This is a genomic window from Paracidovorax konjaci (assembly GCF_900112675.1).
Classification (GTDB): Bacteria; Pseudomonadota; Gammaproteobacteria; order Burkholderiales; family Burkholderiaceae_C; genus Paracidovorax; species Paracidovorax konjaci.
The window spans coordinates 228570-284419 of the sequence record NZ_FOMQ01000002.1; the positions used below are offsets into that span (position 1 = coordinate 228570).

Here is a 55850-nt window from a genome sequence, read left to right on the forward strand (position 1 = left end):
GCGCGTCCAGCACGGCGCGCAGGTATTCATGGACGGCGCGCAGGTCGCCGGGCTGGTGCAGGCCGTGGCGCCCGATCGCGTCGGCGACGCTGCGCTGCACCTGGAAGGGCGTGGCCAGGAAATGCACCAGCCGGTCGCTGGCGGTGTGGGTGACCGCATCCAGCAGGCGCACGCTCTCCTGGTCGATCAGCGCGTCGATCTGGCGGTGCTGGGTGACGGCCTGCAGCGCCACGGTGCCGATGAACAGCACCGCGAAGGGCACGGCGATGGCCGCGCGCAGCGATATCTGGCGGCGGCGCCGCACTTCAGTTCCGCCCCGCTTCACGGGGGTGCCAGCGTGCCAGATGCAGTGGGTTCATTTGGGGCGCTGCCGTTGCTGTTAATGGATAGTTTGCTATTGTTATTATAGCTAGCGTGCATTGCCGGAACGGGCGTCAGTCGCGGGTGGCGCGGCGCTGCACGCACGCCACGTAGGCATTGCCGTCGGGCGGGCGCCCCGACCGCTGGCTCTCCCAGAGCATGGTGCCCAGGCATTCCATCGCGGCATGGTGCGCGTCCATGAGCGAGCCCAGCCGCGCCGCCAGCAGTTCCACGGCCTGTCGGATGCCGCGCGGCTGGTCGATGCTGCACTGCTCGCTGATCGAGAGGTGCATCGACAGATGCAGGAAGGGGTTGGTGCGCCCGGGGGTTTCGTCGTAGTTGCGGGCAAGGGCCGCGTCCACGTCGGAGAGATCGGCGTGGTACTCGGGATGTTCGGCGATCCAGAGGCTGGCGAGCGTCTCGATGGCCTCCATCGGCTGGCCTGCCTGGGCCTTGGCATGCACGGCGCAGAAGAAGCGCCGCACATCGGCTTGCGAGGGGTTGAACATGATGCCGCGCAGGGTAGCACGGCAATGCGGCCGCCAAAGCGTCGCGGCCGCCGTTCTGCCGGCGGCCGTGTAAAGCTGGGGGCGCAGCCGCCCCTGGCGGGTTCCGCCCAGCGGTATGCGACGTCAGGCGGTGCGGCGGTCTTCCTGCGGCGGTGGCTGCACCGCGGAGTCTTCCTCGGTGATTTCCGTCAGTGTGGCGCGGCGCTGGGCCTGCGTGATGTTCAACTGCACATCCTGCGTGCCTTGGGTGCCGCTTTCGGGCGTGGCCGGGGTCTGCTGCGCGGCACTGGCCACCGCGGCCCGGACCTTGGCGTGCGCCTGGTAGGTCTGGTTGGTGTTGCGGTAGGCCAGGCCGAAGGCCGCGGCCGTCGTGCCCACGCCCAGGAACGAACTGAGGGCCGGCGCCGCGGCGCTCAGGCCCGTGGCCCGGGCGATCTGCTGCACCGCCAGGTTGGCCATGCCGGCGAACTGGTTCCAGGAGAACCGTGCGATGGAGTGGTCCAGGACGCGGTCATGGTCCTTCATGGGCAGCTTGTCGCCGGAATTCCACACCTGCTGCACGCCCGCCTGCTTCGTCTCGTAGTGCTTGCCCACGCCGGCGTCGATGACCTCGACCGAGGTGTTGAACAGCCCGCGGATCATCGCGACCAGCGCGGCGTTCTGCAGTTGCGGGTCGTTGATGGGGACGTTCGAGTCCAGGCCCTGGAACTGCAGGCCGCTCAGGTTCGTGGAGCGGGCATCCAGCACCGCGCTCACCACCCCGTCCGAAGCCGCGCTCGCGCCCATGGTCATCAGGGTGTATACGGCCGCCATGGAACTCATGTTGTCGTTGTTGACGCCGCTGGTGGCGCCGGTGGTGCCCACGAACTTGATGCTGGCCTGCATCAGCTCGCGCATGCCGGCATAGACGATGTTCCGCGCCTGGGTGGCAAGCACCCGGGCGGCCACGGTGGGATCGCCGTCGGCGGCAGCGACCGTGCTCATGGTGAGGTAGCCCATCTCGGCCATGACCTGGTTGGCCGTCACGCGGCGCGAGTCCGCCTGCTGCGTCGCGATGAGTTTGTCCTTGGTCGCGTTGGGCGTCTCCGCCCATTGCTGGTCGGTGAGCCCGAAGTGGCCCTTGACCGCCGCTTCGGGGTCGCGGTCCATGCGGGCATGCCGGATCTTCATGTGCGCGAGGACGGCCATCGTCGAGACGACGCTTTGCATGCCGACGATCGCGAAGGGGTTGTCCTGCGCGAACTTCGAATTCACCACGGCCCAGTAGATCTGCAGCATCGCGTATTCGCGGCTGAAGGTGGGAATCCCGCAGGTCAGCAGCTGCTGCAGCGTGTGGCCCGCGAATGCGCCCGCCGCCGCGCGGCTGGGCAGCCGGTCGCCGACCAGATCCTGCGCGGTGCGCTGCGCGAGATGGCTGGTGACGTTCCATCCCTGGGCCGCCTTGTCCTTGGCATACGCCGCGCCGGCTGCAGCGCTGGTCTTGGCATAGGCGGCACCCGCGACGGCGCTGTCCTTGGCGTACGCTGCGCCCGCGACGGCGCTGTTCTTGAGCTGGGTCATCGACCCCTGGGCGAGATCCTTGGCGCCGGAGGCCAGTTGCTTGCCTTTCTTCCAGAGCCGGGCGCCCGCGCCGGGCGCGGGGGTGTCCGTGGCCTGTGTCGATGTGCCATGGCCTGCTTCGAGGTCGACGTGGGTTTCCGGAATGCGTGCGGAATCGAACCGGATGCTGAATCGCGCGCTGGAATCGGCGCTGGAGCCGCGGCGGCCGCTGGTGCCGGGTTCGGGGTTCCAGTGCCGCAGCGAGATCTCGCCGGTGTTGGACTGGGGCGCACTGTTTTGCGGCGGGCGGCTGGACGATGCGGAGGGCGTGGAGGTTTGCCGCGACAGTTGCTTCATCTGCAGTTCCGACTCCGGCATGCGCTGGCTGCCGGGCGTGTGCAGGGGCGACGTCGGCTGGCTGCTGGTCTGCATCCGGGTTCCACCGGGAGAGGACAGCAGATGCTGCGGCGAGGAGGTAGTCGACTTGGACGAGGTTCCTTGGACCATGGGGTGCTCCTGGTATGGGTGGTTCAGTGCACGGACGCGGGCGCCGCTGCGGTGCTGGCGTCCATGCTGGCGGCGAGTGCGGCGAAGCCGTCGAGCTGGGTGGCCAGATCGGCGCCATCCAGGCCCGCGGCATCCCAGCGCGTCTGCAGCAGGGTGCCTTCCGGGGTCAGGCTCAGGCTGCAGCCCGCGATGAGCATCAACTCCACATTGGCCTGCAGGGCCGCGAGCCGCGTGGTCCCGTCGGCGAGCGGCCGGTCCACCAGGGCGGACAGCAGCAGCGTGTGGCCGTCGCCGCAGGCCACGATCTGCACCTGGGCCGTGCCGATCCGCACGCTGTCGCTCAATGCCGGGCCCTGGCGATCGGCGGAGGCCACCCCCAGTTCCTCGTAGGCCTGCTCCAGCAGGGGCTGGTGCCAGTCCGCATCGATGTGCGACTGCACGGCGGCGGCCATCCCTGCCGGGAGCGGCGCCATGCCGTCGGCGTCGCCGGCCGGCGGGCTGCCCTGGGGATCCGCCTGGCGGCGGGCATGGGCATCCAGCATTTCGGGCAGGTGGCCCTGGACCGCCATGGCGCTCTCGCGCAGCAGTCCGCTGAAGTAGCTGAGCTGGAAGAGATCCCGGGCCAGCCCCGCGGCGTCTCCGGTGTGGGCGCCGGGCACGCCGTACACGACCATGGCCTTGCCGGTCGCCTCCATGCCGATGCCGAGCGGGCCGATGCCCATCGCCGCTGCGTTGAGGTGCAGCAGCAGGGTGGTCCATACGGGCTCGGAAACGCCGATCGGTCGGGGCAGGGAGGCCACCAGGGCCCAGCGCTCTTCGGGCTGGTCCTGGACCAGCAGGGGCGAGATCGCGATGCCGTCCTGCTGGATGGGCACGGCCCGGGCGAACGACGCTGCGGTCTCCGGCTCGGTGAAGCCCAGGGCGGCTTCGTGCAGCCAGGCGGCGGATGCGGGGGAGTAGGAAGGTGGTTCGGGGTGGGTGGCGCTGGTGTCCATGGCGGTGTCTCGCGTTGAGGTTCATGCCATTTTTTGCATAACCCTAGGCGATGGCCGTCTGATGGACGAAGGGACGGGGCAGCGTGCGAAGGGCACCGCCGCCCGGCCCGGAAAGAAGCCCGGCCGCATGGTAGGGCTGCGAAGGAGGCGGCCAGGGCGCACCGGGCCCGCGGCGCCGCGGGCGGCCCCGGGACCGTGCGGCTCAGCCCCGCCGCGTGCCGAGCATGCGCGAGATCGTCTCGGCCGTGCGCAGCAGCGCGGGCAGCAGGTCGCGCTGCATCATCTCGGCGCTGGTGCGGTTGGCCTGGCCGCTGATGTTGAGTGCGGCCACGGTGCGCCCCACCCGGTTGCGCAGCGGGGCGGCGATGGAAATGAGGCCTTCCTCCAGCTCCTGGTTGATGAGGCACCAGCCCTGCGCGCGGGCCTCGCGCACGCGGGCCAGCAGCGCTGCGTCGTCCAGCAGGGTGTGGGGCGTGAAACGCCTGCGCGGCAGGTCCTGCAGCCGGGCGGCCAGCGCCTCCTCGGGCAGGTCGGCGAGCAGCATGCGGCCCATCGAAGTCCAGAACGCCGGCAGGCGCGAGCCCACGCCCAGGTTGGTGCTCATGATCTTGTGGGTGTGCACGCGCAGCACGTAGACGATGTCGTGCCCATCCAGCACGGCGGCGGAGCAGGACTCGTGCACCTGGTCCACCAGCGCGTCCATGGCGGGCTCGGCCAGGTCCCAGAGGGGCATGGACGACAGGTAGGCGAAGCCCAGTTCCAGGATGCGCGGCGTGAGGCGGAACAGCCGCCCGTCGCTCTCCACGTACCCGAGCGTCTGCAGGGTGAGCAGGATGCGCCGCGCACCCGCGCGGGTAAGGCCGGCGGCGGCGGCCACCTCGCTCAGGGTCTGCTGCGGCGCGGCGGCGCTGAACGAGCGGATCACCGCCAGCCCGCGCGCGAACGACTGGACGTAGCTGTCGCCGGGGCGCGGCGCGGCCGCGCTATCGCCCGCGTCCGGGCCTGCGAGGTCATCGGGGTTTTCCATAAGAGGGGGATCGGTTTCCATGGCTGCGGCAGTATGATTCTTTTAGCGAACAATTGTTCTATATACGAACAAAAAGCCGGCGCAACGGTGGCGCCGGGGTTTGAGGCAAAGGACTCTCTCCATGATCGACAAACTGGCCGACTCTGTGGCCGAGGCCCTCGCGGGTGTGCAGGATGGTGCCACGGTGCTGATCGGCGGATTCGGCACGGCCGGCATTCCGGGCGAACTGATCGACGGGCTCATCGCCCAGGGCGCGCGCGACCTCACGGTGGTGAACAACAACGCCGGCAACGGCGACACGGGCCTGGCGGCGCTGCTCAAGGCCGGCCGCGTGCGCAAGATCATCTGCAGCTTTCCCCGCCAGGTGGACAGCCACGTCTTCGACGGGCTCTACCGCAGCGGCCAACTGGAACTGGAACTCGTGCCCCAGGGCAACCTGGCCGAGCGGCTGCGCGCGGCCGGCGCGGGCATCGGCGCCTTCTTCTGCCCCACGGGCTACGGCACCGAACTGGCCCGGGGCAAGGAGACGCGCGAGATCGGCGGCCGGCACTACGTGCTGGAGTACCCCATCCACGGCGACGTGGCGCTCATCAAGGCCGAGCGGGGCGACCGCTGGGGCAACCTGACCTACCGCATGTCGGCGCGCAATTTCGGGCCCGTGATGGCCACCGCCGCGCGGCACACCGTGGCCACCGTGCACGAGGTGGTGGAACTCGGCGGGCTGGACCCCGAAGCCATCGTCACGCCGGGCATCCACGTGAGCCGGGTGGTGCGGATCGACCGCGTGGCCACGCAGGCCGGCGGCCTCAAGAAATCTGCATGAAAACGGCTCCATGCCGTGGAGAACATTGCGTGATTAGCTATCAAAAACGTAGCAAAGAAGAGCTGGCCCGCCGGGTGGCGCAGGACATCCACGACGGCGCCACCGTCAACCTGGGCATCGGCCAGCCGACGCTCGTGGCCAACCACATTCCCGAGGGCCGCGAGGTCATCCTGCAAAGCGAGAACGGCATCCTGGGCATGGGCCCGGCGCCGGCCGCGGGCCAGGAGGACTACGACCTCATCAACGCCGGCAAGCAGCCCGTCACGCTGCTGCCGGGCGGCGCCTATTTCCACCATGCCGACAGCTTCGCGATGATGCGCGGCGGCCACCTGGACATCTGCGTGCTGGGGGCCTTCCAGGTCTCCGCCACGGGCGATCTGGCCAACTGGAGCACGGGTGAGCCGGGCGCCATTCCGGCCGTGGGCGGGGCGATGGACCTCGCCATCGGCGCCAAGCAGACCTGGGTGATGATGGACCTGCTCACCAAGCAGGGCCAGTCCAAGGTGGTGGCGCAGTGCACCTATCCGCTCACGGGCATCGGCTGCGTGAAGCGCATCTATACCGACCTGGCCACATTCGCATGCACGCCCGAGGGGCTGTTGCTGATCGACGCGGTGCCAGGCCTGGACCCCGCCGAACTCGAACGCCTGGTCGGCCTGCCACTGCGCGCGGCCTGAACCGGCCCGCGCCCTCCCTGCAATCCCAGGACTCCGGAGACTCCCCGAATGACTTCCCCACAAGCCTTCATCTGCGATGCCATCCGCACCCCCTTCGGCCGCTACGGCGGCGCGCTCTCCAGCGTGCGCACCGACGACCTGGGCGCGATCCCGATCCAGGCGCTCATGGCGCGCAACCCGAATGTGGACTGGGCGGCAGTCGCCGACGTGCTCTACGGCTGCGCCAATCAGGCCGGCGAGGACAACCGCAACGTGGCGCGCATGAGCGCGCTGCTGGCCGGCCTGCCGATCGAGGTGCCGGGCGCCACCATCAACCGGCTGTGCGGCTCGGGGCTGGATGCCGTGGGTTCGGCGGCGCGCGCCATCCGGGCGGGCGAGGCGGGGCTGATGATCGCGGGCGGCGTGGAGAGTATGAGCCGCGCGCCGTTCGTGATGCCCAAGGCGGAGACCGCCTTCAGCCGCGCCAATGCGGTGTACGACACCACCATCGGCTGGCGCTTCGTCAACAAACTCATGAAGGCGCGGTACGGCGTCGATTCCATGCCCGAAACCGCCGAGAACGTGGCGGATGACCACGGCATCGAGCGGGAGGCGCAGGACCGCATGGCCCTGGCCAGCCAGCAGAAGGCCGTGGCCGCGCAGCGTGCCGGCCACCTGGCCCGCGAGATCACGCCCGTGACCATCGCGCAGAAGAAGGGCGATGCCATCGTCGTGGACCAGGACGAGCACCCGCGCGAGACCAGCCTCGAGGCGCTGGCCAAGCTCAAGGGCGTGGTGCGCGAAGGCGGCACCGTGACGGCCGGCAATGCCAGCGGCGTGAACGACGGTGCCTGCGCGCTGCTGCTGGCGGACGAAGCCACCGCCGCCAGGAACGGCCTGACCCCGAAGGCGCGCGTGGTCGGCATGGCCACCGCCGGCGTGGCGCCGCGCGTGATGGGCATCGGCCCGGCGCCCGCCACGCAGAAGGTGCTGCAGCTCACCGGCCTCGCGCTGGATCAGCTCGACGTGATCGAACTGAACGAAGCCTTCGCCGCGCAGGGCCTCGCCGTGCTGCGCCAGTTGGGCCTGGCGGACGACGATGCGCGCGTGAACGCCTGGGGCGGCGCCATCGCGCTGGGCCACCCGCTGGGCGCCAGCGGCGCGCGCCTGGCCACCACGGCCGTCAACCGCCTGCACGCCACCGGCGGCCGCTATGCGCTCGCCACCATGTGCATCGGCGTGGGCCAGGGCATCGCCGTGGTGCTGGAGCGCGTATGAGCGGAACCTCCATGCCCGCGGTGACCGTGGTCACCGGCGCCAGCAGCGGCATCGGGCGCGCCATCGCCGAAGCGCTGCTGGCGCAGGACCGCGCGGTGGTCAACCTCGACTACGTGCTGCCCGAATGGCGCCACCCGCTGCTCACTTCCTTCCAGGCCGACCTCACCGACGAGGCTGCCACGCGCGCGGCCGCGCTGGAGATCGCCGCACGCCACCATGTGACGGCGCTGGTCAACAACGCGGGCGCCACGCGCCCGGGCACCATCGACACGGCCACCACCGCGCAACTGGACGACGTGGTGGGCCTGCACTTGCGTGCGCCGATGCTGCTCGTGCAGGCCTTCCTGCCCACGCTGCGCGCCTGCGGGCAGGGGCGCATCGTGAACATGTCGTCGCGGGCGGCGCTGGGCAAGGGCGATCGGGTGGTCTATTCGGCCACGAAGGCCGGAATGATCGGCATGACGCGCACGCTGGCCATGGAGCTGGGTGCCGACGGCATCACCGTGAACGCCATCGGCCCCGGGCCCATCGCCACCGAACTCTTTCGGCAGAGCAACCCCGAGGGCGCGCCGCAGACCGAACGCATCCTCAAGAGCATCGCCGTGGGCCGCATGGGCACGCCGGAGGACGTGGCGCGCGCCGCGCTGTTCTTCCTCGCGCCCGAAAACGGCTTCGTCACCGGCCAGGTGCTGTACGTCTGCGGAGGCACCACGCTGGGCGTGGCGCCCGTCTGACCGCGCTGCGCGCACCTGCCCCGCCGCTCCCGCGCCCGGTCCCGCCCTGAGCGGCGTGGCCCCGCGCGCGTGCCGGCACGGCATTTCCCCTTTCCGCATCCGAAACGAAACCAGGAGACAAGCACCATGACGCCATCCCGCGCCGTATCCCCGACCCTGCCGGCCTCGCGCCGCCGCACCTTCGCGCTGGGCGCGCTGGCCCTGGCCACGCTCGGCACGGCCGCCGCGCTGCTGCCGCGCACGGCGGCCGCGCAGGCCTACCCGAGCAAGCCCGTCACGATCATCGTGCCCTTCGCGGCCGGCGGCACCACGGACATCCTGGCGCGCGTGATCGCGCAGGGCCTGGGCACCGAGCTGGGCCAGTCGGTCGTGGTGGACAACCGCGCCGGCGCGGGCGGCAACATCGGCGGCCAGGTGGCCGCGCGCGCACCCGCCGACGGCTACACGCTCTTCATGGGCACCGTGGGCACGCACGCGATCAACGCGGCCCTCTACAAGAAGATGCCCTTCGACCCGATCAAGGACTTCGCGCCGCTCACGCGCGTGGCGAACGTGCCGAACCTGCTGGTCGCCAACCCCGCGCAGCCCTACAAGAGCGTGCAGGAACTGATCGCCTATGCCAAGGCGAACCCGGGCCAGGTGAACTTCGGCTCCTCGGGCAGCGGCAGTTCCATCCACCTGTCGGGCGAGCTGTTCAAGAGCCTGGCCAAGGTGGACATGGTGCACGTGCCCTACAAAGGCAGCGCACCGGCCGTGACCGACCTGCTGGGCAACCAGATCGCGATCATGTTCGACAACATGCCCTCGGCCATCCAGCACGTGCGCTCGGGCAAGCTGCGCGCGCTGGCCGTCACCACGGCCAAGCGCTCGCCCGAACTGCCCGACGTGCCCACCATCGCCGAAGCCGGCGTGCCCGGCTACGAGGCCACCTCGTGGTTCGGCATGTTTGCGCCGGCCGGCACGCCCGCGCCTGTGGTGACCAGGCTCAACGCCGCCATCGTCAAGGTGCTGGCGCAGCTCGAAACGAAGAAGAAGCTGGCCGAGCAGGGCGCCGAAGCCTATGGCGAAACGCCGGCGCAGTTTGCCGACTTCATCCAGAAGGAAAGCGTGAAGTGGGGCAAGGTGGTGCGGGAGTCTGGCGCGAGCGTGGACTGACACCGGCACGCGCAGCACGGCGCCCCGGCGGCGCCGTTCAGCGCGCCAGCAGCGCCGCGCCGATCCCCAGGGCGCACCCCAGCAGGCCGGCATCGCCCAGCCGCCGCGCCCAGCACAGGCTGCCCTGCGGCCACTGGTTCATCGCCAGCGTCAGGCCCCAGCCGAACACCATCCACGCGGCGGGCACCAGCGCAGCAGCCGCCGCCGGGCCGGCAGCCAGGGCGGCAGCGGTGCACTGCAGGGCCAGCGTCGCGAGGACGGCGGCCAGCGTGGCCCGGCGCATGCGCGGCGTGCCGGCCTCTTCGCCCCAGGCGCGCGTGGGCACGGCACGCGCCCACCGGCCGAGGGCCGCCAGGGAGGCCAGCGCGGCGCAGCCGCTCAGCCACTCGTTCATCGCGCGCCGCCGTGCCTGCGCCCCCGCGCGGCATGCACTGCGGCGGCTGCGCACAGGCCGGCGGCCAGCCCGGCCTGGGCCAGCCCCGATCTGGCGGCCAGCGCCGCATACGACAGGGCCGCCAGTCCCCACAGCGCCGTGCTGGTGCGCGGCAGCCACAGGCGCAGCGTGGCGGCCGGCAGTGCGACCAGGCAGGCCAGCAGCAACCCGAGCATGGCCGCCGGGCGGGCCGGGCCCGCCGCGGCCACATGGGCCAGCCGGAACGATTCCACCGCCAGCAGGCCCGCCAGCCAGAAGGGCAGGTGCATGGCATGCCGGCGCACGCCGCCGTGCCGGCCGCGGTCCGGCGGCGTGCGGTGCGCTGCGGCGGCACGCACCGGCCGCTCCGCCTGCACCCGCTCCGGGCCGATGAAGACGGCGATGCCCGCGCAGGCCAGCCCCGAGAGGCCCAGCCCCGCGAGCATCGCCGGCGCCAGCGGTGCGCCCAGCGCCCAGCCCGCGGCGCCTGCCACGGCGAGCAACGCGCCGGCCAGGGCCAGCGCCGTGCGCCACAGCGTGGAGGCGCGGGCGCCCAGCAACGCCAGCAGTGCCGACAGCAGCAGCCAGCCCCCGATCAGCGCCCACACGGTCCAGGCCGGGCGGCGTGCCAGCGGCTCCAGGCCGGCCGGCGGAAACAGGTGCAGCAGCAACACCGCCGCCAGGGCGGCGGGCACGGCGGCATGCAGGGCGATGTAGAACCGGGCCATGGCGATGGGTGGGTCGGAGGTCGGTGGTGCGTTCAGGACCGCGTGGCCGGGCCGGCCGCGCGCTGGCGCTGGCGGCGTGCGTCGAGCCAGATCAGGGTGCCCGAGACCGAGAGGAAGGCCGGCGTCATGCCCAGGATGAAGTAGAGCCACTTGAGTGCGAGCCCGCCGAAATCGCCGAAATGCAGCGGCTCCATGAGCGCATCCACCAGCGGCCAGAACCCCGCGGTGCGGGGATCGAACGCCTTGCGCAATCGGCCCGCGCCGTCGAAATCGACCCGCGCGCTGCTGGCCAGGTGCCCGGAGATCCCGCCGGTGAAGCCGGCTTCGCCCGCGCCGGTGCCCCAGCGCCGCAGCGAGACGTAGCGTGTCTGCAGGCCCGGCACCGCCTGCAGGGCAGCCGCGTGCAGGGCGTCGAGCGAAGGTGCGGGTTGCGCCGGGGCCAGGGGCCGTGGCGCCTGCGCGGGCTTGGAAGCGGGAGTGGAGGCGGGCGCGGAGGCCACGTAGGCCCAACCCTGCACGAACAGCGGGGCCAGCCCCAGCCAGGCACCCGTGGTGGCGATCAGGAGGTGGAACCCCAACCCCCAGATGCCCGCCGATTTGTGCAGGTCCGACATCACCACGCGCAGGCTGCGGCTCCAGCGCTGCGTGAACAGCTCGGCCAGGATCTTGCGGTGGAGCACGATGCCCGTGCCGATCAGCACCAGCATCGCCACGCCGAGGAAACCCACGATCCAGCGCGGCCCGAAGAACAGGAACACGTGCAGCATGCGCAGGTACTGGCCGAGCTGGCTGTCCACCGGGCCGATGACGGCGCCGGTGTCGGGCCGCAGCGCGATCTTGGTGCGCTGTGCGGCGGGCGCGCCCGCTTCGCGCACGAAGGCGAAGTAGGCCGGGTTGATGCCATCGGGCAGCGCGATCGCCTCCACCGTGGCGCCGGGGTAGCGCGCCAGGAGCTGCTGCAGTACCGTGTCCAGCGGGGCGGGCTGCTGCGGGCGCGGGAGCTGCGCGAGCGAAGGGTTCGCCCACAGGTCGATCTCGTTCTTGAACACCACCACCGCGCCGGAGAAACACACGACGCACAGCAGCAGGCCCGTGACGATGCCCGCCCACGAATGCAGGGCGAGCAGGCGGCTGAGCGTGCGCTGGCTGGTCATGGCGGGGGGGGCCCTCCCGATGGCGGGGCGCGCGCGGCGCCCCGTGCATCAGAAGAAGTAGGTCAGGCCGAGGCTGAAGTTGCGCGGCAGGGCGGGCGACACCACGTTGGCGTTGATCGCGCCGTCGTAATAGGCCTTGTCGAACACGTTCTTCACACCGGCCGTGATGCGGTAGTTGGTGCCGGAGTAGCCGATGGAGAGATCGGCCACGGTGTAGGCCGGCAGGGTGAACGGGTACGAGCCGACCTGCTCGCTCACGCGGCGCAGGCCCGCGCCCAGCGTGAGCTGCGGCATCTGCGGCAACTTGTAGGTGGCCCAGACGGCCAGCGTGTGGCGCGGCGTGAGGTTGAGCGGCTTGCCGACGATGGCGGCGTTGTTGTCGCGCGTGACCTCGGTATCGGTATAGGTGTAGGCGCCCGTCAGCTTCAGGTTGCGCTGCAGTTCGGCACCCATTTCGAGTTCCAGGCCGCGCGCGCGCTGCTCGCCGGTCTGCACGCTGAAGCCGGTGTTCGCCGGATCGGCCGTGGTGACGTTGCGGCGCTTGAGATCGAACAGCGCCAGCGAGCCCGTGAGGCCGCCGTTCGGGGCCTCGTATTTCAGGCCGGTCTCCCACTGCTTGCCTGTCTCGGGGGCGAAGGGCGAGCCGCTGAAACTGGTGCCCGATACCGGAAGGAACGATTCGCCGTAGCTGGCGTAGGCTGCCCAGCCCGGCGTGAACTCGTACACCAGCCCGGCCGACAGCGTGGTGGCGGAATCCTTCTGCCGCGTCGCCCGGCCGGCCAGGTGGTCGGTGATCTTGTTGTCGGACCAGTCCCGGCGGATGCCGACCAGCGCCGTCCATTGCGGGTCGAACTTGATCTGGTCCTGCGCGTAGAGGCCCATCACACTGAGCTTCTCCGGGGCGTTGGCCGTGTAGCCCACCGGGCAGGTGGTGGCCACGCCGTACACCGGATTGAACAGGTCGAGCGCGCCGATGGTGCAGCGCCGCTGGCCCTGCCACGAGTGCCCGGTGCGCGCGTCCAGCCCGGTCACCAGGCGGTGCTGCACGCCCAGCGCGGAGAACTGTGCCAGCAGCGAGGTGTCGGTGGCGAGGATGTCGTCTTCCAGGTACTGGCGCGTCGCCTGGCGGTTCTGCAGGCGCTGGTTGGACTGCAGCGTCTGGTTGGAGACGAAGTTGCCCGTGCCCTTCTCGGACTCGTAGCGCACGTTCTGGCGCAGCGTGAGCTGCGGCGAGAAACGGTGCTCCAGCGCGTAGCCGACCGAGGTGCTCTCGATGTCGTAGTGGCCGAAGCTCGGGTCGCCCGTATAGAGCGTGGGGCGCACCGTGCCGTTGCGGTTGGGCAGCAGCGTGCCGTAGGGGGTGATGCCCTGCTGGCGCATCCAGTTGCTCTGGCTGTAACTGGCGAACAGCACCAGGTCGGTCTGCGCGCCCAGGTCGAGCGACAGCGACGGCGCGATCCACCGGTCGCGGCGGTAGATGGAATCGGTCGGGTCGTCGCTGTTGGAGACCTGCGCGTTGATGCGGATCGCGGCCTTGCCCGATTCGTTCAGCGGGCGGTTGATGTCGGCCTGCAGCGTGCGCTGGCCGAAGCTGCCCACCTCGGCGCCCACTTCGCTCAGCGCCTCGCGCTTGGGCCGTTTGCTGACCGCGTTGACGATGCCGCCGGGCTGCACCTGGCCGTACAGCACCGAGGCCGCGCCCTTGAGCACTTCGAAGCGCTCGTAGCCATAGGGCGTGAGGCGCGTCCACATGCCGGAGCTTTGCACCAGGCCGTCGATCAGGATGGATTCGGTGGAGCGGAAGCCGCGGATGTTGATGTCGTCGAAGCCGCGGCGCCCGAAGTTGACCGGGCTCACGCCCGCCACGGTCTGCAGCGCCTGCTGCAGGTTGGTGATCTGGCGCGACTCCATCTGCTCGCGCGTGACCACGCTCACCGACTGCGGCGTCTCCAGCCGGCGCATGGGCGCCTTGCCGGCGGTCTGCGCCTCCGTGGGGGCGAAGCCCACGTCCTTCTCGGTGCTGGCGTTGATGCGCACTTCCTGCAGTTGCACCGTGGGCGCGGCGGGGTCGGCCGAAGGGGCGGGAGCGGCCGATTGCGCGAAGGCGGCCTGCGAGAGGCACAGCGCCAGCGGCGTCAGGGCGCTGCGGCGCAGCAGGCGGGCGCGGCGGCCGAAGGAGGTGGTTTGGGAAGGGCGCAGGAAAGCCGGGGCCGTGGCGCGCGGAGCCGCCGTGCCGGAACGAGGTGGGACCATGGGGATGCGAAGGGAAAAAGCGCCGGTGCACGGGGCCGCAACCCGGTGAGGGGAGCGGCCCGTGTGCGGCAATGAAGATCTATTAACTTTCTTGAGAATAATTCGTATTTAAATTTATGCAAATACTGTCGAGCAGGGTTTCGCGTGCGGGCCGCCCGATGGGGCCCGCACCGCCTGCCCGGCGTTGTTTTTTGGCCTGCGCCGTCAGCGGCCCTGCGCTTCGAGCAGCAGGACGAGGGTGGAGAGCGTCTGCAGCAGCGCGCGGCGGTCGGGCGCCCGCAGTTGGACGCCAAGGCCTTCCACCAGGGCGGCGCTGCGGTCCAGGCCCGCCTGCCGCAGCGTCTGAGCCTGCGCCTGGGTGCGCATCTCCAGGCTGCCCGGCTGGTGGCGCAGGCCCTGGCGCAGCCACTGGGCGAGCGATTGCAGGGTCTCGTCCAGCAGGGCCTGCACCGGCGTGGGCGCTTCGATGGCGGTGCGCAGCGCCAGCGGCTGTGCGGCCGGCGGCTCGATGTGCGGCACCACCGCGCGCTGCCGGGTGAGCAGGGCCAGTGGTTGCATCACGGCCTGGCCGTTGCGCAGCGCCACCGGCCCGGCCACGGCGCGCAGCGCGCCCCACTCGCCGGCCAGCGCGCGGGCCAGTGCGTCCACCGCGCCGGGCGCGGCCGGCCGGTGCGGCAGCGCCAGGTGCAGCGCGGGCGAAGGCGCGTCCTCCGGCGCACCGTCCCCGCCCTCTACGGCGCAGACGATGCGCGCGTGCAGCACCTGCGCGGCCGCGTCCCATTCGCAGTCCTGCACTTCCATGCCGTGGAAGGCCACGACGTGCAGCAGGCCCGGGGCGCCGCTGGCGGCACCCGAGGCCGCCTGGCGCGGCTGCACGAAATCCGGCGGGGCCGCGCGCAGGCGCTCCACCAGGGCCGTGACGCTGGCTTGCCGCAGTGGGGGCGCGAGGTCGTCCCAGGCCGTGGGCGAGAGGGGCATGACCCCGGTCTGGCGTGCGCCGGCGGTCAGGTCGATGAGGCCGTTGGCACGGCGCGTGGCGGTCTTGGTGATGACCTGCCCGGCCGCGATCTGCCGCAGCGGAAACCCCGCCACGCGCCGCCCCGCGAGGGCCTGCGCGGGCCCGCTGGCGCCTTCGCCGCGGGGCCATTGGCGTTCGAGCACCGTCACGGTCTGCGTGTCCGGATCGGCAAAAAGCACGCTGGCGCCCTCGGCGGTTTCATCGGACCAGAGCGCGGCACCCAGCGAGACGAGTTTGAGGTGGTCCAGCGCGACCTCGCCCTTCACGCCCACGCCCAGGATCTGGCGGCCATGCAGCGCGGGGCGGGGGCTGCCGGCCGGGCCCCCGGCCGTGGTCTCGGCATGGGCCGCGGCGCGCGGGCGCGCCCACAGCTCGGCCACCAGCGACAGCAGCCGCAGCGGATCGTGGCGGCTGCTGCGGGCCTGGAGCGACTGCAGCAGCAGCCACAGCTCGGCAAGGCCGTCGTCCACCCAGCGCCAGCCCAGGGCCTGCGCCTGCGCGCGCAGCGCCTCGAAGCGCGCGGCCAGGGCCATCGCGGGCTGGGCCGAGCCGTCGAGCCACAGGGACAGCAGCAACGCATCGAGCGACTCGCGCAGGCGCTGCGCCTCGGGGGACTGCAGGTGCGCGGGCGCCGCCGTGGCCTCGCCCGCGCGCGGCTCCGGGTTCGAGTCCGCGCCACCGGCACCGGCACCGGCCTGCGCGGGGTGTGTGCGGGGCGGCACTTCCACCATGGCTTCCTCGGTGCCCGCAGGCAGCTCGCCCGCGGCGCGGAAGGCCCACAGCGCCACCACGACATGCGCGCAGCCGCTGCCCTGCTGGCAATCGCAGCGCGCATGCACGAGCGAGCTGCGCGAGAAAAACCGCACGGTGCACATCGGCAGCCGGGCCATGGGCGGTGCGGCCGGGCCCTGCCACGGCTGTACGGCCACCACCGGGCGCGAGGCCGCCAGCCGTGCGGCCTGCTCCAGCACCGAGGGCGACACGCTGGCCGCCACCGCCGCGTCATCGAAATGCGCGGGGTTCCAGGGGCCGCCGGGCTCGGCGGAGGGCGCTCCTGGGGCGGGTGCATCGGGCACGGCGGCGGCGCCCGCCGCGCCGTTGCGCTGCTGGTAGGCCAGCACCAGCATCACGCGGTGGCGGCACATGCCGCTGGCGGCGCAGGTGCAGGCGGCATCGCGGAGCGTGCGGCCGGGCGGCAGGCGGGTGCGCACGCCGTCGTCGAAATCCGCGCGGACCGTGCCGTCGGCTTCGGTCTCCAGCCGGGGCAGCACGCCGGCCGCCACGTCCTTCTGCGCGCGCTTGACGAAGCCCGCGTTGGCCAGCGCGGTCAGTGCCTCGGGGGTGAGTTCGAGCAGGTCGGCCCGCACCGGCGCGTTCATGCCTGCACCTTCTCGGCCAGCCAGCCCGCGAGCTGGCCCGGCGTCATGGCGCCCACCTGCGCGCCTTCCTTCACGAGGCGCGCGGCCATCTCGCGGTCGTAGGCGGGCTCGGCCTGCGCATCGAGCGCGGCCAGGCCCAGCACCTTCGCGCCCGCCCCGGTCAGCGCCTTGACGCGGCGCACCAGTTCGGCCGGGGAGCCCCCTTCGTAGAAATCGCTCACCAGCACGACGATGGTGCGGGCCGGGTTGGCGACGAGCGACTGCGCGTAGCCCACGGCCTTGGCGATGTCGGTGCCGCCGCCGAGCTGCACTTTCATGAGCAGCTCGACCGGGTCGGAGACATCGGCCGTGAGGTCCACCACCTGCGTATCGAAGGCCACCAGCCGCGTGCGCATGCCCGGCAACTGCCAGAGGCAGGCGGCCATGACCGCGCTGTGGATGACCGAGTCCACCATCGAGCCGCTCTGGTCGATGAGCAGCACGATGTCCCACGGCTCGGCATGCCGGCGCGTGCGGCTGATGAAAAGGGGCTGCTCCACGTAGAGCTTGCCGCGGGCCGGGTCCCAGCGCCGCAGGTTGGCCAGCAGGGTGCGCCGGAAATCGAAATTGCGCGCCACCTTCATGCGCGATCGGCGGCGCCGGTCGCGGCTGCCGCCGAAGGCCTGGCGCACCTCGGTGGCGAGCTTTTCCATGATGCGCCGCACCACCTCGGCCACCAGCCGGCGCGCGGCGGCCAGCACCTCGGGGTTCATGAGGTGCTTGGTGTGAAGCACCGCGCGCAGCAGCGATTCGGACGGCTCGATGCGCTCCAGCACCTCCAGGTTGGTCACCACCTCGTCGATGCCGTAGCGCTCCACCGCATCGCGTTCCAGGCGTTCGATCACCTCTTTCGGAAAGAGCGTGTGGATGGTGTTGATCCAGTCCGGCGTGGAGAGCGCCGAGGGGCCCAGGCCCGCGCTGCGCTCGCCGCGCTCGGCGCGGTCGCCGTCGCGGCCATAGAGCCATTCGAGGGCCGCATCGGCGGCCTGTGCGGCGTCGCAGAGCGCGCCGCACGCGGGCTCGGCCGGCTCGCCGAGCAACAGGCGCCAGCGCTGCAGGGGGTCGGGGATGGTCAGCGGTGTCATGGCGGGGCTCCGGTGCCGGCGTCGATGCCCCACGCGGCCAGCCGCGCGGCGGCCGCGGCTTCGCCGGCGCGCGCGCGGGCCAGGGTTTCGGGAGGCAGGCTGCCGGGGCCCACGGCCGTGAGCGTGCGGCGCGGCAGGTGCTGCGCGCCGTGCAGCGCCAGCACCTGATCGGCGAGGTCGCCGCGTTCGCGCGGCGGCAGCCAGGCGAAGGCCGCGCGCAGCGCCGGCAGGGCCTGCACGAAGGCCTCGTCGTCCAGCGCGCGCACGCGGCGGTCCATGCCGGCCGCGAAGGCGGGTTCGGTGGCGAGCGCCTCGCGCGCCAGCGCCAGCAGGCCGGCGAGCGCGTCGCCCAGCGTGCTGGCGGTCATGGCGCCCAGCAGGTCCATGGCTTCCTGCACGCCGGTGGACGGCGTGCTGGCGTCCAGGCGGCCCGAGAGTGCCAGCACCGCACCGAGCGCCGCGCCGCGGCTGATCGGCGCGGCCTGTGGGTCGGCCGCCTTGCGCTGCCACACCGCGAACGCGCGCACAGGCTCCAGCGCGAGCGGATCGGGCGCGCCGTCCTGCCGGTCGGCCAGCGTGTCGGCGACGATCCGGTGCAGCGCGCGGTGGCCGCGCAAGTGGTCTTCGGTGTCGGCGGGCGCCACCGCGGCCGGGGCTTCGAGCAGCCAGAGCGCGCGGTCGAAACCGGCCTCCACCGCCACGCGCAGCACCGGCGCGCCGGCCATGCCGAGCATCTGACCATGGCGCAGCAGCGTGTGCAGCAGCCCCAGCGCGGGTGCCAGCGCCTCGAACCGCGGCTCCTGGGCGATGGCATCGCCGATGTCGCGCAGCAGCCCGTCGCTCAGGGCGGAAAGGCCGGCCCAGGCAGCGCGGTTGAGGCCTTCGGCCAGCGGCACGATGCGCCCGCGCGCCTGCCGCAGGCTGTCTTCCAGGCGGGCGCGCGCAGCGTCCTCCAGCGTGGCGCCCCAGGCGCCCGCCTCGATGAGCGCGGCCTGCTGTTCCATCGGCTCGCTGAGGCTCCAGGCCTCGCCGCGCTCGCCCGAGAGCGCCAGCGCCGGGCCGCGCGTGCGCGCCACGCCCGGCAGCTCCAGCAATGCCAGCCGGTGCAGCACGCGGCTCCTGGCGCGGTCGCCCTCCTGCAGCAGGTCGAGCGTGACGGTGCCGCGCGGCGGCAGGCCGTGCGCGGCCAGCTCCGCCCGCACGGCCGCGACCAGCGGCGGCTGCGGCGTGCCCGGCGCGAGGCGGCCCGCCGTGTTGCCGGCCAGCACGTCCATCGCCTGCACCAGTACCGGGTCGGTGCCCGGGCGCAGCGGGCCGCGGTAGGTCCAGGGCAGGGGCGCGTCGAGCGCCTCCTTCACCAGCGCACCGGCCAGCGCATCGAGCCAGTCCGAACGCAGCGGCTGGTGGTGCCCGCGCAGGCGCGCCAGCCCGAGCGCGCGCGCGTGCACGGCCATCAGGTCGGCGGTGGAGGCCGGCAGCTTGCGCTCGCGCAGCCGCTGCACCACGCTGCGCAGCGCCTCGCGGGCCGCGCCTTCGGCGCCGTGCTCCCAGAGCCACTGGTAGTACTGCGGCGACGGCATGCCCGAGGCATAGCCCGCGAAGGCATCGAGCCGCCGGAAGGTATAGGGCACGATATAAGAGCCGAACCGCACGGATGCCGCCGGATCCATTGAATAGTTTGCTATGTTTTTTATAGCGTCAGGATCGTCGGCGGAATCGTCGGTGTCGTCGGTGCCGTCTGCTCCGCGCAGGTCGGCATCCCCGGGCTGCGGTGTTTCCGGCTCGTCGCCGGGCATTTCGCGCCAGAGCCGTGCGAGCGCGGGCGCGTGGTAGCCGCCGCACACCACCAGCACCGGGCCCCGGCCCTGCGCCATGGCCCAGGCGATCCAGCGCGCCATCATCCGCTCGCGCGCCTGGTTGCCGGCGGAGCCGGCCTCGTCTTCGCCGCGCAGGTGGCCGAAGTAGGTGGACAGGCGCAGCGCCAGGCCATCGTCGCCCCCGTCGCCGGCCTGCGCAGGGGCCGGCGCGCCGTCTTCGAAGAGGTGGTCCCAGAGCGCGTCGCGGCCCTGCACCGCGAGCTTCTCCGCCAGCGCCCGTTCATAGGCCTCGGCCCGCGCCTGGTGCTGCGCATCGGCCGCGTCGGCGTAGCGGTTCTCCAGGTGGGCGAAGGCGCCGTGCCAGGCCGGCAGGTCGATGAAGCGCACCTGCGCGCCGGCCTCGCGCCCGGCCTGCAGGGCCTGCCATTCGGGCGAATGCTCGGCGAACGGCGTCCACGACCCGCGGTGCCCGTCGCCGCGCGCAAGGTAGCTGTAGATCGCGACCGGCAACCGGTGCGGCAGGTACAGCTCGTCCAGCCGGCCGTTGAAATCCGCCGGCCCCTCGATCAGCACGAACGCGGGTCGCAGCGCCCGGATGCGCGCCGCCACCAGCCGCGCGCAGGCGGGGCTGTGGTGGCGCACGCCGAGGATGACGGGGTCGCCGTGCGGCACCGTGCGGCCCTTCACGGCAGCCGGTGGCGCGCTTCGTAGTACGCGCGCCAGTGCCCGCCCGTGCGCTTGGCGGCCTTCTGCTCGAAATAGCGGCGCAGCTTGGCGCGGTCGTCGGCGCTGTCCTTGACGATGGTGCCTGCGATGCAGTCCACCAGATCGGCGGGCGAGCCCTCGCGCCGCTCCAGGAACCACGCGCGCACGCCGACCGCGTGGGCCACGTTCACGGCCTCGGCGGTGGACATCACGGCGCTGAGCCGGTCCATGGCGGCATCGGCCGGCGCACCGCGCTGCCCGTCGGCCGGTGCGCCGCGCAGATCGCGGAAGGTGGACACGAGCAGCTCCAGCACCGGCGCCGGCACGGCATGCGGAATGCCGCTCTGCGCGAGCAGCCGCGCGCTGGCGTCCTGCACGAGCGCCAGTTCGCGGTCGAAGTCGAGGATCGGGAAGACGGTCTCGAAATCGAACCGGCGCTTGAGCGCGGCGCTCATCTCGTTCACGCCGCGGTCGCGCGTGTTGGCCGTGGCGATGATGTTGAAGCCCTCGCGCGCATAGAGCATGGCGTGTTCGCCCGCCAGCTCCGGCACGGCCATCACGCGGTCGGAGAGCATGCCGAGCAGGCAGTCCTGTACCTCCAGCGGCGCGCGCGTGATTTCCTCGAAGCGCACGATGCGGCCCTGCTGCATGCCCTGGTAGAGCGGCGCGGGCACCAGCGCGCGCGGGCTGGGGCCCTCGTTGATGAGCAGCGCGTAGTTCCAGCCGTACTTGATCTGGTCCTCGGTGATCGATGCGCCGCCCTGGATCGTCAGCGTCGAGACGCCCGAGACCGCGGTGGCGAGCAGTTCCGACAGCAGCGACTTGGCGGTGCCGGGCTCGCCCACCAGCATCAGGCCGCGGCCGGTGGCCAGCGTCACCAGCATGCGCTCGATGCCCGCCACGGGCGCGACGATCTTGGGCGCGATGCCCAGCGCCGCATCGCCGAGGATGAAGGACCGCGCGGCGCGCAGGCCCATCGACCAGCCGGGCGGGCGCGGGTCGGCGTCCTGCGCGCGCAGGCGCTCCAGTTCGGCGGCGTGGAGGATTTCGGCGGGCGCGCGCTGCAGCGGTGTGCCGGCGCTGCCGGGGGCGGTTGATCGACGGGTGGCGGCCATGGTGTGTGAAAAGACGGGGAAGAAGGGAGGGCGGTGTGTGGAGGCGGGCCCCGGCGGCGGCATGGGCGCCGCCGGGGCCGGGCGCGTCAGGCGCGCAGCCCCTCCATGTCGCGGATCAGCTCGCTGGCGGAGATGGGGTCGAGCCGGCCGATGGGCTCGGCATCCTGCAGTTCGCCCCAGGTAGAGGGCTTGCCCACCTGCACCTCGCCCAGCTCCTGCTCGGGGTATTCGTCCACCATGCCCACGATGATGCCGGGGTCCAGGTGCAGTTCGATCACGCGGTCGGCCCCCAGCGGCTTGTTGAAGTACCAGATGCAGCCGGAGTCCTGCGCCTGCCCGCGGCGCCAGCCCTTGTTGACGAGGCCCAGCACGCGGCCCGTGGGTACCTTCGCCTTGACCCAGCGCGAGAGCTTGATCGCGCCCTTCTCGTCCTCGGTCAGGGTGTAGGTGTCGCGGCCGATCTGCGCGAACGGCTGCAGCAGCTCGTAGTCCGCGAAGATCTGGCCGAACGCCGCGGCATCCTCGGGCGACACCTCCAGCGCGTGCGGCACGCCGATGCGCACCTGCGCGCCCTCGGGGATGTCGAACGGATCGTCCTCGGCCGTGGTGGCGCTGCCGTCCTCCGCCACGCGGAAGCAGGCCGCGAGCCGGCCGCCGTGGCTGCCGCCGCCCTCCACCTCGTAGATGCCCCAGATCAGCCGCTGCACGATGTGGCGCACGAGCGGATGGCCGGCCAGGAAGGTGCGGAACACTTCGGGCGTCCAGCGCCGGCGCGTGCACATGGCCACTTCGAGCCGCAGCAACTGCTGGCTGGCGATGGTGCGGGCGTCCTTCTTGAGCAGCTTGAAGCGCTCCACGGCCTCGGCCGAGAGCGCCGGGTCGTCGGTCTTCTTGGGCTTGGGCAGGTCGGGCAGGCGCGCGCCGTCCGTGCCGTCCTCCGAAACCTCGCGCACGTAGGGCTTGAGCGTTTCGTCGAAGCCCACCTTGAAGGCGCGCGGGCCGAAGTCGAGCCGCAGCGTGCCCTGCGCGTCCAGGCCCAGGTCGGGCGCGAGGCGGTCTTCCAGCTCCTCGGGGCTCAGGCCCCGGGCCTCGGCGATGGCGGCGATCTTCTCGCGCGCCTTGTCCTGCAGGCCCTTGAACTTGATCTTCTGCGCGACGCCGTTGAGCAGCATCAGCGCGACGTCGGTGCCGATCTGCGCGAGCACGTCCAGGCCCGTGACGGCGCGCGCGTGGGCCGATTCGCCCGGCCACGCGCGGATGAAGGGCGTGAGCCGGCGGGCGGTGTCGTCGGTGCCCAGCAGGCCCAGCGCGGTCAGCGCCCAGCCGTCCTTCGAAGGCCCGCCCGCGGCGAGCCAGGCGCCGAACGCATCCCATGCGAAATCGGCCAGCGAATCGGGCGTGCAGGCCTCGCGCACCACGGCGATGCCGGCATACACCTCTTCGCTGGTCGGGAAGGCGAGCATCTGCCCGAGCGCGTCGAGCGCGTCGTCGGGCAGCGCCTTGCCGCGGCCCGGGCCGTCCTGCAGCACCGGGCGCCGCCAGCCGCGCGGCTGCCAGAACTCGGGCAGTTTGGCGCGCTTGGTGGGAAAGCGGTCCAGCGGGCTTTCGTCCAGCACGGTGCGCAGCGCCTGCAGCACGGTGTCGTCGCCGTAGCGGCCGGCCACCTCCAGCAGCAGCGCGCCGTGGCCCTGCGCTTGCAACAGGCGCAGCGCGGCGCCTGCGCAGTCGCGCGCCTCGCCCGCCTTGCCCAGGGCCGGGGCGATGAGCGCGCAGGCCGCGTGCTCGGGGTATTTCAGCAGCCAGGCGCGGCCGGTGTCGCGCGCGGTCTTGAGCTTGGCGAAGCCGCGCGCGGCCGTCGGCGCGATCTCCACCGCGCCGTAGTGCATCGCCCACGCCAGGTTCTCGGCCGGCTTCATGCGCACCATGGCGGCGAGCGCCGGCAGTGCCGGCAGGCCCAGCTTGGCGATGGCGTGGCCGACGCCGTGGCCCTCGGCCTCGCCGGCCACGGCGTTCCAGAACGGCACGGCCAGCTCGGGCGGCAGGTGGGCCATGGCCACGGCGTCGAAGGAGTACCAGTAGTAGCGCTCGCGCTTGCGCTCGGCCAGCATGGCGCGCCAGGCGGTGACGAGCGCCGAGGCGTCCCGCGTGCGGATGGCGCGCGCGGCGTCCTCGGCCAGGGGGGCGAGCTGCTTTTTCCGGTGCGTTTCGAAGCCCAGCAGATCCACCATCTCCAGCACGTCCTGCGCGGCCTTCGCATAGCGGCCCACATGCCATGAATTGAGGCGCTGCGCCTCTTCGCGTTCACCGGGCGCCCATGCTTCGGCGGGTGCCAGCGGCAGCGGCTCCAGGGACAGCACCGCCGCGGCCTTGCGCGCGGTCTTGGCGAGCCAGGGCGGATCGGCGAGCACGGCCGGCAATTCGTCCCGGGCGGCCACTTCGGCCGGGCCGGTGATGAGGGCCAGTTGCCGGTCCACGGCGGCCTGCGCGGCGGCATCCAGCCACGGGCGCAGCAGCGGCACGCTCTGTCCGTGCGCGCGCAGCAGGCGCGAGAGCATCGGCGTGAGCAGGCCGGCATCCTTGCCGTCCGCGGCCACCAGCCGCGAGAGGGCGGCGATCGCCGCGAGCGGCCAGCGGTCCGCCGCCAAGGACAGGCGCGCCAGCGCGCCCTTGGAGCTGCTGGCGGCCTTGGCCAGGGCATGCACGGCCTCCGGCGTGCCCAGCGTGGCCAGCGCCTCGCCGGCGGCTTCTTCGGCAGCCCCGCGTTCCAACACGTCCACGGCGCCGGCGCCGCGCTCGCGCACGGCGGTGGCCACCATGCGGGTGTTGCCCCAGAAGCCTTCGGAATAGCCCAGCCGCGTCTTCGCGGCCAGCGCCAGCGCGGCGGGGTCGGTGGCCGTCAGCAGCAGCCAGTGCAGGGTGTCGGTCGCCTCCTTGTCCGCGGCCAGCCGGTGCGCGAGCGCGTCGGAGAGCGCGGGCCGGTCGGGCAGCAGCAGCGCCATCGCGGGCTGGCGGCTCGGGTGCAGGGAGGGCAGGGCGGCCTCGATGCGGTCCGCGCAGGTGTCCCACTCGGCCTGCGGCGCGGCCGCCAGGTGGTTGCGGAAGGCCTCTTCGCCCTGGCCCAGCGGCCCGCGCCAGCCGTTGCTCATCGGGCGCGTGACCGTGCCGGACAGGTGCGTGCTGCGCGTCTTGGTCTGCGGGTCGTAGCTGTTGGTGGCCTCCAGCCGCTGCGACGCGATCAGGATGTCGACCGCGCCCGTCAGGCCATACTGCGCCGCCACGTAGTCCACGATGGCGGCGGCGGGCTCATTGCCGCCGTAGTAGCTCGAACTGCCCAGGGCCATCGTGAGCAGGGCCGTGTCGGCCTCCGCGTCGGCACCGGCATGGGGCCGGGCGAGGCGGTCGATGGTGCGCTGCATCGGGCCCTGCAGGGCCGCGTCGGTGCCGGGCACGTCGATATTGAAGCTGCATTGGCTGCGCACGCGCTCCCACGCCTGCGGCAGCGCCACGGCCTGCACCTCCTGCGGGAAGCGGCGCGATGCGTAGGCCTCGCGTTCCATCTGGGGCAGCAGGCGCACGGGGTCGCCCTGGGCCAGCCACGGCGGCACCGTGCCGGCCTCCGCGTCGGCGTTGGTGGCGGTGGCCGCCGGCTGCACCGCCGCCGCGGCCCGCGCTGCCGCGTCGGCAAGCTGGGCCTGCGCGAGGGCCGATGCGTGCTTGCCGACCTGCGCGGTCGTGCCCCAGCCCGTCAGCAGGCCTTCGGCTTTCAGGCGTTCGAACGCCATCGAGGCGCCCTGTTCGCTCACGCCGTGCTGGCGCTTCAGCACCGCGGCCGAGAACACGTCTTCCACCTTCACCGTGCCCTCGGCCAACTGCGCGCAGAACGCGGCGAAGACACGGTCGCACTGCGCGTCCAGGCTTTCCGCCGGGGCGGGTGCGGGCGCAGGGGCGGGGGCTGCAGCGGCGGCCTCGGCCCCCCCGGCGTCCGCCCTTTTCGCCGCAGGAGCCGCCTTAGGAGCCGCTGCCTTGGCAGGCGCCGGAGTGGCGCCGATGGCCGTGCCGGGCGCCACGCCCACCTCGGTGTAGCCCTTGCCCGTTTTCTCGGTCACCAGCTTGGCCAGCGCGGCCGCTGCCTTCGCGGCGTCGGCGAAGGATTTGGTCTGGCTCTGGCCGGCCGTGCCGATGCGGCCCCACCGGATGTTCAGGTCGGAGCCGGCGGGCTCGATCTCCCAAAATTTGCTGGAGTTTCCTTCGATGAGTTCGAAACGGCGCATGGAATCGGGTGTCCTTTCGCAAACGGGTTTTCGGGGAAGTGCCGGCGGCGGCCCGGGGGCCGCGGAGCCGGTGGAAAAGGGTCAGGCGCCGGCGGGCGGCAGGCCGGGGAGGGACAGGGGCCGGCGGTGGAGGCGGCGCGCGGAGCGGCCCTGCCGAAGCGTTGTCGGGCTCTGGGGAAAGCGAGAGAAAAACCGCCGGACGGCCAACGCATCGAGGCCGGCCGTGGAAGAGAAATGCATGAATGGGTTGAGAGTGGTTTGCGTTCAAATAATAGCGAAAGACGTTGGCGGCGATCCCGCCCGTCGATTGCTGCGCGGAACGGGCCTGCGCTTCAACCGGGCAGGTCAGTCGCCCCGATGGCCCGCGACCCACGCGGTCACGGCATCGGCGCTGCGGAATTCGTCGCACGCGCGGGCGGGGGTGCCGGGGTAGCGGCTGTTCCACATCCGGGCGAGCGCCTGTCCCGGCCCCACTTCCAGAACGCAGCGCACGCCGCGTGCCTGCAGGTTTTCCATGCATTCGTCCCAGCGCACGGTGCGGGCGATCTGCGCGGCCAGCGCGTCCCGGGCCTGCGGCGCGGTGGCGATGCGGTCCGCCGCATTGCTGAACAGCGCGGTGCGTGGCCGGGCGAAGGCCACGCCCTCCAGTACCTGGCGGAAGGCCTCGGCGGCGGGTTGCAGGGCGGGCGTGTGCGAGGCCAGGCCCACGCGCAGCCGCGTGCAGCGGCCGCCCTGCTGCGTTGCCAGCGCCTCTGCGTGCTCCAGCGCGGGTGGCGGCCCACCGAGCACCACGCTGTCCGGTGCGTTGCGGATCGCCACCGCCAGGCCGGTGGCCCGCAGCAGCGCCTCGAGCGCAGCGGGCGCCAGGTGGCTCACGCCCAGCAAACCGCCGGGTTGCCCGGCGGCGCAGCGGTCCATCGCTTCCGCGCGGGACTGTGCCAGCGACAGGGCCGTGTCCGCATCGAACACGCCTGCGGCACTGAAGGCGGCCAGCTCGCCCACGCTGTAGCCGGCAACGGCGGCGGGCGCGGGCAGCCGGGCGGCCAGCCGCTCCCAAGCGGCCAGGGCCAGCCCGGTCAATAGCACCTGGGCATGGGCGTTGCGCGAGGCCCAGTCTTCCTGGCGCAGCGCCTCCCGCCAGCCGGGCACGCCGAGCCGCCGGTTCACCGCGCGGGCCAGTCCGTCGTCGGCCAGCCAGGGCAGCATGCCGGGGTGCTGCTGGCCCTGGCCGGAGAACACGAGGGCATAGCTCATCGCGCGGGCGGGGCGATGCGCTCGATCCAGCAGGCGGCGGCCAGCAGGTCAGCCGTACCGCCGGGCGAGAGCCAGCGCGCGACGAAATCGCGGCCGATGGCATGCGCCGCCTCCAGCCCGCCGGGCCGGGCCGCACCGCCTGCGGCCAGGAAGTCGCGCGCGCAGGCCTGGGCATGGCGCAGGCCCTGCAGGCCGCCCCGGTGCGCGAGGTTGCTGTCGTCCAGCACGGCCATCACGGCGAACAGCGTGTCCAGCCGCGCGGCCTGGGCGCCGAGCCCGCGGGCCCGCGCGGCACGCAGCGCCGGCACCGCGGTATCGAACAGCACCGGAAAGCCGAGCGCCGCCTCCTCGGCCGCGCCGCGCAGGCCGTGGCGGCGCGCGGCGATGCCGCCCGGCAGCCGTGGTGCCCGCTGTGCCCGTGCGACCAGTGCCGCGCCCCAGCGCTCCCGGAGCATGGCGCGCAGGGCCTCGGGCCGCAGGGGAGCGCCAGCGCGCGCCAGGGCGCCGGCCGCCGCGCACAGCAGGCCCAGCGTGAAGATCGCGCCCCGGTGGGTGTTCACGCCGCCGGTGGCCGCCGCCATGCGGGCCTCGGCGTCAATGCCGCAGCGCTCCAGCGCGGGGAACGCTGCATCGGCGTGGCCCAGCGCCGCGATGCGCACGAAGTAGCCGCGCAGCGCGAACAGGCTGCGAAGGAAAGTGCTGGCGTCCATGTCGGCGTGGCTGCCGTTGTCGGTGAGCGTCACCAGCCCGGGCTTGGGCGAGAGGGCCAGTTCGTCGTGGAGCGCGAGCGTGGCGGCACGGCCGATGCCCTGCGGCGCAAGGCAGGCCTGCCCGGGCAGGGGCGCGATCCGCCGCGCAGCGCCGCTCATGGCGCGGCCTCCGCGGTGGCTTCCCGGTCGGGCCAGAACGCCCCGTGCGCGATGTGCGCGCCGCCGATGCGCTTGACCAGCAAGGAAGCGGTGCGCCCCGTGCGCCAGGCGCTCCATTCGCGCCAGGCTACGGCGGCGCCGTCGGGGAACATGACTTCTCCGTCGAGCCGCAGCGGTGTTTCCGGAAAGGCCAGCAGCCGCTCGGCCACCGCATCGGCCTGCGCGGGTCCGGACACGGCGATGCACAGGTCGGTATCGGAGCCGGCGCGCAGGTGGTCCAGCCCGGTGATGAGCTGCCAGCCGTGGCTGCCGTAGATGCGGGCGGGCGCGCCGCTGTCGGCGAGGTCGGCGCACAGCCGGTCCCAGGCGTCGCGGGAGCCGGGCGGCAGCAGGGGCCGGGCGCGCGTCGCGGGCGGAAACGCGTCGAAATACAGGATGTCCGTGCGCGGGACCCGCAGCGCCAGCCGGCACCGGCCCCAGCGGCCGGGTGCGGGCAATCCCAGCGCGAGGGTGCCGGCGTGCCCGGGCGGCTGGGTGGCCACGACGAGCGGCAGGCGCCGGGCGGACCAGTGGGCCAGGCAGTCGTGCGTGGCGGCATCCCGTCCGCCGGCGAGCTGGCGCTGCCAGCCGGCGTCGGACAGGTAGGCCAGTTGGTGGCGCTGCAGGGGCGCGGTGGCGGGCGGCATGGCGCGACCGGGCCCGTTCAGACGGCGTCCAGCACGCGCTGCGCCACTGCGGCGGCCAGCCGGCGGCCGCCGCGCGCGGCGCCATCCCCGGCGCGCGTGTCCTCGGTGGGAGCCTGCGCCAGGGCCTCGCGCAGCGCGGCAGGCAGGTCCCCCCGCCACAGCGAGCGCACGCCGCCCATGGCCACGTAGTTGTCCACGCCGGGTGCGAACACGGGGTTGGATTGCGACAATTCCGACAGCATCGCCTCGGGCAGCTTGGTCACGCGGGCCATCGCGGGAATGCGCATCACGCGGATCTCGGCCTCGGGCAGCGCATCGCAGGCGTCGGCGATCAGCCCCGAGGTGATGAAGCCGCCCGAGAGCGCCTGGTCATAGACCAGCCCGAGCACCCGGTGTCCCTGGCGCCGCGCGCAGTCGATGGCCAGTCCCAGGTGCGCCATGGCGCGGTTGATGCCGAGCAGTTCGTCGCGCCGCCGCAGTTGCTGGCCCTGCGTGTCGATGAGCAGCAGGATGGGCCGGCCCGGATGGCGGGCCACGGTGTCGAGCACCACGCGGGCCTGCGCCAGCGCCAGCCGCACGCCGATGGGCGCATGGTTCGTGGTGCCGACCACGGCCAGCGTCCGGCCGTCGAAACCGGGCGTGCCCGAGAGCAGGTCGCCATCGGCCGTGATGCCGTGGCCGGGGCCGAAGAGTTGTTCGGCCAGGGTATTCCATTGCATGGGGGATTCCTCGTTCGGTCGTCAGGCGGTGCGCAGCGCCTGCACGGCGGCCACGTCCAGGTCGGGCACGCGGGCGGCATCGGCCACGCCCAGGGCCTGCCAGAGCGCGGTGGCCTCGTCGGCCGGTGCGCCGTCCGGCAGGTGCTCCAGGGCGGCCATGCGCGCGGCGAGCAGCGCATGCTCGGCCTCCAGGGTCTGCCGGTCCACGGGCCGGGCGCCGCCGCCGGGAGCGCGCATGGCGTCGATGGCGGCGGCGCGGAAAGCCGCCACGTCGTCCTCGACCAGCGCATCGCAGTCGCCCGTGAGCCAGCGGTGCTTACCGCCGCTGGTGCGCCAGACCAGGGCGCGGTCGCGCGCGTCGTACTCCTCCACGCCGTGCGAGGCCTCGATCACCTCGGGGCCCGACATGGCGAGCCGGCCCACGTCGCTCATCACCACGTGGTCGGCGCAGCGCGCCACGATGCCCATGCCGCCGAAGCAGCCGTTGGCGCCTCCGATGAGCACGATCACCGGGATGCCGGCGGCCCGCGCGTCCAGCACGGCGCGCATCACCTCCGACACGGCGATCAGGCCCGCGTTGGCCTCGTGCAGCCGCACTCCGCCCGATTCGGCCAGCAGCAGCACGGCCGCGGGCCGGTCGCGCAGCGCGCGCCGCAGCAGGCCCGTGAGCTTGGCGCCGTGCACCTCGCCCACGCCGCCGCCCATGAACTCCCCCTCCTGCGCGGCCACGAAGACGGGCCGGCCCCCCAGCGTGGCGCGGCCGATGGCCACGCCGTCGTCGAAGGCCGAAGGCACGCCCAGCTGCGCCAGGTGCGGGCTGGTCAGGCGTTCGGCCGGCGGCAGCCATTCATGGAAACTGCCGGCGTCCAGCAGGTGCGCCAGGCGCTCGCGCGCGCTGCATTCCGCATAGCTCAGGCCCATATCCGTGCTCCCGGCAAGGCGGCCACGGCCTGGTCGAGCCGCAGTCCCACCACGGCGGGCGTGGCGCCCATGTCGTTGATGGACAGGCGCACGCCGGCCAGCGGGTGGCGCGCGTGGAAGTCGTCCAGCACCGCCTGCCAGATGGGGCCGAAGCCGCGCGCCGAGGTGTCCACGCGCACGGCGCACCCGGAGCCGCCGGTGGATTCGAGCAGCACTTCGAGGTTGCCCGAGCCGACCACGCCGACCAGCACCGGCGAGAAGGCGCCGGCCGGCCGGCCGCCGGAGAAAGAGAATTCGAGGGTTTCGAGCCCCGCGGGGATGTCGCTCATTCTTGGCTCCTTGGAACGTGTTCAGTGGTTTTTTGGGAGAACACGGTCTTACCAGTTGCGGAAGCGCCGGGGCGGCTGGTAGAGCCCGCCCGAGGCGCGCACGAGGTCGCGCATGCTGCGCGCGGCCAGCAGGTTGCGCGTGGCATCGCGCGGATCGATGCCCAGGTCCTGGGGGCGGCGGATGACGCCGCGGTCGCGCAGGTTCTCCACCGCGCGCTTGTCGCGCGCCAGGCCCACGGCGGTGTAGCCGGCCACGCCGCGGATGGCCTGCTCGCGCTCCTCGTCCGTGCGGCACAGCAGCAGGTTGGCGATGCCTTCCTCGGTGAGGATGTGGGTCACGTCCTCGCCGTAGATCATGATGGGCGGCAGGTCCATGCCCGTCTGCTCCTGCAGCGTCCAGGCATCGAGCCGTTCGACGAAGGCGGGCTGCATGTGCTCCCGGAAGGTCTCCACCATCTGCACCACGAGTTTTTGCCCGCGCGGCGTGCCGGCCGCGCCGCTGCGGCCCGCGCGCGCCTCGCGCCCGGCCTGCAGCCAGGCGGCGCTGGCGTGCCGGCGCCCGCGCGCGTCGGCGCCCATGTTGGGCGCGCCGCCGAAGCCGGCGATCCGGCCCAGTGTGGCGGTGGAGCTGTTGCCGTGCAGATCGATCTGCAGCGTGGAGCCGATGAACAGGTCGCAGGCATAGTGGCCGGCGGCTTGGCAGAAGGCGCGGTGGCTGCGCAGGCTGCCGTCGGGGCCGGTGAAGAACACGTCGGAGCGCGCGCGGATGTAGTCCTCCATGCCCAGTTCGGAGCCGAAGGAGTGCACCGATTCCACCCAGCCCGCCTCGATGGCCGGAATCAGCGCCGGATGCGGGTTGAGCGCCCAGTGCCTGGCGATCCGGCCTTTCAGGCCCAGCGATTCGCCGTAGGTGGGCAGCAGCAGCTCGATGGCGGCGGTGTCGAAGCCGATGCCGTGGTTCAGCCGCTGCACGCCGTAGCCGGCATAGATGCCCTTGATGGCCATCATCGCCATGAGCACCTGGATCTCGCTGATCTGCGCCGGATCGCGCGTGAACAGCGGCTCGATGAAGTGCGGGCGCGGCGCCTGCACGACGAAGCTCACCCAGCCGGCCGGGATGTCCACCCGCGGCAGCGGGGTGCTGCGCCCATCGACCATTTCATTGACCTGTGCGATGACGATGCCGCCCGAGAAGGCCGTGGCCTCCACGATGGCGGGCGTGTCCTCGGTGTTGGGCCCGGTGTAGAGGTTGCCCTCGGCGTCGGCGGCCTGCGCGGCGATCAGCGCCACCCGGGGCGTGAGGTCGATGAAGTAGCGCGAGAACAGTTCCAGGTAGGTGTGGATGGCGCCGATCTCGATGCGCCCGGCCGAGGCCAGCCGCGCGATGCGCGCGCCCTGTGGGCCCGAGAAGCTGAAGTCGAGCTTCGAGGCGATGCCGTTCTCGAACACGTCCAGGTGCTGCGGCAGCGCCAGCACCGACTGCACCATGTGCAGGTGGTGCACGCGCTCGGGGTCGAGCGACACCAGCGCGTCGGCCAGGAAGTCGGCCTGCTTCTGGTTGTTGCCTTCGAGGCAGACGCGGTCGCCGGGTTCGAGCACGGCTTCGAGCAGCGTGCCGATGGCCGACGCATCGACCCGCTTGCCCGCCAGCGGCGTGCCTCGCTCGGCCAGCGCGCGATCGGCCCGCGCGAGCCGGGCGGCGCGGTCGTCGGCGCGGGTGTTCCAGTCTCTGGGGTTCATGGCTGTGGAATGAAAGGGGAAGGGGTGGAAGAACGGGGCGGCGGACAGGGCGCTACAGCACCACGAACAGCAGCCACACCGCCACGGGGGCGATGAGGGTGACGGCGGCGCCATAGACCATGAGCTGCCGGAAGAACCTGTCGCGGTCGATGCCGCGCGCATTGGCCAGCACCAGGGCGCCGTTGGTCGAGAAGGGGCTCACGTCGACGATGGTGGAGGACACGGCCATGGCCGCGATGAAGCCGACCGCCCCCACACCGCCGTCGCCCTGCAGGAAGGGAACGGCCAGCGGGATCAGCGAGCCCAGCACCGCGGTGGACGATGCGAAGGCGGACACCACGGCACCCACGAAGCACAGCAGCAGCGCGGCCATCAGCGGCGAGGTGAGTCCCGCGACGCTGTGGCCCACGAAATCGATGGTGCCCATCTTCTCCATCACGCCCACGTAGGTGCTCACGCCCACGATGAGCATGATCTCGGGCCACGACACCTGACCCAGCGCGCGTTTCTGCAACTGGGGCGCCATGAGCGTGAGCAGCAGGCCGATGGTGATGGAGACGAAGCCGATGTCCTGCCGGAAGAACAGCGTCAGCACGGCCAGCGCGAGCAGTCCGAGCACGGTGGCGGCCTGGTACCAGCGTGCGCCCTGCGCTCCGGGCTCGGTGGAGGCCGCGTCCATCAGGGAATCGCCGGTGCCGCCCGGCCGGTCGGCGGTGCGGCGCTCCTCGCTCAGCGACTCGCCCTCGGCATCGCCATAGGCCTGGGCGCCGCCCTGGCCGTGGGCCACCGGGGGCAGCCCGAACGCCGCATCCGAGCCATCCGCGCCGGCCCGCTTGCGCATCAGCCGCATGCCGCCCATCAGGCAGAACAGCAGCAGCGCCACGGCCAGGTTCACGGTGAAGCTCGCCGCCATGGTGGCGATTTCGTTGAGCGGCAGGCCGGCCTTGGCCACGATCTTGTTCGTGATGCCGCCATAGATGCTGATCGGAGAGAAGCCTCCGCCCTGCGCGCCATGGATCACCATGAGGCCCATGAGTAGCGGGTTGATGCGGTAGCGCGCCGCGAAGCCCAGCGCGATGGGCGCGATGATGGCCACGGCCGCCGGGCTCACGGCGCCCACCGACGTGAGCGCCGCGGCGATGAGGAACATGATCCACGGGATGGCTGCGATGCGCCCGCGCACCGCGCGCACCGCCAGCCGCACCAGCCAGTCGATGGTGCCGTTGTTCTGCGCCAGCGCGAACAGGTAGGTGATGCCCACCAGCGTGAGGAACAGATCGGCCGGGAAGCCGCCCAGGATGGCCTTGGCGTTCATGCCGGCCGCCAGTGTGCCCACGAGGAACGCGCCGACGAACGCGATCACCCCCATGTTGACGGGCAGTACCGTTGCGACGATGAACATGCCTGCGAGCACGCTAATGGATACCCAGTGGGAAGTCATGGAACCTTGTCTCCTGCCGTGGTGGAAGAGCCGTTGATCGGCGCTCCGTTTGTTGTGCTGGAGACGATAGGGAACTGCCCCGGCCCGATCAATGCCAGGGCGCGCGCGATCTTTCCGCTGGCTGAAACGATCCGGGCGCGGTTCAGGCCAGCGTGACCTTGGCACCCCGGCACACGGCCAGCAGGGCGAGCAGGTTCGGGTCGCGCTCGCGGGTGCGCAGGAAGTGCAGGCCGATGGCCTGGCGCATGCGGTAGCGCGGCTGCAGCGGAATGAGTTTCACGTGGGGCGGCAGGGCGCCGCGCACCCGCCCGGGCAGCAGGGTGCAGCCCACGCCGCCGCCCACCAGGTTCATCAGCGAGAAGATGTCCCCGGTCTGCATCACCACGTCGGGGGTGAAGCCGGCCATGCGGAAGGTTTCCATGAAACCCTGGTAGGTGGCGAAGCCTTCGGTGAGGCTCACGAAGCGCTCATGGCGGCAGGCCGCCAGATCGACGGGCTCGCCGGGCGGATGGAACGAGTCCGCGGGTGCGGCGAAGAAGATGTCGTCCTCGAACAGCGGCTCCGACTCGATGTCGGGCGCGTCGCCGGGGGAGGCCATCAGCGCGGCGTCGATGGCGCCTTCGCGCAGCTTGCGCAGCAGGTCGGCGTTGGAGCCCAGCACCAGGTCGGTCTGGACCTCGGGCAGGCGGGTCTGGGTGCCCACCACGATGGCCGGCACCGTGCGGCTGGTCAGCGAATAGAGCGAGCCGATGCGCAGCCTGTCGGAGGCATAGCCGGCCACGGCCCGCGTGGCGCGGATGCCCCGCTCCAGCGTGGCCAGCAGCTCGCGCGCCACCTCGGCCAGGTGGTGCGCGGCATCCGTGGGGTGCAGGTTGCGCCCTTCATGGCGAAAGAGCCGGCAGCGCAGCGAGTCTTCCAGCGAATGCAGCGCCCGGTGGACGCTGACCGCGCTGATGTCCAGGCCCTCCGCGGCGCGTGCCAGGTTGCCGGTCTCCAGGAAGGCCAGCAGGATGTGCAGCTTGCGCAGCGTGATTTCGTCATCGGGGCGTTGGGGCAGGGCCATGCGGAGGGCTCGATCGGAATCCGGACGGCGCGATTGCAGCACAGTATTGCGGAGCGTCCGCCAGGACCGCCGGCGCGCGGCGCGGCGAGGTTCAGGCGCTGCCCGCCGGTGGGGCGGAATCCTCGCCCGCCAGGGGCAGGTCCGCCGGGGCGGCGGCGCGTTCCTGCCGCTCCTTGGCCATCTGCTCCACCAGCTGCTGGCGGCCCTGCTTGGCCACCGCGATCATTTTTGCGCGGTCCTTGTGGTGCGGGTACATGCGGTCGGCCAGCGCGACGTTGTGCTTGCGGAAGCGGTTCGCGAGCGCTTCGGCCTCGGCGGCGGGCAGGCCCACCAGTTCCAGCACCGTGCGCGCGCTTTTGAGGCTGGACTCGAACACCTCGCGCTCCACGCGCTCCACGCCCAGGTCGCGCAGCGCGTTCCAGTGCGTCACGTCGCGCGCGCGGGCCACGATCTCCAGTTGCGGGAAGTGCTTGCGCGCGGTCTTCACGATCTTGAGCGACTGCTCGGTGTCGTCCACCGCCACCACCAGCACGCGCGCCTGCGCGGCACCGGCGATGCGCAGCAGGTCGAGCCGCGTCGCGTCGCCGTAGAACACCCGGTAGCCGAAGGTGTGCGCCACTTCCAGCATCTCCACGCTGTGGTCCAGCACGGTGGCGGGCACGCCCTGGGCCAGCATCATGCGCGCCACGATCTGGCCGTAGCGGCCGAAGCCCGCGATGATGACCGGCGCCTCCTGCGGCTCCGAGATCTCTTCCACCGCCGGGGGTGCCCGGTCCTTCAGGCGCGCATAGCGGCGCAGCAGCACCCGGTCGAGCGCGGTGAGCAGCAGCGGGCTCAGCAGCATCGACAGCGCCACCGCCCCGATCAGCAGCGAAGCCGTCTCGGCCGGAATCGCTCCGGCACCCGCGCCGGTCTGGAACACCACGAACGCGAATTCGCCGCCCTGCGCGAGCAGCAGCGTGAACACCGGACGCTCCTGGTAGGCCATGCCGGTGGCGCGCGCGAGCGCATAGATCACCGCGCCCTTCACGGCAAGAAACCCGAAGAGCAATGCGAGCATGGTCCACGGCGAGCGCATCAGCACGCCGAAGTCGATGGTCATGCCCACGGCCATGAAGAACAGGCCCAGCAGCAGGCCCTTGAAGGGCTCCAGGTCGGTTTCGAGTTCGCGGCGGTATTCGCTCTCGGCCAGCAGCACGCCGGCAAGGAAGGCGCCCAGCGCCATCGACAGCCCCACGGCCAGCATTAGCATGGCCGTGGCCACCACCAGCAGCAGCGCGGCGGCGGTGAAGATCTCCGGCGTGCGGCTGCGCGCGATCCAGCGCAGCAGCGGGCGCAGCAGCAGGCGCCCGCCCAGCACGATGCCGCCCACCACGCCGACGATCTTGGCCGCCTCCAGCGCGAGGCCGCTGGCCGTGTGCGGCTGGGCCGCACCCGCCGCACCTTCGGCGCCCGCGCCGAGCAGCGGCAGCAGCGCGAGGATCGGGATCGCCGCCACGTCCTGGAAGAGCAGGATCGAGAACGCCTTCTGTCCGCTGTCCGTGCGCATCAGGTTGCGCTCGCCCAGCACCTGCAGCGCGATCGCTGTGGACGACAGCGCCAGCCCCAGCGCGCCCACCAGCGCGATGCGCCAGGGCAGGCCGCACGCCCAGGCAGCGGCCCACAGCAGGGCGGCGCAGCCCAGCACCTGCGCGCTGCCCAGGCCGAAGATGGGCCGGCGCAGGCTCCAGAGCCGGCTGGGCTGCAGTTCCAGCCCCACGAGGAACAGCATCAGCACCACGCCGAATTCCGCGAAATGCAGGATGTCCTGCACATTGCTCACGAGGCCCAGTCCCCAGGGACCGATGGCGATGCCCGCCGCGAGGTAGCCGATGATCGCGCCCAGCCCGAGCGCGCGTGCGATGGGCACCGCCAGCACGGCGGCGCCGAGGTAGAGGAAACCGTAGGTGAGCCAGGTGGGTGCGTGGGCCATGGGCGCGGTGGTGGCGTCGGACGGGATGGGGCGGACGGGAGCGGGGCTGCAGGCCGGGGAAAAGTGCGGACCGCGTGCGGCCCGGCGTGCTCCGGCCGATTGTGCACCGGTAACATCCAGCCTCCACGGCCGCGCCGTGCGCCCGTCCCCTCCGTTTCCTTCTTTTCCCTTCCTTCTGCAGCAACCCATGGACCTTCAACCCTGGCTCGCCTTCCTGGCCGCCGCCTGCCTCATCGCCCTCTCGCCCGGTTCGGGTGCCGTGCTGTCCATGAGCCACGGGCTCGCCTATGGCGTGCGCCGCACGGGCGCCACCATCCTCGGCCTGCAACTGGGCCTGCTCCTGGTGCTGGTGATCGCGGGGGCGGGCGTGGGCTCGCTGCTGCTGGCCTCCGAGGCGGCCTTCAGCGCCGTCAAGGTGATGGGCGCCTGCTACCTGATCTACCTGGGCTTCACGCAGTGGCGCGCGGGCGGCGCCTCCCTGCTGGACGAAGGCGCCGGCGCCCCGGCCGGTTCGTGGCGCAAGCGCTGCGCCACGGGCTTCCTCACCAACGCCACCAATCCCAAGGGGATCATCTTCATGGTGGCGGTGCTGCCGCAGTTCCTCACCGAAACCCGCCCGCTCTGGACGCAACTGCTGGCGATGGGCGCCACCATGGTGGCGGTGGACCTCACGGTGATGCACGGCTACGCGGCCGGAGCCAGCGCGCTGCGCCGCCTGCTCAAGAGCCCGCGCGCCGTGCGCAACCAGAACCGCGTGTTCGGCGGCCTGCTCATGGCCGTGGGCGCGGGGCTGTTCTTCGTCAAGCGCGGCGGCCAGCATGCCGCCTGATTTGCTATATATTTAATAGCAAACTATTGAATGAATCCGGCGGCATGGAGCGGTTTTTGCTCCAAACTCTTGTGCCGTCGCAACGGGGCGCTACCATCGGCGCTCCATACCGATCGAGTTCCGCTTTCGAGGAGTCGCACATGCCCGTGATCGCAGTGGCAAACCCCAAGGGGGGAGTCGGCAAATCCACGCTCGCCATGAATGTGGCCGGCTATTTCGCGAGCCAGGGCCACAGCGTCGCGCTGGGCGACCTGGACCCGCAGCAGTCCTCCCGCCTCTGGCGCAGCCTGCGGCCGCCGGCCGCCCGGCCCATCGCCGACTGGGACACCCCGGCGGGCACCGGGCTGCGCCCGCCGCAGGGTGCGACGCATGCGGTGCTCGACACCCCGGCCGGCCTGCACGGCGTATCGCTCAAGGAGGTCCTGAAGCTGGCCGACAAGGTGGTCGTGCCGCTGCAGCCGAGCATCTTCGACATCTACGCCACGCGCAGCTTCCTCGACGAGCTGGCCGCCCACCGGCAGGCCGCCCGCACCCGGATCGGCATCGTGGGCATGCGCGTCGATGCGCGCACCATCGCGGCCGACAAGCTGCAGGAGTTCGTCGAAAGCCTGGGCCTGCCCGTGCTGGGCATGCTGCGCGACACGCAGAACTACATCCACCTGGCGGCGCAGGGGCTGTCGCTCTTCGACGTGGCGCGCGGGCGTGTCGCGCGCGACCTGGAGCAGTGGCATCCCATCTGCGAGTGGCTCGGGCAGGACTGACCGCCTTCCCCGCGGCGCGCGCGCCGGCCGCGGCTGTCGCCTGTCCGACAAGCCGGGGGGCGGGCGGCGCACTACAGTGCGCTGCATGACACAAGGCCTCCACGCTCTCCCGTCGCCCCGGGGCTCCGCCCCTGCGGTCTGCGCTCTCCGTCCCTGGGGAGGCCGGCCATGAAACGGACTTTCCAGTCGTATTCGGAGCTGGCAGCCTGCGTGGGCAGCGAGGTGGCGGTGTCCGAATGGATCCCCGTCACGCAGGCCCAGGTGGACCAGTTCGCCGAGGCCACGGGAGACCACCAGTGGATCCATGTGGACCCCGAGCGCGCGGCGCAGGGCCCGTTCGGCGGCCCGATCGCGCACGGGTTTCTCACGCTGTCGCTGCTGCCGCGGTTCTTCGAGTCGTGCTTCGCCATCGAGGGCGCGCGCATGGGCGTCAACTACGGCCTCAACCGCGTGCGCTTCATGTCGCCCGTGCCGGTGGGCAGCCGGGTGCGCGCCCGGCTCACGCTGCTCGGCTGCGAGCCGCTGGCCCCCGACGGAGTGCAGATGACCTGGCAGGCCACCATCGAACGGGAGGGTGCCGACAAGCCCGCCTGCGTGGCCGAATCGCTCACGCGCAGCTACGGCGCGGCGCCCTGACCCGCCGCAGCGCCATCCCGGGCCCGCACGCAGCCAGCCCGCGCACAGAGAAAAAGCCCGCACGAATGGCTCCATGCGGGCTTTTTCTCCGGAGGGGCCGCCGCCAGCGCGGTGCGCCCCGGTGGCGCGTGGCTCAGTGGTCGCCGCTCAGGATGTCGTTCGAGCGGGCGGCTGCCACGGCTTCGGCACGCACCTGCTCGCGGGCCACGACCGGTGCGCGGTCGGCATTGCCCAGTGCCAGCGGCGCGGGAACGTCGCTCCAGTCGCCGCCGCGCGGCAGCGTGCCGTTCTTGCGGGAGGCCACCAGGTCGGCGATGACGGCTTCGCGCGTCAGCGTGCTGGGGGTGCTGGCGGTGGCGGGGTAGTTGGAGCCGTCGCCTTCCACGCGGGTGTCGGCCTGGGCTGCGAAGGCGCTCAGTGCGATGACGGCGGTGGCGGCGAGTGCGATGGGATGGCGGTTCATGGTGTGATCCTTTCTAGGCTGTCGTTCCGGGTCGTTGGGGAATGTCCGGGCAAGGCCGGCTTGCTTTCGGGAGAGAAGGCGCCGGTCTTGTCCTGCCTCGGTGAGCCCAACGGGTCGCTCATCGATGGGTTCGACTGTACGCAGGGTTAACCCCCAGAAAAACAGCACCCAAGGCAATGATTAATTCACGAAATTGAAATAATCTGCCTTCATCGCCATTTTTCATTTCAGCCATGGATAGATTGCTCACCATGCGCGTGTTCCAGGCCGTGGCCGACGAAGGCAGCTTTGCCGGCGCGTCCCGTGCGCTCGATCTATCGGCTGCGGCGGTCACGCGGCTGGTGGCCGATCTGGAGGGCCACATCGGCGCCCGGCTGCTGCAGCGCACAACGCGCAAGGTGTCGCTGACCGAGGCCGGGGAGGCCTATCTGCTGCGGGTGCGCAGCATCCTTTCCGACGTGGACGAGGCCTTTGCCGTGGCGCAGGCGCACACCTCGGAAATCGCCGGCGTGCTGCGGCTGCTGGCGCCGCCGGCGCTGGCGGTGCACATCCTGGCACCGCTCGTGGCGGGCTTCCGGCAGGCCCATCCGCGCGTCACGCTGGAGATCCACGTGGATTCCTCGCTCGACCCGCCGATCGGCGATTACGACGTGACGCTGCTCGGCGCGGACGAGCGGTTCAACGCCAACGTCATCGCCCGGCCCATCATCTCCATCGACGGCGTGATGTGCGCATCGCCCGAGTACCTGCGCGTCCACGGCGTGCCGCAGGAGCCCGAGGACCTGAAGCACCACCAGTGCCTGCTGCGGCGCCGGGCCGAGGTGCGGCCGGGCGTGGTGCGCCTGATCGAGCCGGGTGACGCCGGCCGTGTGGTGGAGGTGGCGGTGCAGCCCGTCTGCGTGGCCAACCACACCGACACGCTGCTGCACGCGGCGCTGGGGGGCGCGGGCATCAGCCCGCAGCCGCTCGACCTGGCCGCTCCCTACCTGCGCAGCGGGCGGCTGGTGCGCGTGCTGGCGCCCTGGACGACGGGGCGCTTCACCCTCTACGCCGCGCTGCCGAGCCGCAAGTTCATGCCGGCGCGCACGCGGGCATTCCTCGATTTCCTGAGCCAGGGCACGCGTCGGTCCATCGAAGAGGCCATGCAGGCGCCGTCCATGGCCTGACCCGGCGGTGCGGCCACCGGCCCACGGGGATCAGACCGGTGCGGGCAGCAGGAAGCTGTTCTGCCGCCAGGCCTCGTACACCGTCACCGCCACCGCGTTGGAGAGGTTGAGGCTGCGCTGCCCCGGCACCATCGGCAGGCGCAGCCGCTGCGCGGGGGGAAAGGCATCGCGCAATTCCGGCGGCAGGCCCCGGCTCTCGGCACCGAAAACGAACCAGTCGCCCCCCTGGAAAGTGCTCTCGTAGACCGTGTGCGCGCCGTGCGTGGTCATCGCGAAGATGCGTTCGGGGTTCGGTTGCGCATCCCGCAGGAAGGCGGTCCAGCCGGCGTGCAGGCGCACCTCGGCGTATTCGTGGTAATCGAGGCCCGCCCGTTTCATGAGCTTGTCTTCCATCGAAAAGCCGAGCGGCTCCACGAGGTGCAGGGTACAGCCCGTATTGGCCGCCAGCCGGATGGCATTGCCGGTGTTGGGCGGGATTTCGGGTTCGACGAGAACGATGTGGAACATGGCGGCTATTGTGTGCCGCGGCCCCGGGGCACCGCGCGGCCTCTCAAGGCACTTCGTAAAGAAAAGTTACAACCGTCGGGTTCGCATTGCGGGCCGCTTTGGTCTTCTCAGGGCGTGCGTGCCACCACGATGGCGCTGACCTCGGCCGCGCCGGCCTCGCGCAGCACGGCCGCGGCGGCGTGCAGCGTGGCGCCCGTGGTCATCACGTCGTCCACCAGCACGATGCGCCGGCCTGCGACGCGTTCGGCCCGCGCCGGCTCCACCGCGAAGGCGCCTTGCAGGTTGCGCAGGCGCTCCGCGCGCGGCAGGCTGCTCTGGGCCGGGGAGGCGCGCAGCCGCAGCAGGGTACGGGCATCGGCCCGCGCGGGTGCCAGAGCGCTCGCGAGCAGCGCCGCCTGGTTGAAGCCCCGCTCGCACAGACGCGCGGCGGCCAGGGGCACGGGCATGACGGCGTCCGCGGCGTCCAGCAGCGGCTCTGCCCAGGGCGCGCTGCGCACCAGCAGGGCGAGGCTGCCGGCCCACCCGGGGTCGGCACGGAATTTGAAGTCGGCCAGCGCGTCCGACCAGGGATAGCCGTAATCGACCGCGGCCACGCAGGCTGCGAGCGGCGGAGGGTGCCGCAGGCACTGCCCGCACCGGTGCACATCGGCCGGAACCGGGAGCGCGCAGGTCGCGCAGCGGTGGCGCGGCTGGGCGAAGCGCGCGGCGCACGCATCGCACACGCGCCGCGCCGGCCAGGCGCGGCAGACCGCGCACTGGCTAGGCATGGCCTGCACGGCGGAGGCCAGCCCGCCCGATATCCCTGAGATCCACCGCTTCCACATCGGCTCAATATACTGCCCGACCTGCTTTCCGCCCCGCGCCGATGTCCGAGCCTTCCGACCACCAGCTTCCTCCCACGATCGATCCGGTGGCCGCCGCTCGCTGGCATGCCTCCGCGCCCGGGCAGTCGCCCTGGCTGCACGAAGAAGTGGCCCGCCGCATGGAAGACCGGTTGCAGTGGATCCGGCAGGCGCCGGCCTCGTGGGCCCATTGGGACCCGGTGCGCGGCGGGCTCCAGGGCCATGCGCTCGTGGCGCAGCGCTATCCGGGCGCGGCCTGCTGGGTCGCGGAAACGGCCGGGCAGCACCTCCCCGTGGCGCGCAAGGCGCTGGAACGCCCCTGGTGGAGCCCCGGGCGGTGGTCTGCAGGCGCCCCGCATTTCGGGCTGCCTTCCGATGGCGGCGTGCAGATGCTCTGGGCCAACATGGCGCTGCACCTCGCCGCCGACCCCCAGGCGCTGATCGCGCGGTGGCACCGCGCCTTGGCCGTGGACGGCTACCTGATGTTCTCGTGCCTGGGCCCCGATACCGTGCGCGAACTGCACGGCCTGCATGCCGCCCTCGGCTGGCCCCCGGCCGGCCATGCGATGACCGACATGCACGACTGGGGCGACATGCTGGTGCAGGCCGGATTCGCCGAACCGGTGATGGACATGGAGCACATCACCCTGACCTTCGCCACGCCCGGGCGTTTGCTGCAGGAATTGCGCGAACTCGGGCGCAACCTGCACCCTGCGCGGTTTCCCGCGCTGCGGGGCCGGCGCTGGCGCGAACGGCTGGAGCAGGCGCTGGGCGACCGCCTCGCGAGCCCGGCGCATGGCGGCCAGCTGGCATTGACCTTCGAGGTCATCTATGGGCATGCCTTCAAGCCGGCCCCGCGCATGAAGGTGAGCGAGAGCAGCGCGGTGTCGCTGCAGGACATGCGCGCGATGCTTCTGCAGGGCCGCAAGCCCGCGCCCTGACCGGCGGGTCCGCCCAGCGCCCCTCGTGCTCCGTGCGGGCTGCGCGCGCGGGTCGCACGGCGGCGGGTTTTCCCGGGGCGGCACGGAGGGTGACCTGAATCAACCGCAAGCTACAATTTCCGGGCTATGGAGCCTGCCCGCCAGTGCGTTGCGCAACGGTAGGGCGCGCACACGCGGCACGGCCTGGCGCCCTGCGTGTGGCAAGGCGCATGGTGCCTTCCGCTGCACGGGCCGGCCGGCCTGTCGCACCCCCGCCTCCTTCTCTCTCATGGTTTGTACGGGGCCGGGCCGTGGATGGCGCCTCCGCTATTGCAATCGCGCCACGGGGACGGCATGCTGCGCAGTGCAGGCCTGCCCGCCCCCCGGCGGCAGGCCCGCAGAACAGGACAGGAGACACCCGCGTGGCGCCCGGAGCGCCGCGCGTTCGATGAGACCGGGTTCATGCGGAACCCGGGGCCTTGCGGACCCGCGCCGCCATGCCCCGGTGGTCGGAATCCGCATGCCCCAGGGCACGCCCGACCCCACGCGGGCGAGCCCCGGGAAAGGTAATTGAGGCTGAGAAGTGAGAACTATGAAGAAAAGCATTTCCAACCCGCTGGCTTCCCTGTTGCTGCTGTGCGGTGCATGGGTGGGTGGTGCCGCGCACGCCGTGCAGGATCTCCCCGGCGGGCCTGCCGTCAATCAGCTGAATCTCGCGCCTCCGGTCACGCGCATCGCCGAAGAGCAGCACTACCTGCACTGGATGATGCTCATCATCTGCACGCTGATCTTCGTGGGCGTGTTCGCGGTGATGTTCTATTCCATCTGGAAGCACCGCAAGTCCAAGGGCGCCAAGCCCGCCAATTTCCACGAGTCGGTCACCGTGGAAGTGATCTGGACCATCGTTCCGTTCATCATCGTGATCCTCATGGCGCTGCCGGCCACCAAGGTGCTCGTGGCGCAGAAGGACACCACCAACGCCGACCTCACGGTGAAGGTCACCGGCTACCAGTGGAAGTGGGGCTACGACTACATCACCGGCGAAGGGCAGGGGCTGGCCTACATCTCCACGCTCGACAGCAGCCACCGCCGGCTCTCCGACAGCGGCAAGGTCGCCGATGCGCCGGTGGACTACCTGCTCAAGGTGGACAACCCGCTGGTCGTGCCGGTGGGCAAGAAGGTGCGGGTCATCACCACGGCCAACGACGTGATCCATTCGTTCATGGTGCCGGCCTTCGGCATCAAGCAGGATGCGATCCCCGGCTTCGTGCGCGACACGTGGTTCCGCGCGGAGAAGGTGGGCGATTACTACGGCCAGTGCGCCGAGCTTTGCGGCAAGGAGCATGCCTACATGCCCATCCACGTGAAGGTGCTCTCCGCGGCCGACTACACGCAGTGGGTGGCCGGCGAGAAGAAGAAAGCCGCCGCCAAGGCGGACGATCCGAACAAGGTCTGGACCCTGCCCGACATCCTGGCGCGCGGCGAGAAGGTCTACGCCGCCAACTGCGCGGCCTGCCACCAGGCCAACGGCAAGGGTGCCGGCCCCATCAAGCCGCTCGACGGCTCGGCCATCGTCAAGGACGAAGACCACGCCAAGCAGATCCAGATCGTGCTCAAGGGTGCGGCCGGGGGCGCCATGCCGTCCTGGGCGCAACTGAGCGACACCGACATCGCGGCCGTGGTGAGCTACACGAAGAACGCCTGGTCCAACAAGACCGGCCAGATCGTCCAGCCTTCGGAAATCGTGGCGCAGCGCGGCAAGTGAGCGGCAACCGTTCCACGCACGTCCTGAGCAGAACAGCTAAAGCATTGAGGAATCCGACATGAGCGCAGTTCTCGACAACACCGGGCATGGCGCCGGCCACGCGCACGACCCCCATGACCATGCGCACCATGGCCCGACGGGCTGGCGCCGCTGGGTGTTCGCCACCAACCACAAGGACATCGGCACGCTGTACCTGCTGTTCTCGTTCACCATGCTCATGGTGGGCGGCGTGCTCGCGTTGCTGATCCGCGCGGAGCTGTTCCAGCCGGGGCTGCAGCTCGTGAACCCCGAGCTGTTCAACCAGCTCACCACGATGCACGGCCTCATCATGGTGTTCGGCGCCATCATGCCGGCCTTCGTCGGCTTCGCGAACTGGATGATCCCGCTGCAGATCGGCGCATCCGACATGGCCTTCGCGCGCATGAACAACTTCAGCTTCTGGCTGATGATTCCCGCGGCCATCATGCTGGTGACCTCGTTCCTCATGCCGGGCGGTGCCCCGGCGGCGGGCTGGACGCTCTATGCCCCGCTGACGCTGCAGATGGGTCCGTCGATGGATGCCGGCATCTTCGCGATGCACATCCTGGGCGCTTCGTCGATCATGGGCTCGATCAACATCATCGTGACCATCCTGAACATGCGCGCGCCCGGCATGACGCTGATGAAGATGCCCATGTTCTGCTGGACCTGGCTCATCACCGCCTACCTGCTGATCGCCGTGATGCCCGTGCTGGCCGGCGCGATCACGATGACCCTGACCGACCGCCATTTCGGCACGAGCTTCTTCAACCCCGCGGGCGGCGGCGACCCGGTGATGTACCAGCACATCTTCTGGTTCTTCGGCCACCCCGAGGTCTACATCATGATCCTGCCGGCCTTCGGCATCATCAGCCAGATCGTGCCCGCCTTCAGCCGCAAGAGGCTCTTCGGCTACGCGTCGATGGTGTATGCCACCTCGTCCATCGCCATCCTGTCGTTCATCGTGTGGGCCCACCACATGTTCACCACGGGCATGCCGGTCACGGGCCAGCTCTTCTTCATGTACGCGACCATGCTGATCTCGGTGCCCACGGCCGTGAAGATCTTCAACTGGATCGCCACCATGTGGCGCGGCTCGATGACCTTCGAGACGCCCATGCTCTTCGCCGTCGGGTTCATCTTCGTGTTCACGATGGGCGGCTTCACGGGCCTGATCCTCTCGATGGCCCCGATCGACATCCAGCTGCAGGACACCTACTACGTGGTCGCCCACTTCCACTACGTGCTGGTGGCCGGCTCGCTGTTCTCGATGTTCGCGGCCTATTACTACTGGGCGCCGAAGTGGACGGGCGTGATGTATTCCGAGCGGCGCGGCCAGATTCACTTCTGGGGCTCGCTCATCACCTTCAACATCACCTTCTTCCCGATGCACTTCCTGGGCCTGGCGGGCATGCCGCGCCGCTACGCAGACTACCCAATGCAGTTCGCCGACTTCAACATGGTCGCTTCGATCGGTGCCTTCGGCTTCGGACTGATGCAGGTGTATTTCTTCCTGGCCGTCGTGGTGCCCGCGATGCGCGGCAAGGGCGAGCCGGCACCGCAGCGCCCCTGGGAGGCGGCCGAGGGCCTGGAGTGGGAAGTGCCGTCGCCCGCGCCTTTCCACACCTACGAAACCCCGCCCAAGCTCGATGCCTCCGCGACCCGCGTGATCGGCTGAACCCCAGCGACGACCCACACCACGAGAACCCGGCATGACCCCTCCCGACCGGAAAAAAGCCAACCTGCGCATGGGGCTCATCCTGGCGAGCATCGCGGTGGCGTTTTTCGTGGGCTTCATGGTCAAGATGGCCTGGAAGCTATGAGCCACCGCATGAGTCGCTTCGCGCCTTCCCTCCGCAGGGGGGCACCGCCCGTGGCCCGGCCAAGCCGGTTCCACGGCGTCTGCCGGCGTGGCCTGCTCCATGGCCAGCGGATGGGTGTGGCCATGTCGGTCTTCTGCGGCGTGCCCGTGGCGCCAGGCGAAGGAGACGTCGCATGAGCCTGCGGCGCGAAAACTTCCGCATGGTGGGCAAGCTGGCCGTGATCTCGGTGGGCATGTTCGCGTTCGGCTATGTGCTCATACCGATCTACAAGCACATCTGCGAGGTGACGGGGATCAACATCCTCTCGCTGTCGGAGCGGCAGGTGCCCGGCAACGGCGTTGCGGGCCGCGACGTGAAGCTGCCCGCCAACACGCAGGTGGACAAGAGCCGCACCATCACGGTCGAGTTCGATGCCAACGCCCGCGGGCCGTGGGATTTCAGGCCCGCCAAGCATTCGCTGCAGGTGCATCCCGGCGAACTCGCGACCGTGATGTATGAGTTCCAGAACGTGCAGAACCGCCGGATGGCGGCGCAGGCCATTCCGAGCTATGCGCCGCGGCAGGCCGCAGCGCACTTCAACAAGCTGGAGTGCTTCTGCTTCAGCCAGTACACGCTGGAGCCCGGAGAGAAGCGCGAGTGGCCCGTGGCCTTCGTGGTCGATCCGAGGCTGCCCAAGGACGTGACCACGATCACGCTTTCGTACACCTTCTTCGAGGTCGGGGGCAAGACCCCCGCGGCGCCGGCCACCGTGTCCGCCGCACCGCAGGCCCATGAGGAGGCGGGGTCATGACGGGCTCCCGCCACGATGCTTCGCCGCCGCCCCGCGCCGCAGCTCCTGCGCCGCACGCGCGCAAGGGTTCGCTGTGGCGCACGGTGCGCGCGGTGGGTTGGTCGCTGCTGGGCATCCGCAAGGGTGCCGAGTACCAGCAGGACATGGAGCGCATCAATCCGCTGCACATCATCGCGGTGGGGCTCATCGCCATCGCGCTGATCGTGGGCGGCCTCATCGCGCTCGTGAACTGGGTGGTGTAGCCACCGACCGCGAACCCACGAGAGACCACCGATAAAAAGGAAAGAGACAGGAGCCAGCAATGAGTGCATCAACCCCCCAGGGCGCCACGCCGTACTACTACGTTCCCGCCGAGTCGCGCCACCCGGTCATGGCGGCGGCCGGCCTGTTCTTCGTGATCCTCGGCGCCGGGCAATGGGTCAACGGCCACGACTGGGGCAAGGTTTCGCTGCTCTTCGGCCTCGTATGGTGGCTGTTCGTGCTGTACCAGTGGTTCCGCGATGCGGCCCGCGAGAGCGAAGGGGGGCTCTACAGCCGCAAGATCGACCTGTCATACCGCTGGAGCATGAGCTGGTTCATCTTCTCGGAGGTGATGTTCTTCGGAGCATTCTTCACCGCCCTGTGGTGGGCGCGCTCGCATTCCGTGCCGGCCCTGGGCAGCCTCGACAACGCGCTGCTGTGGCCCGATTTCAAGGCCGTGTGGCCCAGTCTGGCGGCCGGCGCCACGGCCTCGCCGGCCGGCATCGTGGAGCCCTTCCAGACCGTGGGCCCGTTCTGGCTGCCCACGATCAACACGGCACTGCTGCTGACCTCGGGCGTGACGCTCACCATCGCCCACCATGCGCTGCGCGAGAACCACCGCAGCCGCGCGGTCGGCTTCATGTGGGCCACGGTGATCCTGGGTTTCGTGTTCCTCTGCGTGCAGGGCTACGAGTATTTCCACCTCTACACCGAGCTGAACCTCAAGCTCAGCTCGGGCGTGTTCGGCTCCACGTTCTTCATGCTCACGGGGTTCCACGGCTTTCACGTGTTCGTGGGCATGCTCATGTTGCTGTTCATCACGCTGCGCCTGCAGAAGGGCCATTTCACGGCGGAGCGGCACTTCGGTTTCGAAGGCGCCGCCTGGTACTGGCACTTCGTCGACGTGGTGTGGCTGGGGCTGTACGTTCTGGTGTACTGGTTCTGAACACCCTGCGGGCCGCGGGGTGGCTTGGCAAAAAAGCGCCGCAAGGCGCTTTTTTGCCGTGTGCGGCGTTCGCTGCAGGCTGCCGGCCGGGCCGTGGGCAGCCTCGCCTTGCGGTCAGCGGCCGACCGGCAGGCCCGTGGGCTGGATGTAGCCCAGCTTCCACGCGGCCAGCAGGCACAGGAAGAGCACAATCGACAGCCCCACGCGCACGGCGAGGGCGCGCGCCATGTGGCTGCCGCGGGCCTTGTCGTTGCGCCCGGTGCGCATCATGAAGAAGAGCGCGGACGCAAGGCTCGCCAGAATGGCCAGGAAGGCCAGCACCACGACGTATTTCATGGAGACCATTATCCGCAAGCTCCCCGATCGAACCAGCGGTTTCCGGCCGGACTGGCGCTTCTGGTGCATCACCGTGGCGGCGATCGCGGCCATGGCTGCCACGGCGGCGCTCGGCCGCTGGCAGCTCTCCCGCGCGGCGCAGAAGGAGGCATGGCAGGCCTCGGTCGAGGCCCGGCAGGCCCGGCCCGCGGTGGCGCCCGCGGCCCTGGCTGCGCTGCCTTCGGAGGCCCCGGCCTCCGGACCGGCGGCGGCCCCGGAGGACGCCGCTGGTGCGGGCCCGCTGGACGACCCGCTCGTGCACCGAGCGGCAGCACTGCAAGGCCGTTGGCTGTCGCAATACACCGTGTTCCTCGACAACCGGCAGATGCACGGACGCCCCGGCTTCTTCGTGCTCACGCCCCTGCAACTCACTGCGCCGGGGGCGGAGGGCGCGGTGGTGCTCGTGCAGCGCGGATGGGTTCCGCGCGATTTCCTGGACCGCACCCGACTGCCCGACGTACCTTCTCCCGCAGGCGAGGTCGAAGTGCGGGGCCGCATCGCGCCCCCGCCGTCGCGCCTGTATGAGCTGGGCCATGCCGGGGCCGCCGCAGGTGCCGAGGGGTCTTCCCGCATCCGGCAGAATCTCGACATGGCGGCCTACCGTGCCGAAACAGGGCTGGCGCGGCTCGCGCCGCTCACGGTGCTGCAGACCGGCGGTTCCGAGGGCACGCTCCAGCGCGACTGGCCGGTCATCGATGCCGGGGTCGCCAAACACTACGGCTACGCCTTCCAATGGTTCGGGCTCTGCGCCCTCGTGGCAATCCTCTATGTCTGGTTCCAAATCGTCCGACGCTTCCTTCGCCCAGGCCGCCAGCCGTCCCCCTGAGGCGGGCGAGTCCGATGCCGCCCATCCGCTGGGCCTGAGCGTGCATGGCCTGCCCGCCACGGGCGAGGCCATCGCCGCGCTGGAAACGCGCTCGCGCCAGGGCCGCTGGAAGATGCTCGGCGTGCTGCTGGTGTGCGCAGCGCCCGTCATCGCCTCGTACACCGCCTACTACGTCGTGCGCCCCGAGGCGCGGCGCAGCTATGGCGAACTCATCGAGCCGCAGCGCCCGCTGCCGGCCGCCCTGGCGGCGCCCGCCCTCGACGGCAGGCCGGGGACCCTCGGCCAGCTCCAGGGCCAGTGGCTGCTGGTGAGCGTGGCGCCGGGCGCGTGCGACGAGGTCTGCCGCAACCACCTGTACCTGCAGCGCCAGTTGCGGGAGGGCCTGGGCAAGGACAAGGACCGCATGGATTGGGTGTGGCTCGTGACCGACGGGGCCGAGCCGCCGGCCGAGATCGCTCCGGGCCTGCGCGGCGCGACCGTGCGCCGCGTCGATGCGCAGGCGCTGGCCGGTTGGCTGGCTCCCGCGCAGGGCCACGCGCTCTCCGACCATCTTTTCGTGGTGGACCCGATGGGCCACTGGATGATGCGTTTCCCCGCCCGCCTGGATGCTGCCGGCGCCGCCCGCGCCAAGCGCGATCTGGAGCGGCTCATGCGCGCTTCGGCGTCCTGGGACCAGCCCGGCCGGCCGGGAGTGCAGCCATGATCCGCGCCTGCCCGGCCGCATCGGCCCGGCGCACCGTGCGCTGCCGGAGGCCTGCCCGGTGAACGCCGCCGCGCAACCGCTCTACGATCTCGCACCGCTGGCCGAGCTGATGCTGCTCGGCGTGCTCATCGCGCTCGGCCCCCTGGCGTGGGTGGCCTGGCGCAACCGCCACGGCACGACCGTGCACCGGTGGCAGGCGCTGGCGATCCTCACGCTGTTCCTGACCTTCGACCTGGTGCTGTTCGGCGCCTTCACCCGCCTCACCGATTCCGGCCTGGGTTGCCCCGACTGGCCCGGCTGCTACGGCAACGCCAGCCCGCTGGGCGCGCATGCCGAGATCTCGGCCGCGCAGGAGGCCATGCCCACCGGCCCCGTCACGCACCGCAAGGCCTGGGTGGAGATGGTGCACCGCTACCTCGCCTCGGGTGTGGGCGTGCTCATCATCGTGCTCACGGCCGGTGCCTGGGCGCAATGGCGGCGCGCACGCGCCAGCGGGGGCGGAGGGGAGCGCGACGGGCCTGCCGCCCGCGACCGGATCGCCGTCAGCCCCTGGTGGCCGACCGCCACGCTCGTGTGGGTCTGCCTGCAGGGCGCCTTCGGCGCGTGGACGGTGACCATGAAGCTCTTTCCCGCCATCGTCACGCTGCACCTCATCGGCGGCCTCGTGCTGCTGGCACTGCTGTGCGTGCAGGCGGTGCGCCAGACGCTGGCTTCCCGCAGCGAGGCGCCGGCCGTGCTGCCGCGCGGCCTGCGTGCAGGGCTGGTCGCGACGGCGCTCCTGGTCGGTCTGCAGATCGTGCTGGGCGGCTGGGTGAGCACCAACTATGCCGTGCTGGCATGCACCACCTTTCCGACCTGCCAGGGCAGCTGGTGGCCCGACATGGCGTTCCGGGAGGGCTTCCAGATCTGGCGGCCGCTGGGGCTGCTGCAGGACGGCAACCACATCACCTTCGCCGGCCTCACCGCCATCCACTACGTGCACCGGCTCGCCGCCTATGCCGTGCTGGGCGCGCTCGCCGCGCTGGTGTGGCGCCTGCGGCGCGCGCAGGCGCTGCAGGCACCGGCGCGCTGGCTGGCGGGCCTCGCCCTGCTGCAGTTCGCCACGGGCCTGTCCAACGTGGTGCTCGACTGGCCGCTGGTGGCCGCGGTGCTCCATACCGGCGGCGCCGCCGCGCTCGTGGTGGTGCTCACCTGGGCGCTTGCCGCGAGCCGGTCCGTGCACGCCAGAGACAAAATGTCCATCCCCCGGCCGGCCCCGGCCGCCGCCGGTGCCCCGAGAATTCCGACCCCATGAGTGCCGCTTCCGCTCCCGCCGCGCCCCACGCGGTGCCGTCCCGCTTCTCGCAGTTCTATGCGCTCACCAAGCCGCGCGTGGTCCAGCTCATCGTTTTCTGCGCCTTCATCGGCATGGTGCTGGCGGTGCCCGGACTGCCGGGCTGGGGGCAGTGGCTGCGCATGGGCGTGGCCTGCGCGGGGATCTGGCTCGTGGCCGGCGCCGCCGCCGCCTTCAACTGCATCGTGGAGCAGCACATCGACGCGAAGATGAAGCGCACGGCGTGGCGTCCCACGGCCAAGGGCGAACTCTCCAACGCCCAGACGCTGGCCTTCTCGGCGCTGCTGTGCATGGCCGGCTCCGCGGTGCTGTTCTTCGGGGTCAACCCGCTGACGATGTGGCTCACCTTCGCCACGTTCGTGGGCTATGCAGTCATCTACACGGTGGTGCTCAAGCCGCGCACGCCGCAGAACATCGTGATCGGCGGCGCCTCGGGCGCGATGCCGCCCGTGCTGGGCTGGTCGTCCATGACCGGCGACGTGGGGCCGGAGGCGCTGATCCTCTTTCTCATCATCTTCCTCTGGACACCGCCGCATTTCTGGGCGCTGGCGCTCTACCGCGTGGAGGATTACCGCAAGTCCGGCCTGCCGATGCTGCCCGTCACCCACGGCAACGAGTTCACGCGGCTGCACATCTTTCTCTACACGCTGATCCTCTTCGCCGGCTGCCTCATGCCGTTCGTGTACGGCATGAGTTCGTGGATCTACCTGTGCGCGGCCGTGGTGCTCTGCGCGGGCTTCTGCGCCTATGCCTTCCGGCTGTGGCGCAACTATTCGGACGCGCTCGCGCGGCAGACCTTCCGCTTTTCCCTCATCCACCTCAGCCTGCTGTTCGCGGCCCTGCTGGTGGACCACTACGTGCTTTGAACCGCCATGGCAATGAACAAACGAATCGCGCTGAAACGCGTGGCCGCCTGCGCGCTGTACGCCGGCGCCGGCGGTTGGCTGGCCGCATGCTCCAAGGAAAAGCCCCTCGCATTCCAGGGGGTGGACCTCACCGGCGCCGAGTACGCGCGCGACCTTCCGCTGCCCGACCACAACGGCCAGCCACGCCACCTCAAGGACTTCGCGGGCAAGGTGGTGGTGGTGTTCTTCGGCTTCACGCAGTGCCCGGACGTCTGCCCCACCTCCATGGTCGAACTGGCCGAGGTGAAGCGCTCGCTGGGCCCGGACGGCGATCGGCTGCAGGGGCTCTTCGTCACCGTGGATCCGGAACGCGACACGCCCGAAGTGCTCAAGGCCTACATGGCCAATTTCGATCCGACCTTCCTGGCGTTGCGCGGCTCGCCCGAGCAACTGGCTGCCGTCGCCAAGGACTTCAAGATCTACTACAAGAAGGTGCCCGGCAAGACGCCGACGAGCTACACGATGGACCACTCGGCCGGCAGCTACCTCTACGACCCGGCCGGCCGCCTGCGCGTCTACCACCGCTACGGTAGCGGCGCCCAGGCGCTCGCGGCCGACGTGAAGACGCTGCTGCAAACCCCGGCCGCCTGAAGCACGGTTCCACCGGGGCCCGACCCGGCTGGGCCCGGCGCGGCGGGCCTCGGGCGGTCAGGCCTGCGCAGCCCGGGGTGCCGTCGCATTGGTGGGCGCTGCCGCCGTGCGTGCGGACGGCCGCGCGATCGGAATGCCGACTTCCCGCAGCGCCACGGGCCGCCGCAGCGGGGCCGATACCGGCGCCAGCGCCGGAACCGCCACGGGCGCGGCAGTCGTTTCCGGTGGCACTGCCGGCACTTTCACGGCCCGGCCTTCGAGCAGGGCGATCAGCGGCCCGCGCACGATCGCGCAGTGCCAGCGATCGTGCCGCACCACCGCGCCGTGCAGGGCGAGCTGTGTGAGCGAGCGCGCGACGGTCTCCCGGGTGGTGGCCAGCAGCGAGGCCAAGACGGTGTGCGTCGGGAGGCGAACCAGCGTGCTGCGCTGCAATTGGGAGAGCTGCAGGAGCGCGCTGGCGAGCTGCGCCGTCACGCCGCGCAGCCGCAGCAGTCCCGACCAGTCCGCGAGTCGCGCACGGGCTTGCACCTCTTCGCGCAGCAGGGACTGCAGGAACTCGGTGCCCCCGCCGCCCGCGCGCAGCAGTGCGGACGCAGGCACCTCGCACAGCCTGCCCTCCATCACGGCCACCCAGGTCAGGTCCTCCGGGGTGCCCAGCACGGCGCTGGTGCCCAGGGCCTGTCCGCACCCCGCCATCGCCACCGGCCGCGCCACCTGGTCTGCGCCAGCGCGCTGCAAGAGGGCCGTCCCGACCTTGATCACGGCCACGGCCCCGGCCGTCTCGCCCTGGTGCTGCAGCACGTCTCCCTTGCGGAAGCGGCGTTCCTCGACCATCGCGGCCCAGGGCGCGCGCGCCGCATCGCTCTGGCGGCCGATCAGGCACTGGTGGCGGCTCGAACAGTCGTGGCAGGTCTTGCGGTCCGGTTCGGGAAGGGGCATGGAGGAGGCCGTTCGGTAGAGCGATCGAGGCGGGTGCGCGGAGCGCGCCGAGGGTGGCTGGAGCGGGGGCTGCGCATGGCGGGGCGGAGGACCGGTAGAGCAGGGTTCATGGGTCCTATTGCATCCATGCCGCCGGATCCATTCAATAGTTTGCTATTAATTTAATAGCAATATCCAGTGCGGGCCGGCCGGAGGATTTTCCGGATGGCGTCGCCTCCGCCGCAGCGTCAGGCGTAGGCGGCCTCGCCGTGGCGCCCCGCAACCAGCATGCCGGCGGAGAGCGACATCATCAGCAGCGCGATCCGCTCGTGGAGGATCACGGTGCTCTGGTTGCCGGTCTCCACCATGTGCTTGCGCAGCGCTTCCCGCACGGACGCCTGGCCGGTGACGTCGATGACGATGTCCACGGCCGGGCCGTGGTGTTCGAGCAGCTCCATGTAGTCCTGCGTCACCGGGGCGCCATGGTCCCGCGCGAGTGCGATGCCGGGCAGGGAGAGGTCCAGGTCGGCCACCCCCAGGATCTGTACGAAAGGTGCCGTGAGCAGGTGCCGCAGCAGCGGCGTGCCGGTTTCGCCGGCACCGATGACGACGATGCGGAATGTTTGCATGGCAGGGTTCTCCCGGTGTTTCAACAATGACCGGGAGTCTGCGGGCGGGGGGCGCCGCCGGGCATGATCTACATCAATGGCGGCGCTGCTGCCGCCGGCCGGCGCCGTGCGAATCCGGCCCGGCCACCGGTGGCGGCGCTACTCCGCGCGGATGTTCTGCGAACGGATCACGCGGTCCATCTGGGCGGTGTCCGCATCGATGCGGCGCGCGAGGCCCTCGGCCGACGTACCCACCACCTGCCAGCCCTGCTGGAAGAGCTTGTCGCGCACGTCCGGCGTGCGGGCGATCTCCGCGATCAGCGCCGACAGCCTGGCCCGCACGGCCGCGGGCATGCCGGCCGGCGCTGCGAACGCATTCCAGATCTCCAGGTTGAAGTCCTTCACGCCCGCTTCGCTGAGGCTGGGAACCCCGGGCACGAGCGTGCTGCGGCCGGTCGAGGTCACGCCCAGCAGCCGGAGCTTGCCCGTGCGTTCCTGCGACAGGGCCAGCGCGGGCGGCAGCAGGGCCATCTGCAACTGCCCGCCCAGCATGCCCGTGGCCACCTGGGGGTAGCCGGGGTAGGGCACGTGCACGGGCGCGATGCCGGTGCGGGCCTTCAGCAGTTCGGTGCCCAGGTGGCCCACGGTTCCCACGCCGGGTGTGCCATAGCTCCAGCGGTCGCCTGCCTGCCGTGCCGCATCCAGGAACGTGCGGGCGTCCGCATGCGCGGGCACGCCGGCCTGGGTGGCCGGCACCGTCAGCACCAGCGGCGAGACACCCACCAGGCTGAGCGGAGCGAGGTCCTTGCGCGGGTCGTACGGCACCGCGGGGTTGATGAGCTTGGCGATCGTGAGGTTGCCGTTGATGAACAGCCCGATCGTGTGCCCGTCCGTGGCCTTGGCGACCGTGTCCGCGCCGATGTTGCCCCCGGCCCCGACCTTGTTTTCGACGATCACGGGCTGGCCAAGCGCTTGGGCGAGCGGCTCCGAGAAGGTGCGCGCCGTGAGGTCGGGCGATGAGCCGGCCGGGAACCCCACCACGATGCGCAGCGGCTTGGCGGGCCAGCCCGGAGTGGCCGATGCGGCGGGCACCTGCTGCTGCTGCGCCGACGCCCATCCGCCGGCAAGCAGGGTGGCAACGAGGCCAGCGGCCATCGCGTGGCGGCGGGAGAGGCGAGGAGAGGGTTTCACAGGGCGGGTCATGGCAGGTGTGCAGGGCGGCCGGCAGGGACCAAAGAAAAAGGGCGCGCAACCCTTGCAAGGTTGCGCGCCCGGATTATCGCGAAGCGGCAGGGCTCCCGCGCCCTGCGCCGGCAGCTCAGGCGTATTCCG

Annotated in this window: 53 protein-coding genes (2 of these 53 cut by a window edge); 21 read left to right on the forward strand and 32 right to left on the reverse strand. The window is 71.4% G+C overall.

Annotated elements, in window-relative coordinates:
* The 5 genes from BM144_RS03595 to BM144_RS03615 form a co-directional block, all read right to left on the reverse strand.
* Positions 1-325: the 5' portion of a bifunctional diguanylate cyclase/phosphodiesterase gene (locus BM144_RS03595; RefSeq protein ID WP_092949907.1), read on the reverse strand. It extends 2219 nt beyond the left edge of the window; the window shows 325 of its 2544 coding nt (coding positions 1-325); its start codon is at positions 323-325; the stop codon falls past the left edge of the window.
* 109 nt (positions 326-434) lie between these two features.
* Positions 435-869: a DUF1841 family protein gene (locus BM144_RS03600; protein WP_092949909.1), complete on the reverse strand. Its 435-nt coding sequence runs from the start codon at positions 867-869 to the stop codon at positions 435-437.
* A 123-nt stretch (positions 870-992) separates the two neighbouring features.
* Positions 993-2915, reverse strand: a complete 1923-nt coding sequence (locus BM144_RS03605) for a hypothetical protein (protein ID WP_175525938.1) — start codon at positions 2913-2915, stop codon at positions 993-995.
* Between the two features lie 23 nt (positions 2916-2938).
* Entirely contained in the window at positions 2939-3910 is a 972-nt protein-coding gene (locus BM144_RS03610; RefSeq protein WP_092949911.1) for a type III secretion system chaperone, read from the reverse strand.
* Between the two features lie 202 nt (positions 3911-4112).
* Positions 4113-4937: an IclR family transcriptional regulator gene (locus BM144_RS03615; RefSeq protein ID WP_092949913.1), complete on the reverse strand. Its 825-nt coding sequence runs from the start codon at positions 4935-4937 to the stop codon at positions 4113-4115.
* Positions 4938-5058: 121 nt separating this feature from the next.
* Between BM144_RS03615 and BM144_RS03620 the strand changes: the two genes are divergently transcribed.
* The 5 genes from BM144_RS03620 to BM144_RS03640 all read left to right on the forward strand — a co-directional run bounded on the left by BM144_RS03620 (position 5059) and on the right by BM144_RS03640 (position 9583).
* Positions 5059-5760 (forward strand): 3-oxoacid CoA-transferase subunit A, encoded by a 702-nt coding sequence (locus BM144_RS03620; RefSeq protein ID WP_092949915.1) that lies wholly within the window; start codon positions 5059-5061, stop codon positions 5758-5760.
* A 29-nt stretch (positions 5761-5789) separates the two neighbouring features.
* Positions 5790-6437, forward strand: coding sequence for a 3-oxoacid CoA-transferase subunit B (locus BM144_RS03625; protein WP_092949917.1), 648 nt, complete (start codon positions 5790-5792; stop codon positions 6435-6437).
* 48 nt (positions 6438-6485) lie between these two features.
* Positions 6486-7694: a 3-oxoadipyl-CoA thiolase gene (gene pcaF / locus BM144_RS03630; RefSeq protein ID WP_092949919.1), complete on the forward strand. Its 1209-nt coding sequence runs from the start codon at positions 6486-6488 to the stop codon at positions 7692-7694.
* A complete protein-coding gene (locus tag BM144_RS03635; RefSeq protein ID WP_092949921.1) occupies positions 7691-8428 on the forward strand; it encodes an SDR family NAD(P)-dependent oxidoreductase in 738 nt (245 codons plus the stop codon). The genes pcaF and BM144_RS03635 overlap by 4 nt, the downstream gene beginning before the upstream one ends.
* A gap of 126 nt (positions 8429-8554) precedes the next feature.
* A complete protein-coding gene (locus tag BM144_RS03640) occupies positions 8555-9583 on the forward strand; it encodes a Bug family tripartite tricarboxylate transporter substrate binding protein (protein WP_245783515.1) in 1029 nt (342 codons plus the stop codon).
* Positions 9584-9620: 37 nt separating this feature from the next.
* Here the strand turns inward: BM144_RS03640 and BM144_RS03645 are convergent, their stop codons facing one another.
* From BM144_RS03645 to kefC, 19 genes are all read right to left on the reverse strand, one after another.
* Positions 9621-9977: a hypothetical protein gene (locus BM144_RS03645; RefSeq protein ID WP_092949923.1), complete on the reverse strand. Its 357-nt coding sequence runs from the start codon at positions 9975-9977 to the stop codon at positions 9621-9623.
* Positions 9974-10723, reverse strand: coding sequence for a hypothetical protein (locus BM144_RS03650; protein WP_092949925.1), 750 nt, complete (start codon positions 10721-10723; stop codon positions 9974-9976). The genes BM144_RS03645 and BM144_RS03650 overlap by 4 nt, the downstream gene beginning before the upstream one ends.
* A 32-nt stretch (positions 10724-10755) precedes the next feature.
* The gene (locus BM144_RS03655; RefSeq protein WP_092949927.1) at positions 10756-11877 is read right to left on the reverse strand and encodes a PepSY-associated TM helix domain-containing protein; all 1122 of its coding nucleotides are present in this window, start codon (positions 11875-11877) and stop codon (positions 10756-10758) included.
* Between the two features lie 48 nt (positions 11878-11925).
* A complete protein-coding gene (locus BM144_RS03660) occupies positions 11926-14130 on the reverse strand; it encodes a TonB-dependent siderophore receptor (protein ID WP_092949929.1) in 2205 nt (734 codons plus the stop codon).
* 204 nt (positions 14131-14334) lie between these two features.
* On the reverse strand, positions 14335-16527 hold the full coding sequence (locus BM144_RS03665; protein WP_092949931.1) for a YehQ family protein: 2193 nt from the start codon (positions 16525-16527) through the stop codon (positions 14335-14337).
* Positions 16524-17651: a VWA domain-containing protein gene (locus BM144_RS03670; RefSeq protein ID WP_092949933.1), complete on the reverse strand. Its 1128-nt coding sequence runs from the start codon at positions 17649-17651 to the stop codon at positions 16524-16526. Before BM144_RS03670 ends, BM144_RS03665 begins: the two co-directional genes overlap by 4 nt.
* The gene (locus BM144_RS03675; protein WP_245783516.1) at positions 17648-20155 is read right to left on the reverse strand and encodes a DUF5682 family protein; all 2508 of its coding nucleotides are present in this window, start codon (positions 20153-20155) and stop codon (positions 17648-17650) included. The genes BM144_RS03670 and BM144_RS03675 overlap by 4 nt, the downstream gene beginning before the upstream one ends.
* Positions 20152-21288: an ATP-binding protein gene (locus BM144_RS03680; RefSeq protein WP_092949935.1), complete on the reverse strand. Its 1137-nt coding sequence runs from the start codon at positions 21286-21288 to the stop codon at positions 20152-20154. The genes BM144_RS03675 and BM144_RS03680 overlap by 4 nt, the downstream gene beginning before the upstream one ends.
* A gap of 86 nt (positions 21289-21374) precedes the next feature.
* Positions 21375-25559, reverse strand: a complete 4185-nt coding sequence (locus BM144_RS03685) for a DUF4132 domain-containing protein (RefSeq protein WP_092949936.1) — start codon at positions 25557-25559, stop codon at positions 21375-21377.
* A 345-nt stretch (positions 25560-25904) separates the two neighbouring features.
* Positions 25905-26813 (reverse strand): ACP S-malonyltransferase, encoded by a 909-nt coding sequence (locus tag BM144_RS03690; protein ID WP_092949937.1) that lies wholly within the window; start codon positions 26811-26813, stop codon positions 25905-25907.
* On the reverse strand, positions 26810-27682 hold the full coding sequence (gene mdcB / locus BM144_RS03695; RefSeq protein WP_092949938.1) for a triphosphoribosyl-dephospho-CoA synthase MdcB: 873 nt from the start codon (positions 27680-27682) through the stop codon (positions 26810-26812). Before mdcB ends, BM144_RS03690 begins: the two co-directional genes overlap by 4 nt.
* On the reverse strand, positions 27679-28368 hold the full coding sequence (mdcG, locus tag BM144_RS03700) for a malonate decarboxylase holo-[acyl-carrier-protein] synthase (protein WP_092949939.1): 690 nt from the start codon (positions 28366-28368) through the stop codon (positions 27679-27681). Before mdcG ends, mdcB begins: the two co-directional genes overlap by 4 nt.
* Positions 28369-28385: 17 nt before the next feature.
* Positions 28386-29087, reverse strand: a complete 702-nt coding sequence (locus BM144_RS03705; RefSeq protein ID WP_092949940.1) for a biotin-independent malonate decarboxylase subunit gamma — start codon at positions 29085-29087, stop codon at positions 28386-28388.
* Between the two features lie 21 nt (positions 29088-29108).
* Positions 29109-30008, reverse strand: coding sequence for a biotin-independent malonate decarboxylase subunit beta (locus BM144_RS03710; protein ID WP_092949941.1), 900 nt, complete (start codon positions 30006-30008; stop codon positions 29109-29111).
* Positions 29999-30337, reverse strand: a complete 339-nt coding sequence (gene mdcC, locus BM144_RS03715; protein WP_092949942.1) for a malonate decarboxylase acyl carrier protein — start codon at positions 30335-30337, stop codon at positions 29999-30001. Before mdcC ends, BM144_RS03710 begins: the two co-directional genes overlap by 10 nt.
* A 48-nt stretch (positions 30338-30385) precedes the next feature.
* Positions 30386-32077 (reverse strand): malonate decarboxylase subunit alpha, encoded by a 1692-nt coding sequence (mdcA, locus tag BM144_RS03720; RefSeq protein ID WP_092949943.1) that lies wholly within the window; start codon positions 32075-32077, stop codon positions 30386-30388.
* Positions 32078-32129: 52 nt separating this feature from the next.
* Complete coding sequence (locus BM144_RS03725; RefSeq protein ID WP_092949944.1) at positions 32130-33518, reverse strand: SLC13 family permease; 1389 nt, start codon at positions 33516-33518, stop codon at positions 32130-32132.
* Between the two features lie 142 nt (positions 33519-33660).
* Positions 33661-34575: a LysR family transcriptional regulator gene (locus BM144_RS03730; RefSeq protein ID WP_175525946.1), complete on the reverse strand. Its 915-nt coding sequence runs from the start codon at positions 34573-34575 to the stop codon at positions 33661-33663.
* A gap of 97 nt (positions 34576-34672) precedes the next feature.
* Positions 34673-36553 (reverse strand): glutathione-regulated potassium-efflux system protein KefC, encoded by a 1881-nt coding sequence (gene kefC, locus BM144_RS03735; RefSeq protein WP_092949946.1) that lies wholly within the window; start codon positions 36551-36553, stop codon positions 34673-34675.
* A 187-nt stretch (positions 36554-36740) separates the two neighbouring features.
* Here kefC and BM144_RS03740 point away from each other — a divergent pair, with 187 nt between their 5' ends.
* From BM144_RS03740 to BM144_RS03750, 3 genes are all read left to right on the forward strand, one after another.
* Entirely contained in the window at positions 36741-37382 is a 642-nt protein-coding gene (locus BM144_RS03740; RefSeq protein WP_092949947.1) for a LysE family transporter, read from the forward strand.
* 140 nt (positions 37383-37522) lie between these two features.
* Complete coding sequence (locus BM144_RS03745) at positions 37523-38143, forward strand: nucleotide-binding protein (RefSeq protein ID WP_092949948.1); 621 nt, start codon at positions 37523-37525, stop codon at positions 38141-38143.
* Between the two features lie 168 nt (positions 38144-38311).
* Positions 38312-38779, forward strand: coding sequence for a MaoC family dehydratase (locus tag BM144_RS03750; protein WP_092949949.1), 468 nt, complete (start codon positions 38312-38314; stop codon positions 38777-38779).
* A 133-nt stretch (positions 38780-38912) separates the two neighbouring features.
* Here the strand turns inward: BM144_RS03750 and BM144_RS03755 are convergent, their stop codons facing one another.
* Positions 38913-39242 carry a DUF4148 domain-containing protein gene (locus BM144_RS03755; RefSeq protein ID WP_092949950.1) on the reverse strand — a complete coding sequence of 110 codons (330 nt, stop codon included), beginning with the start codon at positions 39240-39242 and terminating at the stop codon, positions 38913-38915.
* A 233-nt stretch (positions 39243-39475) separates the two neighbouring features.
* Between BM144_RS03755 and BM144_RS03760 the strand changes: the two genes are divergently transcribed.
* Positions 39476-40408: a LysR family transcriptional regulator gene (locus BM144_RS03760; protein WP_092949951.1), complete on the forward strand. Its 933-nt coding sequence runs from the start codon at positions 39476-39478 to the stop codon at positions 40406-40408.
* A gap of 30 nt (positions 40409-40438) precedes the next feature.
* Here the strand turns inward: BM144_RS03760 and BM144_RS03765 are convergent, their stop codons facing one another.
* Together BM144_RS03765 and BM144_RS03770 are read right to left on the reverse strand one after the other, a co-directional pair.
* Positions 40439-40915: a tRNA (cytidine(34)-2'-O)-methyltransferase gene (locus BM144_RS03765; protein ID WP_092949952.1), complete on the reverse strand. Its 477-nt coding sequence runs from the start codon at positions 40913-40915 to the stop codon at positions 40439-40441.
* Positions 40916-41022: 107 nt separating this feature from the next.
* On the reverse strand, positions 41023-41739 hold the full coding sequence (locus BM144_RS03770) for a ComF family protein (protein WP_092949953.1): 717 nt from the start codon (positions 41737-41739) through the stop codon (positions 41023-41025).
* A gap of 41 nt (positions 41740-41780) precedes the next feature.
* Here BM144_RS03770 and BM144_RS03775 point away from each other — a divergent pair, with 41 nt between their 5' ends.
* From BM144_RS03775 to BM144_RS03800, 7 genes are all read left to right on the forward strand, one after another.
* A complete protein-coding gene (locus tag BM144_RS03775) occupies positions 41781-42698 on the forward strand; it encodes a class I SAM-dependent methyltransferase (protein ID WP_092949954.1) in 918 nt (305 codons plus the stop codon).
* 571 nt (positions 42699-43269) lie between these two features.
* Entirely contained in the window at positions 43270-44442 is a 1173-nt protein-coding gene (gene coxB, locus BM144_RS03780; protein WP_092949955.1) for a cytochrome c oxidase subunit II, read from the forward strand.
* Positions 44443-44500: 58 nt separating this feature from the next.
* Positions 44501-46138, forward strand: a complete 1638-nt coding sequence (gene ctaD, locus BM144_RS03785) for a cytochrome c oxidase subunit I (protein WP_092949956.1) — start codon at positions 44501-44503, stop codon at positions 46136-46138.
* A 34-nt stretch (positions 46139-46172) separates the two neighbouring features.
* The gene (locus BM144_RS23300) at positions 46173-46283 is read left to right on the forward strand and encodes a cytochrome oxidase small assembly protein (protein WP_211322469.1); all 111 of its coding nucleotides are present in this window, start codon (positions 46173-46175) and stop codon (positions 46281-46283) included.
* Between the two features lie 172 nt (positions 46284-46455).
* Positions 46456-47073 carry a cytochrome c oxidase assembly protein gene (locus tag BM144_RS03790; RefSeq protein ID WP_092949957.1) on the forward strand — a complete coding sequence of 206 codons (618 nt, stop codon included), beginning with the start codon at positions 46456-46458 and terminating at the stop codon, positions 47071-47073.
* Entirely contained in the window at positions 47070-47315 is a 246-nt protein-coding gene (locus tag BM144_RS03795) for a DUF2970 domain-containing protein (RefSeq protein WP_092949958.1), read from the forward strand. The genes BM144_RS03790 and BM144_RS03795 overlap by 4 nt, the downstream gene beginning before the upstream one ends.
* A 59-nt stretch (positions 47316-47374) precedes the next feature.
* Positions 47375-48259, forward strand: a complete 885-nt coding sequence (locus BM144_RS03800; protein WP_092949959.1) for a cytochrome c oxidase subunit 3 — start codon at positions 47375-47377, stop codon at positions 48257-48259.
* A gap of 114 nt (positions 48260-48373) precedes the next feature.
* Here the strand turns inward: BM144_RS03800 and BM144_RS03805 are convergent, their stop codons facing one another.
* Positions 48374-48595 carry a twin transmembrane helix small protein gene (locus BM144_RS03805; RefSeq protein ID WP_092949960.1) on the reverse strand — a complete coding sequence of 74 codons (222 nt, stop codon included), beginning with the start codon at positions 48593-48595 and terminating at the stop codon, positions 48374-48376.
* Here BM144_RS03805 and BM144_RS03810 point away from each other — a divergent pair.
* From BM144_RS03810 to BM144_RS03830, 5 genes are all read left to right on the forward strand, one after another.
* A complete protein-coding gene (locus tag BM144_RS03810) occupies positions 48594-49460 on the forward strand; it encodes an SURF1 family protein (protein WP_245783517.1) in 867 nt (288 codons plus the stop codon). The genes BM144_RS03805 and BM144_RS03810 overlap by 2 nt on opposite strands.
* Positions 49402-50163 carry a redox-active disulfide-containing membrane protein gene (locus BM144_RS03815; protein ID WP_245783518.1) on the forward strand — a complete coding sequence of 254 codons (762 nt, stop codon included), beginning with the start codon at positions 49402-49404 and terminating at the stop codon, positions 50161-50163. The genes BM144_RS03810 and BM144_RS03815 overlap by 59 nt, the downstream gene beginning before the upstream one ends.
* A gap of 109 nt (positions 50164-50272) precedes the next feature.
* Positions 50273-51457, forward strand: a complete 1185-nt coding sequence (locus tag BM144_RS03820) for a COX15/CtaA family protein (RefSeq protein WP_175525947.1) — start codon at positions 50273-50275, stop codon at positions 51455-51457.
* Positions 51454-52362, forward strand: coding sequence for a heme o synthase (gene cyoE / locus BM144_RS03825; RefSeq protein WP_092949963.1), 909 nt, complete (start codon positions 51454-51456; stop codon positions 52360-52362). The genes BM144_RS03820 and cyoE overlap by 4 nt, the downstream gene beginning before the upstream one ends.
* Before the next feature lie 12 nt (positions 52363-52374).
* A complete protein-coding gene (locus BM144_RS03830; protein ID WP_245783519.1) occupies positions 52375-52992 on the forward strand; it encodes an SCO family protein in 618 nt (205 codons plus the stop codon).
* Between the two features lie 57 nt (positions 52993-53049).
* On the opposite strand, the gene BM144_RS03835 is transcribed toward BM144_RS03830, so the two are convergent.
* The 4 genes from BM144_RS03835 to rpoH form a co-directional block, all read right to left on the reverse strand.
* Positions 53050-53931, reverse strand: coding sequence for a Crp/Fnr family transcriptional regulator (locus BM144_RS03835; RefSeq protein WP_092949965.1), 882 nt, complete (start codon positions 53929-53931; stop codon positions 53050-53052).
* A gap of 227 nt (positions 53932-54158) precedes the next feature.
* The gene (locus BM144_RS03840; RefSeq protein WP_092949966.1) at positions 54159-54539 is read right to left on the reverse strand and encodes a Gfo/Idh/MocA family oxidoreductase; all 381 of its coding nucleotides are present in this window, start codon (positions 54537-54539) and stop codon (positions 54159-54161) included.
* 138 nt (positions 54540-54677) lie between these two features.
* The gene (locus BM144_RS03845; RefSeq protein WP_175525939.1) at positions 54678-55721 is read right to left on the reverse strand and encodes a Bug family tripartite tricarboxylate transporter substrate binding protein; all 1044 of its coding nucleotides are present in this window, start codon (positions 55719-55721) and stop codon (positions 54678-54680) included.
* Positions 55722-55836: 115 nt separating this feature from the next.
* Positions 55837-55850, reverse strand: the 3' end of a protein-coding gene (gene rpoH, locus BM144_RS03850) for an RNA polymerase sigma factor RpoH (protein WP_092949968.1). It continues 928 nt past the right edge of the window; 14 of the gene's 942 nt are visible here — the last part of the coding sequence; its start codon lies beyond the right edge, outside the window; its stop codon occupies positions 55837-55839.

Coding starts and splice junctions, on each gene's coding strand:
- BM144_RS03610 (WP_092949911.1), bottom strand. CDS start 3,910: ATGGACACCAGCGCCACCCACCCCGAACCACCTTCCTACTCCCCCGCA.
- BM144_RS03710 (WP_092949941.1), bottom strand. CDS start 30,008: ATGGGCCTGAGCTATGCGGAATGCAGCGCGCGCGAGCGCCTGGCGCAC.
- BM144_RS03845 (WP_175525939.1), bottom strand. CDS start 55,721: ATGACCCGCCCTGTGAAACCCTCTCCTCGCCTCTCCCGCCGCCACGCG.
- BM144_RS03705 (WP_092949940.1), bottom strand. CDS start 29,087: ATGCAATGGAATACCCTGGCCGAACAACTCTTCGGCCCCGGCCACGGC.
- BM144_RS03805 (WP_092949960.1), bottom strand. CDS start 48,595: ATGAAATACGTCGTGGTGCTGGCCTTCCTGGCCATTCTGGCGAGCCTT.
- mdcG (WP_092949939.1), bottom strand. CDS start 28,368: ATGCCGCCCGCCACCGCGCCCCTGCAGCGCCACCAACTGGCCTACCTG.
- BM144_RS03640 (WP_245783515.1), top strand. CDS start 8,555: ATGACGCCATCCCGCGCCGTATCCCCGACCCTGCCGGCCTCGCGCCGC.
- BM144_RS03620 (WP_092949915.1), top strand. CDS start 5,059: ATGATCGACAAACTGGCCGACTCTGTGGCCGAGGCCCTCGCGGGTGTG.
- BM144_RS03750 (WP_092949949.1), top strand. CDS start 38,312: ATGAAACGGACTTTCCAGTCGTATTCGGAGCTGGCAGCCTGCGTGGGC.
- mdcB (WP_092949938.1), bottom strand. CDS start 27,682: ATGAGCGGCGCTGCGCGGCGGATCGCGCCCCTGCCCGGGCAGGCCTGC.
- BM144_RS03755 (WP_092949950.1), bottom strand. CDS start 39,242: ATGAACCGCCATCCCATCGCACTCGCCGCCACCGCCGTCATCGCACTG.
- BM144_RS03645 (WP_092949923.1), bottom strand. CDS start 9,977: ATGAACGAGTGGCTGAGCGGCTGCGCCGCGCTGGCCTCCCTGGCGGCC.
- BM144_RS03820 (WP_175525947.1), top strand. CDS start 50,273: ATGCTGCTCGGCGTGCTCATCGCGCTCGGCCCCCTGGCGTGGGTGGCC.
- BM144_RS23300 (WP_211322469.1), top strand. CDS start 46,173: ATGACCCCTCCCGACCGGAAAAAAGCCAACCTGCGCATGGGGCTCATC.
- BM144_RS03790 (WP_092949957.1), top strand. CDS start 46,456: ATGAGCCTGCGGCGCGAAAACTTCCGCATGGTGGGCAAGCTGGCCGTG.
- BM144_RS03835 (WP_092949965.1), bottom strand. CDS start 53,931: ATGCCCCTTCCCGAACCGGACCGCAAGACCTGCCACGACTGTTCGAGC.
- BM144_RS03665 (WP_092949931.1), bottom strand. CDS start 16,527: ATGAACGCGCCGGTGCGGGCCGACCTGCTCGAACTCACCCCCGAGGCA.
- BM144_RS03760 (WP_092949951.1), top strand. CDS start 39,476: ATGGATAGATTGCTCACCATGCGCGTGTTCCAGGCCGTGGCCGACGAA.
- BM144_RS03690 (WP_092949937.1), bottom strand. CDS start 26,813: ATGAGCTATGCCCTCGTGTTCTCCGGCCAGGGCCAGCAGCACCCCGGC.
- BM144_RS03765 (WP_092949952.1), bottom strand. CDS start 40,915: ATGTTCCACATCGTTCTCGTCGAACCCGAAATCCCGCCCAACACCGGC.
- ctaD (WP_092949956.1), top strand. CDS start 44,501: ATGAGCGCAGTTCTCGACAACACCGGGCATGGCGCCGGCCACGCGCAC.
- BM144_RS03800 (WP_092949959.1), top strand. CDS start 47,375: ATGAGTGCATCAACCCCCCAGGGCGCCACGCCGTACTACTACGTTCCC.
- BM144_RS03830 (WP_245783519.1), top strand. CDS start 52,375: ATGAACAAACGAATCGCGCTGAAACGCGTGGCCGCCTGCGCGCTGTAC.
- BM144_RS03615 (WP_092949913.1), bottom strand. CDS start 4,937: ATGGAAAACCCCGATGACCTCGCAGGCCCGGACGCGGGCGATAGCGCG.
- BM144_RS03795 (WP_092949958.1), top strand. CDS start 47,070: ATGACGGGCTCCCGCCACGATGCTTCGCCGCCGCCCCGCGCCGCAGCT.
- BM144_RS03745 (WP_092949948.1), top strand. CDS start 37,523: ATGCCCGTGATCGCAGTGGCAAACCCCAAGGGGGGAGTCGGCAAATCC.
- pcaF (WP_092949919.1), top strand. CDS start 6,486: ATGACTTCCCCACAAGCCTTCATCTGCGATGCCATCCGCACCCCCTTC.
- BM144_RS03650 (WP_092949925.1), bottom strand. CDS start 10,723: ATGGCCCGGTTCTACATCGCCCTGCATGCCGCCGTGCCCGCCGCCCTG.
- BM144_RS03655 (WP_092949927.1), bottom strand. CDS start 11,877: ATGACCAGCCAGCGCACGCTCAGCCGCCTGCTCGCCCTGCATTCGTGG.
- BM144_RS03685 (WP_092949936.1), bottom strand. CDS start 25,559: ATGCGCCGTTTCGAACTCATCGAAGGAAACTCCAGCAAATTTTGGGAG.
- BM144_RS03635 (WP_092949921.1), top strand. CDS start 7,691: ATGAGCGGAACCTCCATGCCCGCGGTGACCGTGGTCACCGGCGCCAGC.
- BM144_RS03725 (WP_092949944.1), bottom strand. CDS start 33,518: ATGACTTCCCACTGGGTATCCATTAGCGTGCTCGCAGGCATGTTCATC.
- BM144_RS03840 (WP_092949966.1), bottom strand. CDS start 54,539: ATGCAAACATTCCGCATCGTCGTCATCGGTGCCGGCGAAACCGGCACG.
- BM144_RS03605 (WP_175525938.1), bottom strand. CDS start 2,915: ATGGTCCAAGGAACCTCGTCCAAGTCGACTACCTCCTCGCCGCAGCAT.
- BM144_RS03815 (WP_245783518.1), top strand. CDS start 49,402: ATGTCTGGTTCCAAATCGTCCGACGCTTCCTTCGCCCAGGCCGCCAGC.
- BM144_RS03775 (WP_092949954.1), top strand. CDS start 41,781: ATGTCCGAGCCTTCCGACCACCAGCTTCCTCCCACGATCGATCCGGTG.
- BM144_RS03740 (WP_092949947.1), top strand. CDS start 36,741: ATGGACCTTCAACCCTGGCTCGCCTTCCTGGCCGCCGCCTGCCTCATC.
- BM144_RS03810 (WP_245783517.1), top strand. CDS start 48,594: ATGGAGACCATTATCCGCAAGCTCCCCGATCGAACCAGCGGTTTCCGG.
- mdcA (WP_092949943.1), bottom strand. CDS start 32,077: ATGAACCCCAGAGACTGGAACACCCGCGCCGACGACCGCGCCGCCCGG.
- BM144_RS03680 (WP_092949935.1), bottom strand. CDS start 21,288: ATGGCCGCCACCCGTCGATCAACCGCCCCCGGCAGCGCCGGCACACCG.
- mdcC (WP_092949942.1), bottom strand. CDS start 30,337: ATGAGCGACATCCCCGCGGGGCTCGAAACCCTCGAATTCTCTTTCTCC.
- BM144_RS03660 (WP_092949929.1), bottom strand. CDS start 14,130: ATGGTCCCACCTCGTTCCGGCACGGCGGCTCCGCGCGCCACGGCCCCG.
- coxB (WP_092949955.1), top strand. CDS start 43,270: ATGAAGAAAAGCATTTCCAACCCGCTGGCTTCCCTGTTGCTGCTGTGC.
- kefC (WP_092949946.1), bottom strand. CDS start 36,553: ATGGCCCACGCACCCACCTGGCTCACCTACGGTTTCCTCTACCTCGGC.
- BM144_RS03600 (WP_092949909.1), bottom strand. CDS start 869: ATGTTCAACCCCTCGCAAGCCGATGTGCGGCGCTTCTTCTGCGCCGTG.
- cyoE (WP_092949963.1), top strand. CDS start 51,454: ATGAGTGCCGCTTCCGCTCCCGCCGCGCCCCACGCGGTGCCGTCCCGC.
- BM144_RS03770 (WP_092949953.1), bottom strand. CDS start 41,739: ATGTGGAAGCGGTGGATCTCAGGGATATCGGGCGGGCTGGCCTCCGCC.
- BM144_RS03670 (WP_092949933.1), bottom strand. CDS start 17,651: ATGACACCGCTGACCATCCCCGACCCCCTGCAGCGCTGGCGCCTGTTG.